General features: G+C 74.6%; 46 protein-coding genes (2 of these 46 cut by a window edge). 18 read left to right on the top strand and 28 right to left on the bottom strand.

Annotated features, from left to right (window positions below; genetic code table 11):
* The 4 genes from LZF96_RS03990 to LZF96_RS03975 form a co-directional block, all read right to left on the bottom strand.
* On the bottom strand, positions 1-570 hold the 5' portion of the coding sequence (locus tag LZF96_RS03990; RefSeq protein ID WP_233865658.1) for an SGNH/GDSL hydrolase family protein. Its footprint begins 540 nt before the window's first position; 570 of the gene's 1,110 nt are visible here — the first part of the coding sequence; its start codon is at positions 568-570; its stop codon lies off the left edge, out of view.
* On the bottom strand, positions 567-1,892 hold the full coding sequence (locus LZF96_RS03985) for a glycosyltransferase (protein WP_233865657.1): 1,326 nt from the start codon (positions 1,890-1,892) through the stop codon (positions 567-569). The genes LZF96_RS03990 and LZF96_RS03985 overlap by 4 nt, the downstream gene beginning before the upstream one ends.
* Positions 1,889-3,013, bottom strand: coding sequence for a glycosyltransferase family 1 protein (locus tag LZF96_RS03980; protein WP_233865656.1), 1,125 nt, complete (start codon positions 3,011-3,013; stop codon positions 1,889-1,891). Before LZF96_RS03980 ends, LZF96_RS03985 begins: the two co-directional genes overlap by 4 nt.
* 264 nt (positions 3,014-3,277) lie before the next feature.
* Positions 3,278-4,786: a HEAT repeat domain-containing protein gene (locus tag LZF96_RS03975; protein ID WP_233865655.1), complete on the bottom strand. Its 1,509-nt coding sequence runs from the start codon at positions 4,784-4,786 to the stop codon at positions 3,278-3,280.
* Between the two features lie 563 nt (positions 4,787-5,349).
* On the opposite strand from LZF96_RS03975, the gene LZF96_RS03965 reads away from it, so the two are divergent.
* Positions 5,350-6,792, top strand: a complete 1,443-nt coding sequence (locus tag LZF96_RS03965) for a PP2C family protein-serine/threonine phosphatase (protein WP_308294141.1) — start codon at positions 5,350-5,352, stop codon at positions 6,790-6,792.
* Here LZF96_RS03965 and LZF96_RS03960 read toward each other — a convergent pair.
* Positions 6,696-8,147, bottom strand: coding sequence for a hypothetical protein (locus tag LZF96_RS03960; protein ID WP_233865654.1), 1,452 nt, complete (start codon positions 8,145-8,147; stop codon positions 6,696-6,698). The genes LZF96_RS03965 and LZF96_RS03960 overlap by 97 nt on opposite strands.
* Positions 8,148-8,377: 230 nt before the next feature.
* On the opposite strand from LZF96_RS03960, the gene LZF96_RS03955 reads away from it, so the two are divergent.
* The gene (locus tag LZF96_RS03955) at positions 8,378-9,547 is read left to right on the top strand and encodes a phosphotransferase (protein WP_233865653.1); all 1,170 of its coding nucleotides are present in this window, start codon (positions 8,378-8,380) and stop codon (positions 9,545-9,547) included.
* Between the two features lie 191 nt (positions 9,548-9,738).
* Here LZF96_RS03955 and LZF96_RS03950 read toward each other — a convergent pair whose 3' ends face one another.
* From LZF96_RS03950 to LZF96_RS03935, 3 genes are all read right to left on the bottom strand, one after another.
* Positions 9,739-10,248, bottom strand: coding sequence for a hypothetical protein (locus tag LZF96_RS03950; protein ID WP_233865652.1), 510 nt, complete (start codon positions 10,246-10,248; stop codon positions 9,739-9,741).
* Between the two features lie 124 nt (positions 10,249-10,372).
* A complete protein-coding gene (locus tag LZF96_RS26405; RefSeq protein WP_267940423.1) occupies positions 10,373-12,460 on the bottom strand; it encodes a serine/threonine-protein kinase in 2,088 nt (695 codons plus the stop codon).
* Positions 12,461-12,912: 452 nt separating this feature from the next.
* Positions 12,913-13,992 (bottom strand): LLM class flavin-dependent oxidoreductase, encoded by a 1,080-nt coding sequence (locus tag LZF96_RS03935; protein WP_233865777.1) that lies wholly within the window; start codon positions 13,990-13,992, stop codon positions 12,913-12,915.
* Between the two features lie 269 nt (positions 13,993-14,261).
* Here LZF96_RS03935 and dhaK point away from each other — a divergent pair, with 269 nt between their 5' ends.
* From dhaK to LZF96_RS03920, 3 genes are all read left to right on the top strand, one after another.
* Complete coding sequence (gene dhaK / locus LZF96_RS03930) at positions 14,262-15,251, top strand: dihydroxyacetone kinase subunit DhaK (protein ID WP_233865650.1); 990 nt, start codon at positions 14,262-14,264, stop codon at positions 15,249-15,251.
* A 93-nt stretch (positions 15,252-15,344) separates the two neighbouring features.
* Positions 15,345-16,010 carry a dihydroxyacetone kinase subunit DhaL gene (gene dhaL, locus LZF96_RS03925; protein WP_233865643.1) on the top strand — a complete coding sequence of 222 codons (666 nt, stop codon included), beginning with the start codon at positions 15,345-15,347 and terminating at the stop codon, positions 16,008-16,010.
* A complete protein-coding gene (locus LZF96_RS03920) occupies positions 16,003-16,467 on the top strand; it encodes a PTS-dependent dihydroxyacetone kinase phosphotransferase subunit DhaM (RefSeq protein ID WP_233865641.1) in 465 nt (154 codons plus the stop codon). The genes dhaL and LZF96_RS03920 overlap by 8 nt, the downstream gene beginning before the upstream one ends.
* 244 nt (positions 16,468-16,711) lie before the next feature.
* On the opposite strand, the gene LZF96_RS03915 is transcribed toward LZF96_RS03920, so the two are convergent.
* Together LZF96_RS03915 and LZF96_RS03910 are read right to left on the bottom strand one after the other, a co-directional pair.
* Positions 16,712-17,584: a glutamate racemase gene (locus LZF96_RS03915; RefSeq protein ID WP_233865639.1), complete on the bottom strand. Its 873-nt coding sequence runs from the start codon at positions 17,582-17,584 to the stop codon at positions 16,712-16,714.
* 605 nt (positions 17,585-18,189) lie between these two features.
* On the bottom strand, positions 18,190-18,486 hold the full coding sequence (locus tag LZF96_RS03910) for a hypothetical protein (protein WP_233865636.1): 297 nt from the start codon (positions 18,484-18,486) through the stop codon (positions 18,190-18,192).
* Here LZF96_RS03910 and LZF96_RS03905 point away from each other — a divergent pair.
* A complete protein-coding gene (locus tag LZF96_RS03905) occupies positions 18,485-18,907 on the top strand; it encodes a DUF6643 family protein (protein WP_308294145.1) in 423 nt (140 codons plus the stop codon). The two genes, LZF96_RS03910 and LZF96_RS03905, sit on opposite strands and share 2 nt — an antisense overlap.
* 229 nt (positions 18,908-19,136) lie before the next feature.
* Here LZF96_RS03905 and LZF96_RS03900 read toward each other — a convergent pair whose 3' ends face one another.
* Together LZF96_RS03900 and LZF96_RS03895 are read right to left on the bottom strand one after the other, a co-directional pair.
* Positions 19,137-20,507 (bottom strand): family 2B encapsulin nanocompartment shell protein, encoded by a 1,371-nt coding sequence (locus tag LZF96_RS03900; protein ID WP_233865632.1) that lies wholly within the window; start codon positions 20,505-20,507, stop codon positions 19,137-19,139.
* Between the two features lie 317 nt (positions 20,508-20,824).
* Complete coding sequence (locus LZF96_RS03895) at positions 20,825-22,243, bottom strand: family 2B encapsulin nanocompartment shell protein (RefSeq protein ID WP_233865630.1); 1,419 nt, start codon at positions 22,241-22,243, stop codon at positions 20,825-20,827.
* Positions 22,244-22,609: 366 nt separating this feature from the next.
* On the opposite strand from LZF96_RS03895, the gene LZF96_RS03890 reads away from it, so the two are divergent.
* Positions 22,610-25,090 carry a right-handed parallel beta-helix repeat-containing protein gene (locus LZF96_RS03890; RefSeq protein WP_233865627.1) on the top strand — a complete coding sequence of 827 codons (2,481 nt, stop codon included), beginning with the start codon at positions 22,610-22,612 and terminating at the stop codon, positions 25,088-25,090.
* Between the two features lie 73 nt (positions 25,091-25,163).
* Here the strand turns inward: LZF96_RS03890 and LZF96_RS03885 are convergent, their stop codons facing one another.
* Positions 25,164-27,488, bottom strand: coding sequence for a hypothetical protein (locus LZF96_RS03885; protein ID WP_374203092.1), 2,325 nt, complete (start codon positions 27,486-27,488; stop codon positions 25,164-25,166).
* Positions 27,489-28,246: 758 nt separating this feature from the next.
* On the opposite strand from LZF96_RS03885, the gene LZF96_RS03880 reads away from it, so the two are divergent.
* Positions 28,247-29,041: a DeoR/GlpR family DNA-binding transcription regulator gene (locus LZF96_RS03880; protein ID WP_233865776.1), complete on the top strand. Its 795-nt coding sequence runs from the start codon at positions 28,247-28,249 to the stop codon at positions 29,039-29,041.
* 48 nt (positions 29,042-29,089) lie between these two features.
* Here LZF96_RS03880 and LZF96_RS03875 read toward each other — a convergent pair whose 3' ends face one another.
* The gene (locus tag LZF96_RS03875) at positions 29,090-30,295 is read right to left on the bottom strand and encodes a PLP-dependent cysteine synthase family protein (RefSeq protein ID WP_308294140.1); all 1,206 of its coding nucleotides are present in this window, start codon (positions 30,293-30,295) and stop codon (positions 29,090-29,092) included.
* A gap of 297 nt (positions 30,296-30,592) precedes the next feature.
* Between LZF96_RS03875 and LZF96_RS03870 the strand changes: the two genes are divergently transcribed.
* Positions 30,593-31,159, top strand: coding sequence for an ATP-binding protein (locus tag LZF96_RS03870; RefSeq protein ID WP_233865624.1), 567 nt, complete (start codon positions 30,593-30,595; stop codon positions 31,157-31,159).
* Positions 31,160-31,174: 15 nt separating this feature from the next.
* Here LZF96_RS03870 and LZF96_RS03865 read toward each other — a convergent pair whose 3' ends face one another.
* Entirely contained in the window at positions 31,175-32,410 is a 1,236-nt protein-coding gene (locus LZF96_RS03865) for an ROK family protein (RefSeq protein ID WP_233865622.1), read from the bottom strand.
* 113 nt (positions 32,411-32,523) lie between these two features.
* Here LZF96_RS03865 and LZF96_RS03860 point away from each other — a divergent pair, with 113 nt between their 5' ends.
* On the top strand, positions 32,524-33,336 hold the full coding sequence (locus tag LZF96_RS03860; RefSeq protein WP_233865613.1) for a maleylpyruvate isomerase family mycothiol-dependent enzyme: 813 nt from the start codon (positions 32,524-32,526) through the stop codon (positions 33,334-33,336).
* 324 nt (positions 33,337-33,660) lie between these two features.
* Here LZF96_RS03860 and LZF96_RS03855 read toward each other — a convergent pair whose 3' ends face one another.
* Entirely contained in the window at positions 33,661-34,980 is a 1,320-nt protein-coding gene (locus tag LZF96_RS03855) for a geranylgeranyl reductase family protein (protein WP_374203091.1), read from the bottom strand.
* 308 nt (positions 34,981-35,288) lie between these two features.
* Here LZF96_RS03855 and LZF96_RS03850 point away from each other — a divergent pair, with 308 nt between their 5' ends.
* Positions 35,289-36,611 (top strand): dipeptidase, encoded by a 1,323-nt coding sequence (locus tag LZF96_RS03850; protein WP_233865772.1) that lies wholly within the window; start codon positions 35,289-35,291, stop codon positions 36,609-36,611.
* A 335-nt stretch (positions 36,612-36,946) separates the two neighbouring features.
* On the opposite strand, the gene LZF96_RS03845 is transcribed toward LZF96_RS03850, so the two are convergent.
* A complete protein-coding gene (locus LZF96_RS03845; protein WP_233865610.1) occupies positions 36,947-38,029 on the bottom strand; it encodes an NUDIX hydrolase in 1,083 nt (360 codons plus the stop codon).
* A gap of 399 nt (positions 38,030-38,428) precedes the next feature.
* Positions 38,429-39,739 carry an aldolase/citrate lyase family protein gene (locus LZF96_RS03840; RefSeq protein ID WP_233865609.1) on the bottom strand — a complete coding sequence of 437 codons (1,311 nt, stop codon included), beginning with the start codon at positions 39,737-39,739 and terminating at the stop codon, positions 38,429-38,431.
* Between the two features lie 334 nt (positions 39,740-40,073).
* Between LZF96_RS03840 and LZF96_RS03835 the strand changes: the two genes are divergently transcribed.
* Entirely contained in the window at positions 40,074-40,319 is a 246-nt protein-coding gene (locus LZF96_RS03835) for a hypothetical protein (RefSeq protein WP_233865608.1), read from the top strand.
* 145 nt (positions 40,320-40,464) lie between these two features.
* On the opposite strand, the gene LZF96_RS03830 is transcribed toward LZF96_RS03835, so the two are convergent.
* Both LZF96_RS03830 and LZF96_RS03825 read right to left on the bottom strand, forming a co-directional pair.
* On the bottom strand, positions 40,465-41,427 hold the full coding sequence (locus LZF96_RS03830) for an electron transfer flavoprotein subunit alpha/FixB family protein (RefSeq protein WP_233865607.1): 963 nt from the start codon (positions 41,425-41,427) through the stop codon (positions 40,465-40,467).
* Positions 41,428-41,493: 66 nt separating this feature from the next.
* Positions 41,494-42,279, bottom strand: a complete 786-nt coding sequence (locus tag LZF96_RS03825; RefSeq protein ID WP_233865606.1) for an electron transfer flavoprotein subunit beta/FixA family protein — start codon at positions 42,277-42,279, stop codon at positions 41,494-41,496.
* A 417-nt stretch (positions 42,280-42,696) separates the two neighbouring features.
* Between LZF96_RS03825 and LZF96_RS03820 the strand changes: the two genes are divergently transcribed.
* Positions 42,697-43,407: a 1-acyl-sn-glycerol-3-phosphate acyltransferase gene (locus tag LZF96_RS03820; RefSeq protein ID WP_233865605.1), complete on the top strand. Its 711-nt coding sequence runs from the start codon at positions 42,697-42,699 to the stop codon at positions 43,405-43,407.
* Between the two features lie 70 nt (positions 43,408-43,477).
* On the opposite strand, the gene LZF96_RS03815 is transcribed toward LZF96_RS03820, so the two are convergent.
* From LZF96_RS03815 to LZF96_RS03805, 3 genes are all read right to left on the bottom strand, one after another.
* On the bottom strand, positions 43,478-44,542 hold the full coding sequence (locus tag LZF96_RS03815) for a low specificity L-threonine aldolase (protein WP_233865770.1): 1,065 nt from the start codon (positions 44,540-44,542) through the stop codon (positions 43,478-43,480).
* Between the two features lie 136 nt (positions 44,543-44,678).
* Positions 44,679-45,467: an SDR family oxidoreductase gene (locus LZF96_RS03810; protein ID WP_233865604.1), complete on the bottom strand. Its 789-nt coding sequence runs from the start codon at positions 45,465-45,467 to the stop codon at positions 44,679-44,681.
* 295 nt (positions 45,468-45,762) lie between these two features.
* Entirely contained in the window at positions 45,763-47,184 is a 1,422-nt protein-coding gene (locus tag LZF96_RS03805) for a DUF6421 family protein (protein WP_233865603.1), read from the bottom strand.
* Positions 47,185-47,490: 306 nt separating this feature from the next.
* Between LZF96_RS03805 and LZF96_RS03800 the strand changes: the two genes are divergently transcribed.
* Positions 47,491-48,222: a glycerophosphodiester phosphodiesterase family protein gene (locus LZF96_RS03800; protein WP_233865601.1), complete on the top strand. Its 732-nt coding sequence runs from the start codon at positions 47,491-47,493 to the stop codon at positions 48,220-48,222.
* Here LZF96_RS03800 and LZF96_RS03795 read toward each other — a convergent pair.
* Entirely contained in the window at positions 48,216-48,950 is a 735-nt protein-coding gene (locus LZF96_RS03795) for a GNAT family N-acetyltransferase (RefSeq protein WP_233865599.1), read from the bottom strand. The two genes, LZF96_RS03800 and LZF96_RS03795, sit on opposite strands and share 7 nt — an antisense overlap.
* Positions 48,951-49,101: 151 nt before the next feature.
* Between LZF96_RS03795 and LZF96_RS03790 the strand changes: the two genes are divergently transcribed.
* Together LZF96_RS03790 and LZF96_RS03785 are read left to right on the top strand one after the other, a co-directional pair.
* Positions 49,102-49,701, top strand: coding sequence for a DUF5134 domain-containing protein (locus LZF96_RS03790; RefSeq protein ID WP_233865597.1), 600 nt, complete (start codon positions 49,102-49,104; stop codon positions 49,699-49,701).
* Positions 49,702-49,911: 210 nt separating this feature from the next.
* Entirely contained in the window at positions 49,912-50,859 is a 948-nt protein-coding gene (locus LZF96_RS03785; protein ID WP_233865596.1) for a M56 family metallopeptidase, read from the top strand.
* Positions 50,860-51,264: 405 nt separating this feature from the next.
* On the opposite strand, the gene LZF96_RS03780 is transcribed toward LZF96_RS03785, so the two are convergent.
* Positions 51,265-51,942 (bottom strand): uracil-DNA glycosylase, encoded by a 678-nt coding sequence (locus tag LZF96_RS03780; protein ID WP_233865595.1) that lies wholly within the window; start codon positions 51,940-51,942, stop codon positions 51,265-51,267.
* Between the two features lie 236 nt (positions 51,943-52,178).
* Between LZF96_RS03780 and LZF96_RS03775 the strand changes: the two genes are divergently transcribed.
* Both LZF96_RS03775 and LZF96_RS03770 read left to right on the top strand, forming a co-directional pair.
* Entirely contained in the window at positions 52,179-53,390 is a 1,212-nt protein-coding gene (locus LZF96_RS03775; protein ID WP_233865594.1) for an N-acetylglucosamine kinase, read from the top strand.
* 105 nt (positions 53,391-53,495) lie between these two features.
* Entirely contained in the window at positions 53,496-54,383 is an 888-nt protein-coding gene (locus LZF96_RS03770) for a sirohydrochlorin chelatase (protein WP_233865593.1), read from the top strand.
* A gap of 408 nt (positions 54,384-54,791) precedes the next feature.
* Here LZF96_RS03770 and LZF96_RS03765 read toward each other — a convergent pair whose 3' ends face one another.
* The 3 genes from LZF96_RS03765 to LZF96_RS03755 all read right to left on the bottom strand — a co-directional run.
* Positions 54,792-56,327: an FUSC family protein gene (locus LZF96_RS03765; RefSeq protein WP_233865769.1), complete on the bottom strand. Its 1,536-nt coding sequence runs from the start codon at positions 56,325-56,327 to the stop codon at positions 54,792-54,794.
* A 123-nt stretch (positions 56,328-56,450) separates the two neighbouring features.
* Positions 56,451-56,873 carry a secondary thiamine-phosphate synthase enzyme YjbQ gene (locus tag LZF96_RS03760; RefSeq protein ID WP_233865592.1) on the bottom strand — a complete coding sequence of 141 codons (423 nt, stop codon included), beginning with the start codon at positions 56,871-56,873 and terminating at the stop codon, positions 56,451-56,453.
* Positions 56,874-56,969: 96 nt separating this feature from the next.
* Positions 56,970-57,671 carry the 3' portion of a LacI family DNA-binding transcriptional regulator gene (locus tag LZF96_RS03755; protein ID WP_233865591.1) on the bottom strand. The gene runs 330 nt beyond the window's last position, so only the last 702 of its 1,032 coding nucleotides appear in the window; its start codon lies off the right edge, out of view — the gene reads right to left on this strand; its stop codon occupies positions 56,970-56,972.

The following is a 57,671-nucleotide window of genomic DNA, read 5'->3' as shown; positions in this document are numbered from 1 at the left end:
CGGGTGCAACCGGTCCACGCTCCGGAATCCGGGGGACGCCAGCATCGGATGGTCGGCGAGGTGGAGGTGGAGAGCGCCGTGCCGGGCCGCCACGGTGTGCACCACCTCGTTGAGCGAGCGCATCCGGCGGGCCAACGGGCGGGCGAGGGGGCCCGGCAGGCCCAGCAACCGGCCGGGGTCGGGAAGGCAGGCGGTGACCACCACGGCCCCGTCCGCCACGAGACCGCCGACCACCGTGTCCAGCGAGCGGGCCACGTGATGGATGTCGAAGGAGGTCCGCAGGGTGTCGTTGCCCCCGACCAGGACCGACGCCAGGTGCGGACGGAAGCGGCGGGCCGGGGGCAGTTGGCGCTCGGCGACATCGGCGCACCGGGCACCGCTGCGGGCAGGTCGTTCGAACCGCACCGGGCGCCGGGGGGTGGCGAGGGCGTCCGCGAGCAGCGCGGCCCACCCCCGCCAGGTGCCGTCGGGCAGCGGGTCGCCGATGCCCTCGGTGAGCGAGTCGCCCAGCGCGACGTACCTCAGCTCGTCGGAGGGGAGCTCTCCCCCGATCCGCGGGACCGTGTTCACGGCAGTCCCTCCCCGAACCGATCGGCGGCGCCGGCGATCCCGGTGACCGGGACGGCGGGAACGGCCGGCACGGAACGCCGGCCGACCGGTGCCCCCGGGAGCCACGGGGCGATCCCCGGGAGGCTGGGGGCCGGCGGAAGCTCCGGGGGGCCGACGGTAGTACGCCGGCGGGCGGGGATCCGTTCGGCCGCCGCCTCGTGGGCGGTGAGGAAGGCGCGCACGGCCGCCTCCCGCGGATATCGCTCGGCACGTCGTCGGGCCCGGGCCCGACGGTCGGGTCCTGGCCGGTCAAGAAGGGTCAGCACGCCCTCCGCGAAGGCCCTTCCCGTGCCGGTCGCGGCCACACCGGCGTTCGCCATCAGCGCGGGTACGGCGGAGTCGGCGTGCGCCACCACCGGGGTACCACAGGCCAGGGCCTCCATGGCGGCCGGCCCGAAGGTCTCGGCCGGACCGGGGGCCAGGACGATGTCGGCGAACGCCTGCAGGGCCGCCGGTCGGCCGGCCTCGCCGATGTGTCCGGCGAACACCACCGGCAGTCGGTCGGCCCGGACCCGTTCCGCCATCCGGCCGCGCAGCGGGCCGTCCCCGGCCACCACCAGGCGGGCCCCCACCCCGCGCGCCCGCAGGTCCGCGAGCGCGTCCGGGGCGAGTTCCGGGTGCTTCTCCGGGGAGAGCCGCGAACAGAGCAGGAGCAACACCTCGTCGGGGGTCGCGAACCGGGCCCGCAGCGCGGGGTCCCGCAGCTCCGGCCGGCGGCGCCCCAGATCCACCCCGAGCGGTGCCAGGACCACGTTGCGCGCCCCGATCCGGACGAACTCCGCCTCCGCCCGGCGGGTGGTGCACACCACCCGGCTGTAGGCCCGGGCGGTGAGCCGGTTGAGGCGGTCGGCGACGGCCCGTGCCATCGGGAGCGGGGTCCCCCGGGCCGCGAGGACACCGTCGACGCTCTCGTGCGAGACCATGACCGCCCGCACCCGATGGTGGCGGGCCCACTCCCCCGTCCAGCGCAGGGTGGTGCGGTCGGACACCTCCAACCGGTCCGGTGCCAACCGGCCGAGCAGGGCCGCCAGTCGTGGACGGTCGGTCAGTGCCCGATAGCCGCCGGTACCGGGGATCCGGGGGCTATCGGGCAGGGTGATGACCCGACCGGCCGGGGTGCGGAGGTCGGAGAACCCGGTACCCGGCACCACCAGCACGGGGTCGTGGCCGGCGGCGAGGTACCCGGCTCCCAGTTCGATCAGCGCGGTGCGCAGGCCGCCGGAGGCGGGGGCGACGAAGTTCGCCGGCCGCACGATCCGCAGGCCGCGGTCGGCGCGGCTCACCGCGCGACCGCCGTCCGGTTCCGGAGCACCCGCCGGTAGTGCTCCAGCAACCGGTCGCCGATCGCCTCCCAGCTCCGGCCGGCCACGGCCTCCGCGCCGGCAGCGGCCAGCCGGGCCCGCCGCGCCGGATCGTCGCGCAGCGCCGCCACGGCCTCCCGCAGCGCCCCGCCGTCGCCGGGTGGGACGAGCAGCCCGGTGCGGTCGTGGTCCACCAGGTCCAGGGGGCCGCCCGCGGCGGGGGCGATCACCGCGACTCCGGACGCCTGGGCCTCCTGCACCGTCTGGCAGAAGGTCTCGAAGGGACCGGTGTGCACGAAGACGTCCAAGGAGGCGTGCAACCGTGCCAGGTCGTGGCCGGTGAGCCGGCCGGTGAAATGCGCCCCGGGCAGGGCCGCGCGCAGGGCGGGGGCACTGGGGCCGTCGCCGACGACCACCGTGCGGACGCCGGGCAGGGCCGCGGCGGGGCCCAGCAATTCGACGTGCTTCTCGGGCGCGAGCCGACCGATGTACCCGATCAGCAGTTCGCCGTCGGGGGTCAGTGAGCGGCGCAGGTCGGGGTCGCGGTGGGCGGGGTCGAAGCGTGCGGTGTCCACGCCCCTGGGCCACAGCCGGACCCGGGGCACACCGTGCTCCTCGAGGTCGCGGAGGGAGGAGGTGGAGGGGGCGAGGGTGATGTCGGATGCGGTGTGGACGGCGTGGATGCGACGCCAGGCCGCGGCCTCCCCGGCGCCGAGATAGGTGCGGGCGTACCCGGCGAGGTCGGTCTGGTAGACCGAGACGACCGGGGCGCCCACCCGGGCCGCGGCGGCCAGACCGCGCGGGCCCAGGACGAAGGGACTGGCCAGGTGGACGATGTCGGGTCGGTGGTCGGCCACCGCACGGGCGAGCCGGCGGCTGGGGAGCGCCACCCTCACCTGGGGGTAGCCGGGAAGCGGGAGGGAGGGGATGGAGACCACGGGGGCGGGTCCGTCGGTGGGCACCCGCACACCGGGAGCCGGGGCGGGTGCGATCACCAGGGGGTGGTGGCCGCTCCGCGCGAGGTGGCGTGCGGTCTGCAGTGCGCAGTGGGCCACCCCGTTGACGTCCGGGGGGTAGGACTCGGTCACGATGACGACGCGCATGGTGTGGTTCTCGCCCGCTCGGACGTTTTTTCGCCCACGTCGGCGTGTCGGCCCGGGAAACGTCCCATGAGCGCTTGACACACCCGGGCGCCCCACCGGTACGGGGGCGTGCGCCCGGGACCCGGGAGGAACAGGGGGCGTCCGGGTGTCGCGCTCCCGCCGCCGGGCGGTGGGTGAACGCCGGGCGCCGGCGGGATCCCGGCCCCGTCCGTTGCCCGACACCGGACCCCGGTGGCCCCGGGGTACGGGGAGGACCCTCGGGGCTCAGCGTCCCGGGGTGCCGTCCAGTCGCCCGCGCACCGCGCTCTGGACCTCGTCCCACTCCGCCGGATCGGCGGCCAGGCGGCGCAACCGTTCCACCACCCGGGCGTCCCCGGTGGTCGCGAAGCGGGCGGCGGTCTCCCGGGTGTCCTGCTCGCAGTCCCACAGGCACTCGACGGCGAACCCGGCGGGGAACGAGGGATCGGTGGCCGCGAGGGCGGGGGCGGTGCGGCCCCGCAGCAGGGAGGAGAGCGTCTCGCGGTAGAGGTGTCGCAGCAGGGGTGCGGCACCGTCCGGGCCCAGTCGCCCCACCCCGTCGACCAGGTCGGGCAGCAGCTGTTCGATCAGGGGGTCCCCCGTCCACCGCACGGCCGTGCGCAGGGACTCCAGCACCGTGGGCCCGTCGGCGGCCGAGCCGTGGCGGGCGAGCAGGACGCCGGCGGCGACGCCGGTCGGGGCCGGGGTCGGGTCGGACGCGCCGGGGAGCCCCCCTTCCTCCCCGCACAGGGCACGGGCCAGGGCCAGGGCGTCGTCCCCCCGCATCCGGGTGAGGGCGAGGAGGGCGGCCCGCGCCACGTCCTCGTGGGAACCCGGGGCCGTGGCGTCCCGGAGCAGTCCGGGGGCGGCCGGGTCGCCGCGCTCGGCGAGGTAGCGCAGGGCGGTGATCCGTTCGCCCGGGGCACCGGCACGGGCGACGGAGCGCAGCAGCGGCCGGTCGTCGGGGCCGGCCACCACCGCGAGGCAGCGGGCGGCGGCGTCGGGACGGAAGTCGTCGGGGTTCTCCTCCCGGTCCCGGTTCGCCCGGGCGAGGACGGAGTCCACGCTCCAGTCCGGTCGGGGGGTGTCGGGGCGCAGTTGGCGCCGCCAGCGGTCGAAGTCCGCCGCTCGCCGGGCCTCCCGCAACCGGGCTCCCTGGGCAGGACGTGCCGGATCCTCCTCCCACAGCCGCCAGGGACGGGGCTCCCAGGCATCGCGCATCGCGACGCCGAGGGAGACCGCCCCCTCCCGGTCGTCGGGGAAACCGGCGAGGACCACGGGGCCGAGGGCGCGCAGCGTTTCGTCGTCCTCGCACCCGGCCAGTTCGTCCAGGGCCCACAGCCGGCCGGCCCCGGCCCGGATGTGCCGGCGCAACAGGATCGGAGCCCGCCGGTCCCCGTAGCGGGCCAGGTGACCGAGGACCGCGATCGCCAGACCGACCCGTTCCTCGCCACCCTCCCCCGACACCCCCCGGGAGCCGGTGTGGATCGGGAGCTCCTCGTGGGCGGCCAGATGGTCCTCGACCGCGTCGAGGTCGGCCGAGAGCTCGATGTACAGACGCGCGTAGTACAGGGATCGGTGCTCGACCCGCCAGTCCCGACGGGGGTCCCACCGCACACAGTGATCGAGGGCCTCCACGGCCTCGGTGCGCGGCGCCGCGAGGGCGTGCAGCGCACCGTCCCCCCGGCCGCGCCGGAGCAGCCCGAGCAGCGAGCCGCTGGGCGCTATGTCTGTTTCGAACGGACCTGCGTGCATGAGTTCAGCATCCGGGGAGGGGAAGCGGCTGGCAACGGGATTTCCCCCGGTCCGCGCGCCGGGGACGAGGGGGGAGCTCCGGGAGCGGGTTGTGGAACGGGAGGGGGCCGGCACACCGACCCGGAGACGGACGGGGCGACGGCGGACGGAGCGGCCCGGCCGGCCACGAATCCCTTACGGGCTCGGGAAAGCTGTGCCAGAGTCGGAGACCGTTCGTGCCGTCCCCGCCGGTGGCAGCGCACCGGCCCGTACCGCATCGGGGCTCAGGAATGCTCTCCTCCCAGCATCCGGAACACTCGGCGAGCGACTCCCCGGACGGGAATCGGCTCCGGGACCTCATCGCGCGGGCGCGAGGACTCCGAGAGGGTATCGCCGTCGCCCGCCGGGGAAAACCGGACTCCGGGAACGAGGGGGGCGATCCGAGGCCGGGGTGGGGACCAGCGGCACGGCGCGCCGAGGAGTTGGTCGTACTGCTGGAACGGTTGGACCGGGGACGGGTGCCGGGGGTGGGGCCCGTGGGACGGGAGGTCGGGCCGCCCGCTCCCGGGCACACCGGATGTGACGTGCGCACCGCGTCTCCCGGGACGGGAGCCGGGAGGCGCGGCGAACGGGTGGGCACGGCGGAGTGGAACCTGGTGACCGACCGGGTGACCTGGAGCCCCGGGTTCTTCGCCGTTCTGCGCCGGCCCCCCTCGGAGGGGCCGCTGACGCCGGACCGCTTGCCCGCCCTGCTCCGGGTGGAGGACAGACCGTTGTTCACCGGCGCGCTGACCCGGTGCCTGGTGGACGGCCGACGGGTGGAGTGCGGGTTCCGGGTGACCGATCCCGGCGACGGACCGGATGTCCCGGTGCGGTTCACCGCCGAGCCGGTGATGGACGAGCACGGCAACACCACCGCGATATGGGCGATGGCGAGGGAGACCGCCCCCGCGGCGGGCGCGGACGGTTCCGCCGGGGAAGGACCGGGCGCGGGGACGACCGAACGGTTCCGTCGGCCGGCGGAACGGAGACGGTCGTGGACCGCTCCTCCCCCCTGGCCGGTCCCCGCCGGACCGGCGGTGGGGACGGGGGAGGGCGACGGGCCGGACATCGCCGCACGGTATCTGCCCGGTCCCTCGGGGGCGCCGGCGGGGGGCGCGTGGTACGACTTCCTCCGCCTCTCGGACGGGAGCGTGGCCCTGGGCACGGGGGACGCCGGCCCGGGCATCGGAGTCGATCCCGCCGCGCGGGCCGGGGTGTCGGCCCTGCTGGTGGGGGCGATGCGCGGCGTCGCCCTGACCGGCGCGGCGCCGGGACGGGTTCTGGATCACCTCGCGGAGGTGGTGGGAAGCGGAGGGCGTCCGGTGCCGATGGCCGCCCTGTGCTGCCGTTACCGCCCGGGGGAGGACCTGCTGAGGTGGGCCGGTGCCGGGCACCCCGCTCCGCTGGTCTTCCGGGGCGAGGGGGGCAGGGTGCTCCCCCGACCTCCCGGGGAGCCGTTGGGGACGGGGGACGATCGGTTCCACCGGGAGCGCGTCGATCGGCTGGTGCCGGGGGACACCCTGCTCCTGTACACCGGGCGGCTGTTCCCCGTCACCCGCTCGGTGACGGGGGGCACCGGACCGCACCCGCGCCTGCGCGCCCTGGCCGCCGCGATTCCCGCCGCGTCCGACGCCGGGGAAGTCGCCGACCTGGTGGTGTCCGCCGCCGATCCGGTGGAACTCCCGGGGGATGCCTGCCTGTTGGTGATCCGTCCGACGGATGGGGGCGGGGGACGGGGGGTGGAGGGGACGGGACCCCCGGGCTCCCCCATCCATCGGGGCCCGCCGGGTGGTGAACGGGGCGACCCGGAGGGGAGGCCGGGCGGGGCCCGTCCGGCCCCGGGCCGGCGCGCGCGGCCGACGGACGGCCGCACGGACCGGTGCCGGGGTCAGACCCCCGCGGGGTCGCGGGCCGGTCGCGGAGCCGTGGGCAGCGCCGCCTCGATCTCCGAGCGCAGGTCGTCGATGCGCGGTTGGCCGCCGTAGACGGCCGAGAGCCGGTACATCTCACGCAGCCGGTCCCAGGTCCGGTGCGAGGAGGTGGAGTTCATCGTGGCCAGCGCCAGTCGGGCGTGGCGGTCCGCCTGGTCGGGATCGTCGCCCAGGAAGCACGCCGACGCCAGCGAGATGTGGTCCAGCAGCGTGGAGCGCTCCCGTCCCCCGCCCCGCAGTCGCAGGGCGAGTTTGGCGTGGTGCTCGGCCGTGGCGGCGGCTCCCGGGTCGTGTTCGGCCAGGGTGCGGTGGGCCAGCGCCTGCATACCGTGCAGATCCGCCTCGTCGAACATCTGCATCCAACTCGGCGGTGGGCCGTCACCGCGGTCGGATACGAACAGATCCTCCGCCTCGCCGAGCGAACGGCGCATCGCCTGCCCCTCCCCCTTGGACGCCTGTGCCCATGCCTCGATGGTGCGGAACATCGCCCGGGTGCGGGGCAGCGCCCGCTCCCCCGCCCCCGAGGAGGCCAGCCGCATCAGGTCCAGGGCGTCGTCGGGCCGTTTCAGATGGACCATCTGACGGGCCGCCCGGGAGAGCGCCTCGCTCGCCCGGGGCGCGTTCCCGCTCTCCCGGGCGGCGTGCGCGGCGATCACGAAGTACTTCTGCGCCGTGGGTTCCAGGCCCACGTCGTGGGACATCCATCCGGCGAGGACGGAGAGGTTGGCGGCCACCCCCCACAGCCTGCGCTGCAGGTGGTCGGGGTGCCGGTAGGCCAGCATCCCGCCCACCTCGTTGAGTTGGCCCACCACGGCCTTGCGCTGCAACCCCCCGCCGCGGGAGGCGTCCCAACGGCGGAAGATCTCCACGGAACGTTCGAGGGCCTCGATCTCGTCGGAGCCGACCGGAGTGGCCTCGTAACGGTCGAGATCGGTCGGATCGACGATGTCGGGGTCGGTGGCGGGGGCGGCCCGCAACCAGCCGTGCAGGGCGTCGCTGAGTGCTGATCCCGCGGCGAGCGCGGCGCCCGCGCCCACCATGCCGCGTCGGTTGAGCATGAGGTCCATTCCCGTGAATTCGGTGAGGACCGCGGCCGTCCGTCGGGAATTCCAGGGCAGGCCGTCCACGGCCCTGCGCTTCCCCGTCTCCTCCCTCCGGCGCAACCCGAGATCCTCGATGGTCACGACACGACCGAGTCGCTCGGTGAACAGGAACGCCAACACGTCCGGTACCGGGTCGCGGGGAATCTCCCCCAACTCGATCCAACGGCGCACCCGCGAGGTGTCCGTGGCCAGTTGCGCGTGGCCACGGGCCGCGGCACGGCGGTTCACGAGTCGGGCGAGTTCGCCCTTCGACCAGCCGGCCAGACCGAACAGGTCGGCAAGCCGGGCGTTGGGTCCCTTGGTCACGTCAAGCCCCCAGGATCTCGGCTGACCCGACATTAGCCCGCCGCCGGGGGGCCCCGGCCGATTCGCCAGGTTTCGCCAGGGCGCGCCAGATGGCGGGCCACCGGCGACGCGCGGTGGGGTAGAACCGCGTCACCCCGGTCCCGGGGCGGCCGGCGCTTCCCCAGGGCGTCGGTCGTGCCGGGAGCGGGGTGCGCGTTCATCATCCACTCGGGAAGGAATCGCGTTCGTCCATGTACTCGACACCCACACCAGTGTTCCCGCGCCGGGAGCCGGCCCCGACGGGGTCGTCGGGTCGCGCGGCGACGACTCCGGGCCCGGTGGGAGCGGCCGGTCGGCCCGCGCGTCACGCCGGCCTCCGCCCGTCCGCCCCGCCCATCGGACGGACGGAGGCGTCCGGTGAGCGGGGCGAGCGCATGCGGCGGGCCCTGACGGCGGTGCGGGGCGTGTGTCCCGACTTCTCCCCCGCGCAGCTGCTGCGCGATACCGGGAGCACGCTGCTGGTGGTGGGGACCCTCGGTCGGCGACCGGTGCTGGCGAAGTACGCGGCCGACACCTCCCCCGCCGTCGGCGACCGGCTGCGGCACGAGATAGCGGTGCACCGCGCCTTCGTCAGACACCGACCCCCGGTGCGCGCGCCCCGCCTGGTCGCCGCCGACCCCGGGGCGGGGGTGCTGGTGACGGAGTTCGTGCCCGGTCGGGCCGCCGCGGGCCGCCGCCATCCGGTGGCACCGCCCTCCCCCGGCGACCTGCGGGCGGTGGTCGGGGCCTTCCGCCGATTGAACGAGTGGGAGCCCCCGGGGAAGACCTTCTCCCTGACGGTGGATTATCCCGCCAGGGTGGTGCGGTACCACGCGCTGGGGCTGCTGACCGACCGTGACGTGGGGGACATCCAGACGTTGTTGCACGGGTTGCGGACCGGAGCGGGTCGGCCCCGGGGGAGCGTCCGGCAGGGCGTCGGGGACGGCTCCGACGGACTGCCCGGACAGTTCTGCCACGGTTCGGCCGTGCCCGCGAACGCCGTCCTCTCCCCCACCGGACCCGTACTGGTGGGGTGGGAGGCGGCGGGCTGGTACCTGCCCGGGTACGACCTCGCCTCGCTGTGGGCGGTGTTGGGGGACGCCCCCGGCACCCGGCGCAGGATCAGCCACGCGGCGCATACGGCCGGTCCAGGGGCCAGGGACGCCTTCCTCGTCAACCTCCTGCTGGTGCTCACCCGTGAGGTGCGGCTGTGCGAGGAGGCGGTGCAGCGCGCCATGCGGGCGACGACCCCGCCCGAACCGTCGGCGCGATCGGTGGGCGGGTTGAGCCCGGGCGAGGAACAGCGCTTGCTGTTGCGCCGGTTGCACGAGGACTGCGCGATGGCCCGCGGCGCGGTGCGGGCCGCGGTGGGCACCCGCTGAAGGGGCCGGCGAGCCAGTCGGGGGCGCGCCGAGGAGGAGCGGGGTCCGGGGATGTCGCCGAACCCGGGCCCGGGTACCGGGGTCCGTGAGGGGCGACGACGCCTCGGGCCGGTCGGGCGGGGAGCCGCGGGAGGGCTTCCGGACGACCGGTCCCGTTCGCGCACGGGGAGGGCGGCCCGGCGGGCCCGGGGTCAGCGGCGGAACAACTCGGCGGGCAGTGGCTTGAGCAACCGGTACAGGTCCTCGGTGATGGGGCGGTCCCAGCTGGCGATGGTCACCAGGACACCGTCGCTGCGGTCGAACTGCACGCAGGACACCCGGTCCTCCGAACAGGTGACGCGGTGCACGATCAGCAGATTGTCGTCGTGCATGACGGGCATGTCCTCGGTACCGGTGACGGTGACCGCGTCGACCGAGGCGTCGTCCATCTCCAGGGCCTGGAGCAACTGGGTGACCTCGAAGGGAACCTCGTCCTCCTCCACGTCGCGGGCGGGTGACCCGGGCGGCAGGTTCCCGATGACCATGGCCGGTCCGCGTCCCCCGAAGAGGTCGTAGCGCAGGATCACCCCCTGGCAGGTGCCGTCGTCGGCGGGGAGGAGACCCGCGCCGAGCACACCGGGCCAATCGCCGGGGTCCATGGCGAGAACGTCGAAGTCCGGCCCGGCCGGGGTGGCGGCGCTGCGGCGGCGGAGAAAGGACATGCGGCCATGGTACGCGGCGTCCGGGGTCCACCGGCGCTCCGGTGGCGGGCGTCCCGTCCCGGAGCCGCACGCCGCCCGGTACGGCGTATCGGACCCGCCGGCGGGCACCGGGCGGCCCCCGGGATCACGCCGTGCCGGGGAGATCGGGGCCGGCCAGTTCCCGGCAGCGCGCCTCGTCCTCCCGGGCGGCCAGGGTGTCGGGGTGATCGGGGCCCAGGGAGCGCTCCCGCCCCAGACGCACCCGTCGGTACTCCTCCAGCGCCGGTCCCCACCGCCCCATCCGGCCCAGGGCGACGGCGACCTCGCGACGGCTCACCAGGGTGTCGGGGTGGTCGGTGCCGAGCAGGGCGGAACGCATCGCGCAGACGTTCCGCGCCTCGCACAGCGCCTCCTCCCAGCGCCCCAACCGGCCCAGGGTGACGCCCAGTCCGTGCCGGGCCCGGAGGGTGGCGGGATGATCGCCCCCGAGGGCGACGGACCGGTCTGCCACCAGATTCCGGTACACCTCCAGTGCCTCGGCCGGGCGGCCCAATCGGCCCAGGCAAATGGCGCACTCGTAACGGGAGGCGAGCGTGTCGGGGTGCCGCGGGCCGAGGGTCCGTCCGCGGGCCGCGGCCACGCCCCGGTGACCGTGCAGCGCCTCCTCCCAGCGCCCCAGGCGCCCCAGGGCGAAGGCGACGTGGTGCAGGCTGTCCAGGGTCTCGGGGTGCTCTTCTCCCAGTGTGCGGGCGCGGTCATCGGCCAGCGCCGCGTGCACGGTCCGGGCCTCCTCCCAGCGACTGTCCCACCCCCGGTCCCCGATCGGGAGCCGGCCGAAGGAGGCGTCGCCCGGATATCGCGAAACGGGGTGCGCGGGGGGCGGCCCGGTCGGCCGGTGGGCCGGAACGGGTGTCGGGGGGCCGGTCGGGTACCACTCGGCGACCGGGGGCACTCCCGGCCCACCGGCCGCCGGCAGGGACGGGACGGGCGGCGGGGGCGCTCCCGGCATCACGGCTCCGACCGATCCCCGTCCCGGGAAGCCGCCGGTCCGACCGGGCGGGGAGGACAGCGGACGCCGCGGGAGGGGGGCGTGCGTCGACGGACCCCCCGCGGCCGGCACTCCGGGACCACCACGGCCGATCGATTCCGGTCGCGTGGTGTGCGCGGGAGCGCCGAAACCCGGTGTGCCGGGGACGGGGCCGGGATACCGGTCGGGACGGCCGGCGGGATCGGGGTGGCCGGCGTCCCGGGGGTGGGTCCCGGCCCCGGGGTGGACTCCGGGGTGTCTCCGGGAGTCGCCGGTCGCGGAAGCCGTGTCGCCGGCGCCGGGGGAACCCGCCGTGGGTTGCCGAATCAGGCGGCGTCCCGACGACCGGGACGGCGCGGCCCGCCCGACGAGGCGGGCGGCCCGGTCGACGGTGTCCAGCGGACGGTGGTCGGGGACCTTCGCGAGCAGGTCCAGGATGAGACGTTCCAGACCGAGCGGGAGGTCGGGGCGCAGGCGGTGGGGCGGTTCGGGTGCGGCGTCCCGGTGACCGATGAGCACGGCCCACGGATCGTCGTAGGCGAACGGGGGCCTGCCGGTGGCCAGTTCGTAGAGGACGCAACCGAGGGAGTAGAGATCGCTGCGCGGGTCGACCACCCCACCGGAGATCTGCTCCGGGGACATGTAGTGCGGGGTGCCCATCGCCATGCCGGTGACGGTGAGACGGGCGTCGGGGTCGATGTCCCGGGCCGGTCGGGCGATGCCGAAATCGCACACCTTGACCGTCCCATCGGTCAACCGGATGATGTTGGCGGGCTTGAGATCGCGGTGCACGATCCCCCGGCCCCGGGTGTGGTCGAGGGCCTCGGCCACCTGGCGGGCGATGTCGGCGACCTCGCCGTGGGGCAGGGGCGCTCCGGCTCGATCGGCCAGCAGCACACCCAGGTTGCGGCCGTCGAGGAACTCCATGACGAGGTACAACAGCCCCTCGTGTTCACCGAAGTCGTGCACGACGGTGATGCCGTGGTGTTGCAGCCCGGCCGCGAGCCGTGCCTCGCGGCGGAACCGTTCGCGCAGCGGATGCGGCGCGACGGAGTCGTCGCCCGGCCCACCCCCCGGGCGGAAGCACTTCACGGCGACCCGCCGGTCCAGGGCACGGTCGCGGGCCCGCCACACCTGGCCCATGCCGCCCCGACCGATCTGCTCGAGCAGTTCGTACCGTCCGTGGATCAGCCCGGGATCCGTCATCGTCCGTTCAGAACCCCCGTCTCCGCCCCGCTCCGTGCGGCACACCGCCTGCCGCGGCCAAGTATGGCGGCGGAACGACGGCGCACATGGATGGTGTCGGGGCGGCGAGGTGTCCGCCGGAAGCGGCGTGAAGCGCCCGGAAGGGCCCGGGTACGGGCCGGTCGGGGCTCGGCGGGGCGCCGGGGCCGGCTCGCGGTTCACCCGCCGGTTTCACTCCTGCGGGTGGTCCCCCGCGCCGGCGGTGGACCATCGACCCTCCCCCGCCGGGGTGGTGATCGGATCGTCCGTCGGGTGGACGGGGCGGGTCGGGGGGAGGCTCGGCATCACGTGGATACCGCCCGGAGGCGACGGTTCCCCGGTCCGCGCGGGCCGGCGGGATACCCCGCCCGGGTGACACGTGCACCGGTCGGCGACACCGCGGCGCGGAGAGGGAAGCGGGGCGGCACCCGGGGTCAGCCGTCGGACCCACCGGCGACCGCGGCGGGATGACGCGGCGGACCGGCGACCCCGGCCGGACGGCGGGCGGCGAACTCCCGGCGCAGCACGGGGACGACCTCCTCCCCCAGGAGGTCCAACTGTTCCAGCACGGTCTTCAGCGGCAGACCCGCGTGATCGATGAGGAACAGTTGCCGCTGGTAGTCCCCGAAGCCCTCACGGAAGGTCAGGGTCTTCTCGATGACCTGTTGGGGGCTGCCGACCGTCAACGGGGTCTGCTCCGTGAACTCCTCCAGCGAGGGACCGTGACCGTAGACGGGGGCGTTGTCGAAGTAGGGGCGGAACTCGCGAACGGCGTCCCCGGAGTTCTTCCGCATGAAGACCTGCCCGCCGAGTCCGACGATCGCCTGTTCCGGCGCACCGTGACCGTGGTGGGCCCAGCGCCGCCGGTAGAGGTCGACGAGGCGCAGGAAGTGTTCCTTCGGCCAGAAGATGTGGTTGGCGAAGAAGCCGTCTCCGTGGTGAGCCGCCTGCTCGGCGATCTCGGGACTGCGGATCGACCCGTGCCACACGAACGGCGGAACGCCGTCCAGCGGACGCGGGGTGGAGGTGAAGCCCCTCAGTGGGGTGCGGAAGCGTCCCTTCCAGTCGACCACGTCCTCCCGCCACAGCCGGCGGAGCAGTGCGTAGTTCTCGATCGCCAACGGGATGCCCTGTCGGATGTCCTGACCGAACCAGGGGTACACCGGTCCGGTGTTGCCGCGTCCCAGCATCAGGTCGACCCGCCCGTCGGCGAGGTGCTGGAGCATCGCGTAGTCCTCGGCGATCTTCACCGGGTCGTTGGTGGTGATCAGGGTGGTGGCGGTGGAGAGGATCAGCCGTTCGGTGCGGGCGGCGATCCAGCCGAGCAGGGTGGTCGGCGAGGAGGGCACGAAGGGCGGGTTGTGGTGCTCCCCCGTGGCGAAGACGTCGAGTCCCACCTCCTCGGCCTTGAGGGCGATGGCGAGCATCGCCCTGATCCGCTCGTGCTCGGTGGGCGTGCGGCCGTCGGTGGGGTCGGTGGTGACGTCACCCACGGTGAAGACGCCGAACTGCATCGCGTTCACCCGATCCATCGATTGAAGCGTCAATTGCATTCTCCCCAACCCTTCCCCGACCGGGAGTGTTCCCGCGCCCCGGCGCGGCACCCCGGGATCCGGTTCCGCCGCCGGGGTGACCCTCGGCCGGGTCGGTGGCGTGCCCGGCGCGCGTACTGTCCCGGCGCGCCCCCGGTCCGTACGCTGGTGGTCCCCGTGCCGGGAGCCGACGACGATCGCGTGACCCACCCGCGGGTGGGATGCGGCGGTCCGTGTGGAGGGAGAGCCGCGTGAAGATGTTGATCAACGTGCCGGAGCGGGTGGTGGAGGACGCGCTGCGCGGCATGGCCGCCGTCCACCCGGAACTCACCGTCGACGTGGCCAACCGGGTGGTGGTGCGGCGCGACGCCCCGGTGGCGAACAAGGTCGGGCTGATCTCCGGCGGTGGATCCGGCCACGAACCGTTGCACGGTGGTTTCGTCGGCCCCGGGATGCTCGACGCGGCATGCCCCGGGGAAATCTTCACCTCTCCGGTTCCCGATCAGATGCTGCGCGCCGCCGCCGCCGTGGACAGCGGCGAAGGGGTGCTGTTCGTGGTCAAGAATTACACGGGTGACGTGCTGAACTTCGAGATGGCCGCCGAGCTCGCCGCCGAGGAGGGCATTCGGGTCGAGACCGTCACCGTACGGGACGACGTCGCGCTGCCCGCCGGGGAGGGCGCGGGTCGCCGGGGCACCGGCGGCACCCTCTTCGTGGAACGCCTGGCCGGCGCCGTCGCCGAGGCGGGCGCCCCCCTGGAGCGGGTGACGGAGGTGGCTTGTCGGGTGGCCGACTCCTGCCGCAGCTTCGGGGTGGCGTTGGCTCCCTGCAGTACCCCCGCCCGGGGCGGCCCGACCTTCGACCTCCCGGGAGGCGAACTGGAACTGGGCATCGGCATCCACGGGGAACCCGGCCGCGAACGGCGCGGAATGATGACCTCGGGGGAGATCGCCGACGCCACCGTTGACGCGCTGCTGGACGACCTGCGACCGGACAACCCGGTGCTGGTGCTGGTCAACGGTATGGGGGCCACCCCGTTGCTGGAGCTGTACGGGTACGCCTCGGAGGTGTTGCGGGCGCTGTCGGAGCGCTCGGTCGTACCCGCCCGCACCCTGGTGGGCGACTACGTGACCTCCCTCGACATGGCCGGCTGCTCGGTCACGCTGTGCCCGGTCGACGAGGAGTTGCTCCGGCTGTGGGAAACGCCGGTGCGCACCCCCGCCCTGCGCTGGGGTGCCTGAGCCGGACGCGGCGCGGGAAGGGATGTCCCGTTCCGGGGGAGACGCGACATCCCGGGGACGGGACGAGGGTTCGGACGAGAGGGGAACGCGGAGATGGGACCGGATACCGGTGACCACGAGGACACCGAGCCGACGATGGACGCCGACTTCTTCATCCGCTGGCTCGACGCCGCGGCCGCCGCCGTGGCCCGGGACGCCGACCGGCTCACCGAGTTGGACGCCGCGATCGGCGACGCCGACCACGGCAGCAACCTCAACCGCGGGTTCACCGCGGTGGCCCGCCGTCTGGCGGAGCAGCCCCCGGAAACGCCCGGAGCGGTGCTGACCGGAGCCGGGCGTACCCTGATCTCCACCGTCGGCGGGGCCTCGGGACCGCTGTACGGGACATTGCTGCGGCGCGCCGGCAGGGAATTGGGCGACGCCCCCCGGGTCTCGCGGACCGGGCTCGCGGAGGCGCTACGGGCCGGCGTGGGCGCGGTGGCCGAACTGGGTGGCGCCACCGGCGGGGACAAGACCATGCTCGACGCGCTGGAGCCCGCCGTCGAGGGCTTGACGCGCTCCTTCGGCGCCGCCGCGGCGGCCGCCGACGAGGGCGCGTTGGCCACCGTCCCGATGCGGGCCCGGCGCGGCCGGGCCGGTTACCTCGGTGACCGCAGCATCGGCCATCAGGACCCCGGTGCCGCCTCCTCGGCCCTCATCATCGGGGCGCTGGCCGACACCGCGGGGCGGGCCCCGGGGAACGGCGCGGGCCGTGGCTGAGACCGGTGGGGAGAGCGCGGGCGCACCGGGCATCGTGCTGGTCTCGCACAGTCGGGAGGTCGCCGAGTCGGTGGCCCGGTTGGCCGCCGCCCTGGCGGGAGGAGCGGGGAACGTGCGGGTGGAACCCGCCGGCGGCGACCCCGGGGGCGGGATCGGGACCGACGCCGAGCTGATCACCGCGGCGGCACGCCGCGCGGACTCCGGCGCGGGAGTGGCGGTCCTGGTCGATCTGGGAAGCGCCGTACTGACCGTGCGGGCGCTGCTGGCGGAACCCCGGGAGGAGGACGGGGAAGCGGCCGGGGACGACCCGACCGAAGGGCTTCCCGTCGGGACCCGCCTGCTGGACGCCCCGTTCCTGGAAGGGGCGGTGGCCGCGGTGGTGGCCGCGGCCGGAGGGGCCGATCTCGAGGGGGTGGTGGAGGCCGCCGGAGAGGCCCGCGACTACCGCAAGCGGTGACCCGGGACCCGGAAGGGAACCCGGGGCGGCACCCGGGGAGGCCCGAAGGGGTCCGGGGACGGGACCGGGTGAGGCCGGGTACCCGGTCATCGCCCCGGTCCCGTCCGGTCGGGGCCGGGGTGGCGAAGGCTTCCGGGATCGCGCGCCGGACCGGGATCGCGCCCGGGAGGTTCGGAGCGGTTCGCCCGGCGTCGGGGAGGGAAGGCCCCGACGCCCGGGAACCGTTCGGGGCCCGGGGTGCCGCCTACACCGCGGCCGTCTCCTCCCGGGTCCCCGATCCGCCCTCGTCGCCGTCGTTTCGGGCGGCCCCGGCCGGGACCCCGGTCGGAGGGCCGAGCAGCAGGGCGGCCTCGGCGTATCCCAGGGCCGCCGGGGAGAGGGTCGAGGGGCGCCCGGAGGCCAGCACCACGAGTCGCCCGTCCCCGCCCGTCCCGCCCCGGTCGGCGGGGACGCCCCCGCCGACGGTCCCGGCACGCCGGAGCACCTGGGCGGCGACCGCCCGCGCGGAACCGTGCAGCCGCACCGGGGCGCCGATCGCCTCCGTCAACCGATCACGGATGGTCGCGGCGACCAGTTCGTAGTGGGTGCACCCCAGCACCACGTCCCGTACGCCGGGCGGTGTGAGTCGGGCGGCCGCGTCCACCGCCCGGGTGATCGCGGCCGGGTCGGCCCGCTCCACCGCGTCCGCCAGACCGTGACAGGGCACCTCGGCGGTCTCCACCCCACCGGCGAACTCGGCGATCAGCCGACGCTGGTAGACGCTGCCGGTGGTGGCGGGGGTGGCCCAGATGGCGAGGGGACCACCCGCCATCGCCCCGGGCTTGACCGCGGGCACCGTTCCGACGACCGGGACGGCGGGCTCGAGTTCGGTCCGCAGCGCCTCCAGCGCGTGCACGGAGGCGGTGTTGCAGGCGACCACGAGGGCGTGCGGCCCATGGGCCAGTGCGGCGCGCGCGCAGCGCAGGGCCCGCTCGGCGATGTCGCGCGGGGCCCTGGGGCCCCAGGGCATCCCGTCCGGGTCGCCGGACAACACGAGGGAGACATCCGGGCGTGCACGGCGCACCGCCGCGGCGGCGGCGAGAAGTCCGAGACCCGAGTCGATGAGCGCGATCTTCACGGGGCCAGGGTACGGGGCGCCGGTCCCCCGGGGCGGTGGGGCGGGTCGTTCGGGCCCGGGTGCGGGCGGGGACGCGGATCGGCCCGGGCCGTGTGCCGGGGCACAGCCGGAGTACGAGGAGTGGGAAGGGCCGACCGGCCCGGGGGCGAAAGACGGCTTCTTTCGTGAAGAAAATGAGAAAGCGAGAGGTTTTTTTCGTCTTTTTCTGCGTTTTTGCTGTTTTTGGGTAGGCAGAGACCGCCCGACTACCCGAAATGACCTTCGGATCGGGCTCCCCAACGGGCGTGTCAGGGGCTTACCTTATGTCGCATGACCTCCCCGCACCCGCCTCACCCCGGCGACCCGCCCCACGGGTCCCCGATGTACGCGACGTACCCGTCGCCGCCTACCCCTCCGGGTCATCATCAGCCGACGCGTCCCGTGCAGTCCGGCGCCCCGAACGGTCATCAGAGCAACTTCGCGAACGGCTCCGGTCGCACCGGTGCACCGACGCACTTCGGCACCTCCGCTCCGACCTCCGCCTCCTCCGGCGCCTGGGGTTCCCCCGATGGGTGGGGCAACACCGCCCCGGTGTCCCCGGCCGCTCCTGCCCCCTCCCGGGCATCTCATTCCACCCCGGTGTCCCACCCGGCTCCCCCCGGAGGACCCCGGGGGGGCAACGGCGTCAACGGAACGGGGTACGCCCCGGCGCCCTCCTCGTATCCCGCCAACGGTTCTTCCGGGTCGACTCCCGCGTACGGGTCGTACCCGACGCCGGGTTCCGGGAGTCCCTCGCCCTCGTACGGGGGGTCCCCCTCCTCGTACTCCTCGGCCGGCTCGTCGGGTTCGTACTCCTCGTCGGGTTCGTACTCCTCCGGGTCCCATGGCTCGGGGTACTCCTCCTCGTCGTACTCCTCAACCATCGGGACGCCCTTCGCGGACACCCCGATATACGACAGCCTGGTGGCCGAACGGGGCACTCCGCAGATCGCGCCGATCCGCGTGCCCTCCGCCTGGGAACCCGCCGCACCGGCGATGCCCGGCCTCCCGGCTCTCCCGGCGGCCCTGCCCGCACTGCCCGCCGGCCCCTCCGCCGGACGGACCGGCGGACCGGCCGTGCACCACGTGCCGGCGGGGGTTCCGGCCGGTGGACGCCCGGCCTGGTCCGGCCCCTCGTCGGTCCCCCAGCCGATGGTGGGGCAGGTTCCGCCACCCTCCCGGGGCTACCGTCCCCAACCCGGTCAACCGGCGCCCATCCCCCAGCAGATGCGTCCGGCGGACGGACGACAGCCGTACCCGGATCCCGGCTACCAGTCGTACGGTCGCCCCGCCGGGGGGTACTGAAAGCGGTCCCGGCTCGGCGAGGAGGTGGGACCGGGGAACGGACCCGGGAGGTGCCGGGAGAAGAAGCCCGCGGACGTTCCCGCCCGGATCGGTCGCGCCATGGGGCGGGGTGACCGATCCGGGCGGATCCGGAGACGAGCGGACGGTGCGGGACCGGGGAACCACCCGGGCGGGAGAGTGCCGGTCGAGCGCGGGAACCCGGTTCACCTCCCCGCCCCCGGCCGGGGTGTCAGATCTCGACGTCCTCCAGGATCCCGAGGGCATCGGGGACCAGCACGGCGACCGAGTGGTAGAGGCTGACCAGATAGGACATCACGGCGCGGTCGTCGATGCCCATGAAGCGGACATTGAGCGAGGGCTCGACCTCGTCGGGAATGCCTTCGCAGCGCAGGCCGACGACACCCTGGTCGTCCTCCCCGGTGCGCATCGCCACCACCCTGGTGGTGTTGGCGGCCGAGATCGGGATCTTGTTGCAGGGCAACAACGGGATACCCCGCCAGGAGCGGACCATGACCCCCGCGACCTCGGTGGGTTCGGGGTGGATGCCGCGGGCGGTGCACTCCCGGCCGATCGCCGCGATCGCCCTCGGGTGGGCGAACAGGTAGCGGGTTCCGCGGCGGCGCGAGATCAGTTCGTCGAGGTCGTCCGGGGTGGGTGGACCGCTGCGGGTGTGGATGCGCTGCCGCAGGTCCGCGTTGTGCAACAACCCGAACTCGCGATTGTTCATCAATTCGTGTTCCTCGCGCTCGCGCAGCGCCTCCACCGTCAGCCGGACCTGCTCCCGGAGCTGGTTCATCGGCTCGTTGTAGAGATCGGCCACCCGGGTGTGCACCCGCAACACCGTCTGCGCGACGCTCAACTCGTACTCGCGCGGCGCCGGGTCGTAGTCGACGAAGGTGCCCGGCAACTCCGGCTCCCCACGGTGACCGGAGGCCAACTCGATCTCCGCCTCACCCCGCCGGTTCTGCCGGGGCAGCGCCCGCCCGGTGAAGGCGTCCAGGTGTGAGCGGAGGGTCGGGAACTCCTCGCCGACTCGTCGAACGGCCTCCAGCGGGAGCGCCAACACGGTGCAGCGGGTCGCGGCACGCAGGCCCGTGCGCCAGGTGCCGGGATCGGTGCCGACCATGGCACCCTCCCCGGCGTGGTCCCCGTCGGCGAGCGTCTCGAGTTCGGCGGCTCCCTCGTAGGGACCGGGCAGCAGACGTCGAACCTTCCCGTGGGCGATGAGCAGAACCTCGGTGATCGGCGCCCCGGCCACGGCCAGGTCCTCGCCCGCCGCGTACTCGCGCTGTTCGCAACGGTCGGCCAGCGCGCGCAGTTCCTCGCCGTCGGGGAAGCCGGACAGCGGTGGCAGTTCGGTCAGTTGGGCCGGAATGACCCGCACCTGCGCGCCGGAGACGACGAACTCCACCCGCCCGTTGCCCACGGTATGGGTCAATCGCCGGTTGACCCGGTAGGTTCCGCCGCGCACGTCGACCCAGGGCAACAGTCGGGGCAACCACCGGGAGGAGATCCCCTGCATCTGTGGGGGCGTCTTGGTCGTGGTCGCCAGATTCCGGGCGGCCGTGGTCTCCAGGCTGCTCGGCAGGGGCTGGGTCATGGGATACGAGATGCCTTTCATGAGGAAGCGCGCATGGGAAAACGCGTGTGAGCGGGCGCGCATGAGGAAACGCACGTGAGCGGGTGCGGGCGTGGGAACGGGCCCCCGCCGCACCGGGTAGCGGAGCCGGGGCGGATGGGGACCCCGGGACCATGGCGCGGGAGGGTTCGGGCGGGCCGCCCCGGATCCGGGGAGCCGGTCCGCCCCGGTGGGGCGGACCGGCGGGGGTCCGCGCCGAGAACCCGACTCGACGGCCCGCCTCCCACCCGGCGACCCACGACCCCGTGCCCGGGTTTCCGGCGCGGAAGGAAAAGGGATCAGCGGCCGATTTCGACATCCTCGAGAATTCCCAACGCGTCGGGGACGAGGACCGCCAGTGAATAGTAGGCGCTGACCAGATAGGACATGACGGCCTTGTCGTTGATCCCCATGAAACGGACCGACAGGCTGGGCTGGTATTCGTCCGGAATTCCGGTGTGGTGCAGGCCGACCACCCCGCGGTCCTGTTCACCGGTGCGCATCACCACCACGGAGGTGGTGCCCCGCTCGCTCACCGGGATCTTGTTGCAGGGCAACAGCGGCACCCCGCGCCAGGAGGGCACGGGCCGACCGGCGTACTCGACGGTGCCGGGGTGGATGCCGCGGGCGGTGCACTCCCGGCCGATCGCCGCGATCGCCTTCGGGTGGGCCAGCATGACGGTGGGGTTCTTCCACACCGTGGCCAGGAGTTCGTCGAGGTCGTCCGGGGTGGGTGGACCGCTGCGGGTGTGGATGCGCTGCCGCAGGTCCGCGTTGTGCAACAACCCGAAGTCCCGGCTGTTGATCATCTCGTGCTCCTGGCGCTCGCGCAGCGCCTCCACCGTCAGCCGGACCTGCTCCCGGAGCTGGTTCATCGGCTCGTTGTAGAGATCGGCCACCCGGGTGTGCACCCGCAACACCGTCTGCGCGACGCTCAACTCGTACTCGCGCGGGGCCAGGTCGTAGTCGACGAAGGTGCCCGGCAACTCCGGCTCCCCACGGTGACCGGAGGCCAACTCGATCTCCGCCTCACCCGCCTCGGTGCGGCCGGCGTGGTAGTCGGCGGCCCGCCCCAGGTGGGCCGCGAGCGAGGGGGAGCGCTCCAGCACCGTGCGGAAGTGGTCGCGGGGCAGTGTGAGCACGGTGCCGCCGGTCAGGGAGACGAGGGAGAAGCTCCGCTCACCGAGCCCCCCCGATCCCCCCTCCGCCAGTACCCGGTCGTCGACGAAGTCCCCGTCGGCGACCACTCCGAGGTCGACCTCGGAGTCGTAGAGGCCACTGATGCGGCGGCTGAGCTTGCCGTGCGCGACCAGGACGACGGAGTCGGCGGCGGAGCCCGCCTCGAAGATCACCTCACCGGCGGCGAAATCACGCTGGACGCAGCCATCGGCCAACTCCCGCAGGACGTCCGGGTCCTCGTACCCCTGCAACAGGGGCAGTTCGGTGAGTTCGGCGGGGACGACCCGCACCTGCGCGCCGGTGGAGACGAATTCCACCCGCCCGTTGCCCAGCGTGTGCCCGAGTCGTCGGTTCACCCGGAAGGCGCCCCCGGACACCTGAACCCAGGGAAGCACCTTGAGCAGCCACCGGGAGGTGATGCCCTGCATCTGCGGGGGCGTCTTGGTGGTGGAGGCCAGCGTGCGAGCGGCTTCCGTCGCCAGACTGAGCCGGGCCCGGTCCGTCCGCTGCTCGGATGTCGGTTCGACCGAGGTCACCATAATGAAATGCCCGCCTTTCCTCCGACCCGCGGCCGGAGATGAATTCCCTGCACGCGAACGCGGGACGCGATCGCACGGAAAAGGTAACGACCCCGGAAGCACAAAGGCAATCACTCAAAAGTGAAGGGCAATTCGAGAATTGTTCGGAACCGGCCGGGGTACCGTCATCACCCACCATCGACGACGACCCGGCGTCACGAGTGGCAGACCGATGGTCGTCTCCCCCGGGTTCCGTCCGCCCCGTGGGACCGGGCCATCCGGTCATTCCATCGGCCCGGTGCGCGCTACCGTGGTGCCCCATCACCCGCGGCCGCGCACGCGCGTTCGCGTTGATCCACCGATCGACCGACTGGGGCACGACACTTCATGGCAGAGGGTTCCGTACAGGTGACGCACACCGGCAGTTCCCGCTGGCGGCGGCGAACCGCCTCCTACCCCACGGTCGCCGAGGCGCTGTCGGTCGCCGCCGACGGGGACGTGTTGGTCCTCTCCCCCGGCGTGTACCGGGAGAACGTGGTGCTCTCCCGCGCCGTCACCCTCCGGGGGCCCGAGGAGCCCGGCGACGCGCCCGCGCGCATCGCGCCGGTCGATGGGGTTCCGCTGACCGTGCGGGGCTCCGCCACCGTCAGCGGTTTGCGTGTGGAGGGCCAGGATGTCGCCGTCCCGGCCGTGCTGGTGGAGAACAGCAGTCCCGAACTGGTTCGACTGCGGGTCCACACCTCCTCGGCCGCCGGTATCGAGGTGCGCGGTGGGGCCCGCCCGACCGTTCGCGAATGCGCCGTGGACAATCCCGCCGGCACGGGAATCTCGGTTTCCGAGGAGGCGGGCGGCCTGTTCGAGGAGTGTGCCGTCTCGGCCGGCCGGGTGGGGGTGGCGGTGCAGGGCCCGGCCCACGTGCGGCTCGAGGGATGCCGCGTCGAGCGCGCCGAGGGAGCGGGGCTGTCGGTCACCGGCGCGGAGGCGGCGGTGGACGCCACGAGGTGTTCGTTCTCCGGTGTGCGCGGCCCGGGGGTGCGGCTCGCCGACCGGGCGACCGCGCACCTCGGGGAGTGCCGGATCTTCGGCACGACCGGTGACGGCGTCGCCATGGAGGGTGGGGCGGTGCTCACCCTCGCCGACGGCACGATCTCGGACATTCCGGAGAACGGGGTGGATCTGCGATCGCGTTCCGTGTTGACCCTGGTGCGCTCGACCCTCTCCGGCTTCGGCCGCAACGGACTGTCGGTGTGGGATCCGGGGACCCATGTGGACGCGCACCACTGCGAGATCTCCGGTGGCGCCGGCGAGTATCCGGCGGTGTGGGTGAGCGACGGCGCGACGGTGGTGCTGGAGGCATCCCACCTGCACGACGTCCCCGACGCCCTCTTCGTGCTGGACTCCGGTTCCCGGGCCGATGTGGTGGACAGCGAGATCCGGGACGTGCGCGGTTCGGCCGTCTCGGTGAGCGACGGCGCGACGGTACGACTGGACTCCTGCCGCTTCGAGGACGTGGGCACCGCCGTCTGGTTCCGCGACCCCGACAGCGGTGGCACCGTGACCGGCTGCACCGTGCGGGGGGCGACCACCGGGATGATCGTCAGCAAGGAGGCCGACCCCTCGGTCTCCGACTGTTCGATCACCGGATCGGCCGAGGCCGGGTTCCACGTCTCCGCCGGGCGGGGGAACTTCGAGAACTGTCGGGTGGGGGATTCCCGGGGGTACGGCTTCCACGTCACCGAGGGCAGCCGGGCGGTGCTGCGGCGGTGCCGCACCGAACGCTGCGCGCGCGGGGGTTACGCCGTGGCCGATGGTTCGGCGGAGTTGAGCGAGTGCCGCAGCGACGAGAGCCGAACCCGGGACACGGTTTCGGCCCTCGCCCCCGGCACGGCCGGCGGAGAGGCGGTCGGTGGTCTGTTGATGCCGCCCCCCGAGGCGCTGCCGCCTCCCCGGGGAGGCGGCGGGACCCCGGCCGCCGCCGGGAACGGCCCCGCCGGCACCCCGGACCCGGCGCGCGCCGGGAACCCCGACGGGCCCGGTACCCCGGACGACCCGGTGATCCGGGATTCCGGGGAGGTTCTGGGCGAACTGGAGTCCCTGATCGGCCTGGAGACCGTGAAGCGGGAGGTGCGGGCGCTGATCGACATGATCGAGGTCGGTCGACGCCGGGAGCGGGCCGGGCTGAAGGCCGCCTCGGCCCGCCGGCACCTGGTGTTCACCGGCTCCCCCGGCACGGGAAAGACGACCGTGGCCCGGTTGTACGGCGAGATCCTGGCCTCCCTCGGCGTGCTGGAGCGCGGACATCTGGTCGAGGTCTCGCGGGTCGACCTGGTCGGGGAGCACATCGGCTCGACCGCGATCCGCACCCAGGAGGCGTTCGACCGGGCTCGCGGCGGGGTCCTGTTCATCGACGAGGCCTACGCCCTCTCCCCCGAGGACGCGGGCCGGGACTTCGGTCGGGAGGCCATCGACACCCTGGTGAAGCTGATGGAGGACCACCGTGACGAGGTGGTGGTCATCGTCGCGGGCTACACCGCCGAGATGGACCGCTTCCTGGCGGTGAACCCCGGTGTCGCGTCCCGCTTCTCACGCACCATCACCTTCACCGACTACTCGCCGGGTCAGTTGCTGAGCATCGTGGAGCAACAGGCCGCCGAGCAGCAGTACGGCCTGGCCGGGGGGACCGGAGCGGCGCTGATGACGTACTTCGCCGCCATCCCGCGCGGTCCGGGCTTCGGCAACGGACGCACCGCCCGGCAGACCTTCGAGGCGATGGTGGAGCGGCACGCGGGGCGGGTCGCCCGGTTGGCGGAGCCCACCACCGAGGAGCTGACCCTGCTGGTGCCGGAGGACCTGCCGCCCCGGCCGTGAGGGAGGGTCCGCGGACCCTCCCGGGGGCCGGATCGGTGGGCCCGGCGGTGGATTCCGCCGGGCCCACCGACGTTCAGCGGTTCCCGCCCTCCCGCCCGCCCGGTGGCTCGGGGACGACCGTGGCGTCACCGTCCACCGCCGCCCGACGGCTCGGGGGAACACCCGGTGTTTCCCCCGGACCGGTGCCGGAAGCCGACCCGGGGTCCGTGCCGGGGGCGCCGGGCCCACCGAGCAACAGGGCGTGCAGCCGGGCCCGTTCCCGCCGGTAGGCGGGGTCGTCGGCGTAGTCCCCGTGCCCCAGCAGGGGCGCGGGCAGCGGGCTGAGCAGGTTGCGGCCGTAGTGACGTGGGTCCAGCAACGCGCCCCGGTCCACCGGCGGGTCGTCCCCGGTCACCCGCACCGGGCCGCCGATGGGGTCGGTCTCCCGCCACAGATTGCGCCAGCAGCGCAGGTCGTCGCGGAGCGAGCGCAACGCCGTGGGCCCGAAGTACCGCGGGAACCAGCGCCCGTACAGCCGGTGCAGCGGGGACCCGTGGGTCAGCAGGGCGACGCGACTTCGGGTGGGCGCGTCCAACTGCCACACCGCGGCCGCCGCCAGGACGCTGCCCTGGGAGTGACCGGAGATCACGATCCGCCCGCCGGTCAGGTCCACCCAGGTGCCCATCCGCCAGGACAGGTCGGGCACGGCCCGCTCGGCGTAGCAGGGCGGGGCGAAGGGATGGGCGGCGCGCGGCCAGAAGGTGCCCACGTCCCACAGGATTCCCACGGTGCGGCGGGCCGCGGGGTCGCGATAGGCACGGCGACCCATGGCCACCAGGACCACGACCCCTATCCCCATGGTCCAGGAACCCACCGCCTGCGAGAGCGCGGCGAAACCGGCGACGGGTCCGGGCCACTCCTCGACGGCGAGGGCCGGGGTCGCCCCGGTCAGCCCCGCTCCCAGCGCGGCCCCCGCGCCCAGCAGCAGCGAGGAGACGACCACCGTCCCGAACATCCCCGGCGCGCGATCGGTGATCCGGGCCCGGGCGACCGCGGAGGCCAGGTGCGTGGTGCGCACCTCGTGGGGACGGGAGTGTTCGTCGGGGTAGTGACCGAGGATGCCGTCGGTCAGCCGTCGACCCTCGAGTCGGGTGCGGACCGTCACCACCAGGGCGAGCACGGCCACCACGCACAGCAGGGTCGGGAGGGTCGCCGCCTGCCAACTGTGCAGGACGGGCGGGCCGGCCAGCACGCCGGGGCCGCCGAGGGTGGAGTGCGGGTCGAGCCAGCCGGCGAACCGGGCGGCCACGCCGCCGGTCAACACACCGCCCAGGGCGCAGCCCAGGAGAGCGGCGGCCGGACCGCCGAGACCGCCGAGAACCCCGCGATCGGTGCGCGGGGCGGCGTGGTGCAGGCGGACCGCCACTGCCGCCAGGCCGACCGACAACACGAGTTGGACCGCGGTGAGGATCGGGAATCCCCACGAGGCGGGGTGGGCCCCCGAACTCTCGAACCCCGTGCGCACCGGCATCGAATGGGCCAGGCAGAGCACCAGCAACACCAGACAGGCCACCGGCAGGGCGGTGACGTAGCGGGGAAGCGGACGCACGTCCCGGTCGATCTCGGTGCGGCCGGCGCGCAGCACTATCCGGATGACCACCGCTGCCAGCACCGCGCCCGCCGCGGCCATCACCAGGCCGGCCACGAGCAGGGGCCGGGTGCCGCCGGGCGACAGGTCGCGGACCAGGGAGCCGCTCAGCAGGACCGTGACGATGGTGAGGAGTCCGGCGGCGGTGTGCGCGGCCCGCAGCCGCCCCACCACGCCCCTCCCGTACCAGAAACCGGGCAGGCCGAGCTGGGCATCCCCGCCCCCGTCGGCGCGCAGGCGCACGGGCGGATAGGCGGATTCGTAGGCGCTCCAGGTCCGGCGGGAGAGCCACCACAACAGGCCGACCAGCAGCACCGGAAGAACCGAGGTCAGGGCGAGACGACGGCCGGGGTGGGACCACCAGCCGCCGGACTCGGCCAGGAAGCGGAACCAGGTGCTGCGCTCCGCGCACAGCGGCGCGGCGAAGCACTGCCAGGCCAGCAGGTCCATGGTCACCACACAGGCACCCGCGACCAGCAGCACCGTCAACGAGAGGGCCGTGAGGCGGATGAGGACGTCGTACCAGCGGTGCGAGCGGCCGTGACCGGGCGCGGCGGGGCGCATCCAGTGCGCCATGTTGACGATCATGAACGGCAGGAGCAGTAGCCACAGGGCCCGCGCGCCGTTGCCCGAGGTGAGGTTGGACCAGGTGTACGCCTCGCGGACCGGTCGCTCGTCGTCCCAGGGACGGTCGACGAGATCCTCGGCCGCGCGGTGGATGGCGGCGGTGCGGTCACCGGTGACGCGGACGGCACCCGGATCACCGAGCATCTCCTGCGGGGTGGCCCCGCCGACACCGTGGACCAGGAGTTCCAGGGCGGGCACGGGTCGGCGCCGCGGCCCCGGTGCGGGCGGGGGCCCGCATCCGGGGGACGGCCGTCCGTGGGGCGCCGGGGGCTGGAGGTCCGGCCCGTCGGTGGGGGCGACGCGCCGGCGCGGGCCGGGGACCGGCCCGTCCGGTCCCCCGTGCCCGGGGGCGGGCGGTTCGGGCGGTTCCGGTTGGTCGGGTAGGGACGGCATCGTTCGCGACTCCCCTCCGTCGGCGGGTGTCCGGAAGCGCCACGGCTCCCGGTGCCTCCCGCCAGGACTCGGCTGGACTTCCCGCGGGGTCGGCCGGACCCGGTCGGTGGGAGACGAACGCTCCGGGCGCGGCGCGGTTCGACGACGGGTCCCGGCCCCGCGTCGGCCCCCGGACCACTCCGGTGCGCGGGTGTCCCCCCGCGCACCGCGTGATCCGACGGCCCGTCACGGTAACGCACACCGGGCGCCGGAGGTCACGGCGTACGTCGGGGCATCGGCGGCCGGACGTGGGAGGATGATCGGTGGACCCTGGGGCGGGGTCCCCGGGGGCGGCGGGGCCGGGAGGGCGAGAGGATCGGAACCACGCGGGGTCGGGCGCGAGGTCACCGGCCTGCGCGGGGTTCGGGAACAGGGAGGCGACGGTGGGTGACACGGCGAGCGGCGTCGGGGGCGCGGCCGGGGGCGGTGGTCCGACGACCACCACCCTCCCCGGGGCCGACCAGCAGAATCTGCTGGCCGGCCAGCGGCGGGCGCTCATTCTGGAGGAGGTCCGCCGGCGGGGCGGGGTGCGGGTCAGCGAGCTGACCCGGCTCCTGCAGGTCTCCGACATGACGGTACGGCGGGACCTGGACGCGCTGGCCCGTCAGGGGGCGCTGGAGAAGGTCCACGGCGGGGCGGTACCGGTCGTCGAGGGGCGCACGCACGAACCGGGGTTCGAGGCGAAGTCGGGGTGGGAGCAGTCGGCCAAACAGGGGATCGCGCGGGCCGCGGCGGCCCTGGCCTCCCCCGGCAGCGCCGTGGCGCTCTCCGGGGGGACCACGACCTGGGCGGTGGCGGGGGAACTGGTCGATCTCCCGGACCTGACCGTGGTGACCAACTCCGTGCGGGTGGCGGACGTGTTCCACACGGCGGCCCGGGCCTCCGAGGGCGGTTCGACGACGGTGGTGCTCACCGGTGGGGTGCGAACCCCCTCGGACGCGCTGGTGGGTCCGGTGGCGGACTCCGCGATCGGCTCCCTCCACTTCGACCTGTTGTTCCTGGGTGTGCACGGCATCTCGGCGGAGGCCGGTCTGTCCACCCCCAACCTGGCCGAGGCGGAGACCAACCGGCACTTCATCCGTTCGGCCCGTCGGGTGGTGGTCGTCGCCGACCACACCAAGTGGGGCACCACCGGGCTGAGCACCTTCGCCGCCCTCGACGAGGTGGACGTGTTGGTGACCGACGGCGGGTTGTCGGACGAGGCCCGGGCGATCCTGGAGGACCGGGTCCCGGAGGTGGTGATCGCACCCGCGCCGATGCCCTGATTCGGGGCCCGGACCGGGCCGCGGCACCTCGTCCGGGAGCCGGGCCGGTCAGTCCGTGCCGCCCTCCTCCCAGGGCCCGCCATCGAGGAAGGCGCGCATCACGGCACGGTAGGGCTCGATCCGCAGGCCCCGGGCGAGGGTCCACCCGTCGGAGTAATACCGGTCCAGGTACCGGTCGCCCGGGTCGCACAGCAGGGTGACCACCGAGCCCTGCCGGCCGGCGGCCCGCATCCCGGCCACGATCCGCAGCGCCGCCCACAACCCGGTGCCGGTGGAACCGCCCGCCCTCCGGCCGGTCACCTCGGCGAGGACCCGGACGGCGGCGACCGAGGCCGCGTCGGGAACCTTCATCATCCGGTCCACCGCGCCGGGGACGAAGCTGGGTTCCATCCGGGGACGGCCGATGCCCTCGATCAGGGAGGCCCCGGTGCTGGTGGCGTCCGGGTCCCCGGAGACCCAGCCGTCGAAGAAGCAGGAGTTCTCCGGGTCGGCCACACAGACGCCGGTGTCGTACTGCATCCAGCGCACGTAGCGGGCGATGGTGGCCGAGGTACCGCCGGTGCCGGCCGTGGCGACGACCCAGGCGGGCACCGGATGTCGCTCGAGCGCCATCTGGGCGAAGATCGATTCGGCGATGTTGTTGTTGCCGCGCCAATCGGTGGCGCGCTCGGCGTGGGTGAACTGATCCATGTAGTGGCCGCCGGTCTCCTCCGCCAGACGGACCGACTCCCGGTACACCGCACCGGGGTCGTCCACCAGATGGCAACGGCCGCCGTGGAACTCGATCAGCCGGGTCTTCTCGGCGCTGGTGGATCTCGGCACCACCGCGATGAACGGCACCCCGACGAGACGGGCGAAGTACGCCTCGGAAACCGCCGTGGAACCGCTGGACGCCTCGATGACCGGTCGATCGGGACGAATCCAGCCGTTGCACAGCCCGTAGAGGAACAGTGAGCGGGCCAGGCGGTGCTTGAGACTGCCGGTGGGATGGGTGGACTCGTCCTTGAGGTAGAGGTCGATGCCCCACCGGGCGGGGAGCGGGAAGGAGAGCAGGTGGGTGTCGGCGCTGCGGTTGGCGTCGGCCTTCACCAACCGGATCGCCTCACGGACCCAGCGACGCAGTTCGGGGTCGCTGCGATCGACATCCCGGGTCGCCCGAACGGCGGTGTCCGGAAGCCGGGGCGACGCCGGACCCGCGGGGGCGGGTGACGGCTCGGCGGGGGAATCGACGGAAGAGGGGAACTCGCTGCTCACCCGGGAAGTGTAGGAGGTCGGTCGGGGTCGCCCCGCCCGCCTCCGGGTGCCGGAGGCGGGCGGGGCATCGGCTTGCGGCCCGGTGTGCCCGGGGTCACCCTGGGGCGCACCATCGCCCGGGCGCACCCGGGCCCGGCGCCTCCGGCCCCCGCACGGCATCCGGAGCGACGCAGGAAGAGGCTTGTCGTGATTCCTCCCGTGATCCCTTCCACCGACCCCCACGAGACGCCGGGTACGCCCGCAGCCTCCGACCCCGACCCCGGCCGGTGCCGATCCCGGCGAAGCCGACGATGTTCGGTGGGGTTGCGCGTGGTGCCCCGCCGGGTGGGTCGGGTGCGTCGGTTGGTGGAGGACCAACTGCACCGGTGGGACCTTCCCGATGCCGTCGACACCGTGCTGCTGGGCACCACCGAACTGGTGGCCAACGTCCACCGACACGCGGGGCCGGACAAACGCTGCACGATCGAACTGGTCCTGCGCGGGGACAGGTTGACGGTGATCGTGTTCGACCACGGCCCCGGGCTGCCACGCGAGCGCCGAGCCGGCCCCGACGCCGGGAACGGGCGCGGGCTGGCCCTGGTGGCGGCTCTCGGCGAGAGCTGGGGGGCCAGGGTCAGGCCGGGCGGCCGGGGCAAGGCCGTCTGGTTCACCCTGCGGCTGTCGACCGGTGAACCGGGAGCAGGCTCCCCGGGGAACCCCCTCGTGGAACCGACGGGGGACCCACCCGCGGAGGTCGCCGTGGAGGTCGCCGGGGTCACGGGAACCGGGATCGCACCGGCCGGGTCCCCACCGGGGCCCGCCCCGCTCCCCGACCCCGCGTCGGGCGGGGGAGGGAGCGAGGAGGCGGCCGTACCGGCGGTCTGAGCCCGACCGCCGGGCTCAGGACCCCGCGGGCACCCCGACCCGCAGGACCGCCGACGGATCGTCGAGCACGGGCTGCCACGCCCGTTCGGCGGCTCCCACCAGACTGCCGTGGTCGAGGGTGCCGGGGACGATGGGGACACTGCCGCTGCGCCCCCACAGGCTGTGGTCGGCGACTCCGGCCCGCAGCCGTCCGGGATCGGCCTCCAGCAGGGCACGGTGCAGCCCGCCCAGGACGATCCGGTCGGGGTTGAGGATGTTCACCAGTCCCGCGAGGCCCCGTGCCAGGCGGTCGATCAGGGCCCGGGTGGCCCCGCGGACCGCCTCGTCGGCTCCGCCGCCGGGGCCGGCGGAACGGGCCAGCGCGCAGGCCTGGTCCAACAACGAACCCGCGGGGCCCGGCTCCCGGCCCGCCGCCTCCAGCAGGGCCATCGGGTCGGTCTCCACGTCCAGACAACCCCGGCCGCCACAGTGGCAGGGACGACCGGCGGGGTCGACGGTGAGGTGCCCGACCTCCAGCGCCAGACCGGCGCTGCCGGTGTGCAGTCGGCCGTCCAGCACCAGGGCACCACCGACCCCCCGATGGCCGGTGGCCACGCACAGCAGGTCGCGGGCCCCCCGTCCGGCCCCGTGCCGGTGCTCGGCGAGGGCGGCGAGGTTGACGTCGTTTCCGCAGAAACCGGCGACGGGCACACCGGCTTCCTCCAAACACCGGGTGAAGATCTCCCGGACCGGCGAACCCGCGGGCCAGCGCAGGTGGAGCGGGTTGAGCGCGATGCCGTCCGGTTCGGTGACGGCCGAGGGCACGGCCAGTCCCGCGCCCACGCAACTCCGACCGGTGGCCCGCAGCAGCGCCGCCCCGGCGGCGACCGCCTCCTCGAGCGCGACGGCGGGGTCGGGGTGCACCTCGCCGCAGGCCGGCGCGGTGGCGATGATCCGACCGCCCAACCCGACCAGAGCCACCCGGAAGCCGTCGGCGTGGATCTGGGCGGCGAGCGCCACCGGGCCGTCGTCGGCGATGGTCAGGCGGTGCGAGGGGCGCCCCTGGGAACCGGCGGCGGCGCCCGGCCGGACGTCGACGGCGATCAGGCCGAGGGTCTGCAGTTCGCCGGCGACGGCGCCGGCGGTGGCCCGGGTGACGCCCAGTTCGGTGGTGAGCACGGCCCGGGTGGGAGCCCGGCCCGTGTGCACCAGTTCCAGGGCGGGTCCGAGGGCGTTGCGCCCTCTCTCCGGTTTGGTACGCGAGGTGGTCACGGGGCCATTCTCGCTTTGTGGTCCTCCTGAACAAAACGGCGGGTGTCCGCGTCCCGACCCCGGGTGCGCGGTCGGGGGTTGGGCACGGGGGGACCGACTGGCAGAATCCGGGCATGGACATCAGGCTGCGGGACACGGACACCCTGATCGACATCCTGGCCGACGAGGGCGAGGCGTTGCTGTCGGCGGCCGAACTGGCCGGCCCGGACGCCTCGGTGCCGACCTGCCCCGGTTGGCGGGTGCGGGAGTTGGTGCGCCACCAGGGACGCGTGCACCGGTGGGCCGGCGCGCTGCTCTCGGAGGACGCCCCCGCGCCGGAGGGCTCGTCCACCGTTCCCGTACCGACCCGGGACGAGGAACCGACCGAGTGGTACCGCGCCGGGCTCCGCGATCTGGTGGCGCGTCTGCGCGCGTTCGACCCGGCCGCCGAGCGCTGGACATTCCTGCCCGGTTCGCCCTCCGCCCGGCACTTCTGGGCGCGCCGTCAGGCGCACGAGACGACCGTGCACCGGGTCGACGCCCAACTCGCCGCCGGCCGACGGCCCTCCCCGATCGGAACGGCCGCGGCCCTCGACGGCATCGACGAGGTGCTGACCGGTTTCCACTCCGGTGCGCGCAGCCGGGCCCGCTCGGAGAAGCCCGTCACCCTGGGGCTGCGGGCCTCCGACGTCCCCGGGGCCGAGTGGACCGTGCGGCTGTCCACCGAACCGCCACGGGTGACCGGACCCGGCACGGGGGCCGGCGCTCCCCTCCTCGGGGAGGCCGACTGCCTGGTCACCGGTCCCGCCGGCCGGTTACTGCTGTGGCTCTGGAACCGGGACCTCCCCGACGGTTCCGACGGGTGTCCGGCCGCCCCCGACGATCATCTGACGCTCACCGGGGACCCCGCCCCCGCCCAACTGTGGCGCGAGACCGGTGGTGTCTGACCGGTCCCCGTCGCCCCCCGGGGGACCGGTCCACCCACCCCTTCCCCACCGGATCGACGCCCCGCCCCACCGCGGCCCGGACCCGCCGAATCGCCCGACGCCGCCCCGACGACCCCGGCTCCGCGGAGGCGTGGTCGGCGGACTCGACTGCCCGGATGCCCGCGCGGAGGCCGACCGGGCACGGGCCCGCCGGGTGGGGTCGGGGCGCTGCCGCGACTGCGGGAGGTGTCGGACGCGGTGGGTGCCGCCCGTGGGGTGCGGGCCCGATCCGCCCTTCCCCGTTCCGGGAAGGGGACCCGGTCGCTCGGATGTCCTCCCGGCGGGTCAACGACGCGGAAGGCCGCGCCCCTCCCCCACCTCGTCGCCGTCCCCCGCCGTCGCCCCTCCCGTTCCCTCGTCGGTGGGAGCCGCCGTGCCGGCGGGGTCGCCCGCACGGCGGGCGTCGAGACGGTCCAGCGCGGTGACCAGTCGGCGCACCGAGGCGTGGTCGCGGGTGAGGTCGGCCAGGTTGGTGGAGCCGCGCACGATACCCGCGAAGACCGACCACGCCGGCGGGAAACCGAGCAGCGCGGTGTGCAGCAGGGCCGGGCGGTGGGTGAAGGCGGCGTAGAGCCGGCGGCCGACACCCATCTCCGCCCCCGGGCCCCGCGCGATGGCGTCGGCGTACTCCATCGCCCGCCGCCGGGTCTCCACGGCGTCACCGGCCACGGCCATCCGCACCGCAGCCTCACCCGCCAGACGTCCGGACCGCAGGGCGAAGGAGATGCCCTCCCGGGTCCACGGCTCGAGCAACCCCGCCGCGTCCCCGCACACCAGCACCCGCCCCCGGGAGAGCGGGGAGTCGTCGGTACGGCAGCGGGTGAGGTGGCCGGAGGAGATCTCGGGTTCGAAACCGGCCAGACCGCAACGGGCGGTGAGCTTTTCCAGGTAGCGCCGGGTGGCCGCTCCCTCGCCCCGCGCGGATATCACCCCGACCGTGAGCCGGTCCCCTTTGGGGAAAACCCAGCCGTAGGAACCGGGCAGGGGACCCCAGTCGATCAGCGCGCGTCCGCGCCAGTCGGCGGCCACCCCGGGTGGGATCGGGATCTCGGCCTCCAGCCCCAGGTCCACCCGGTCCGTGCGCACCCCCACGTGCGCGCCGGTGCGCCCGGCGCTGCCGTCCGCCCCGACCACGACCCGGGCCAGGAGCGTCCCGCTCCCGGCCAGGCGCACGGCCACTGTGCGACGGTCGGGGACCTCGGGGCCGTGCTGCTCCACCCGCTGGACGGTCGCGCCGGTGCGCAGCCGGGCCCCGGCCCGGACCGCGGAGTCGACGAGCCGCCGGTCGAACTCGGGGCGGTCCACCAACCCGAAGAGCATCCGTCGGGAACGCCGGGTGCGGTTCAGACGCCCGTCCAGGGAGAAGGTGACGGCGTGCACCCGGTCGCGCAGTGGCAGTTCGAAGCCGGGGGGCAGGGCGTCGCGGGAGGGGCCGATGATGCCGCCACCGCAGGTCTTGTAGCGGGGCAGCTCCGCCCTTTCCAACAACAGCACCCGACGACCCGCCTCGGCGACGGCCCGCGCGGCGGAGGCCCCGGCGGGGCCGGCCCCCACCACGATGACGTCCCAGATGGTGTTCCCCGTCACGCTCGCACCGCTCACGATTGGCCGTCGCTCCCCGTCGTCGCGTCCCGAATCCCCCGCGTCACCGCATCCTACGACCCGGGCCGGCGGAACCCCGCTGTGGGATGATCTCCGACGACGCGGCCCGCCGACGGCGCGGCCCCCGGTGACGATCCACCCCCCGCCGGGGTTCCGCACCGGCCCACCGCCGTGCGCGCCGCGACCCGGGAGACCCCCGGACACCGGACGCCCCGACACCCAGGAGAGGTCCCACGATGCAGTCCACCCCCGACCCCGGCCACGCCACCGGCCCGCGAACCACCGGGATCACCGCCGGGATCGCCGCCCTGATGCCGCGCGCCCGGGAGGAGCTGGCCGAGTTGGTCGCCTTCCGTTCGGTGGCCGATCCGACCCAGTACCCGCCCCGGGAGTGCGAGGCGGCGGCCGAGTGGATCGCGGCGGCGCTGCGCGCCGAGGGTTTCCCCGATGTGCGGCTGCTGGAGACCCCGGACGGCACGATCTCCGTGTACGGGGAGCTGCCCGGTCCGGCGGGCGCGCCGACCGTCCTGCTCTACGCGCACTACGACGTGCAGCCGCCGCTGGACGAGGCCGCCTGGACCTCACCTCCCTTCGAGCTGACCGAGCGGGACGGCCGGTGGTACGGCCGGGGGGCCGCCGACTGCAAGGGCGGGGTGATGATGCACCTGCTGGCGCTGCGCGCGCTGCGGGCGACCGGGGGCGTCCCGGTGGGGATCAAGGTGATCGTCGAGGGCTCCGAGGAGCAGGGCACCGGAGGGCTGGAGCGCTACGCGGAGGCCCACCCGGAGCTGCTGCGGGCGGACGTCGTGGTGATCGGCGACAGCGGGAACCTCCGTGCCGGGGCGCCGACGGTCACCGCGATGCTGCGCGGCATGACGATGGCGCGGGTGCGGGTGGACACCCTGGAGGGGAACCTGCACTCCGGTGCCTTCGGCGGGGTGGCCCCCGATGCCCTGGCCGCCCTGATCCGGGTGCTGGACTCGTTGCGCGACACGTCCGGTGACACCGTCGTCGACGGGCTGCCGGCGGACGGTGTGTGGGAGGGCACCCCCTACCCCGGGGAGCGCTTCCGGGCGGATGCCGGGGTGTTGGAGGGGGTCGGACTGATGGGTTCCGGGGAGCCCGCCGACCAGTTGTGGGCGCGTCCGGCCGCGACGGTACTGGGCATCGACTGCCCGCCGGTGACGGGGGCCACGCCGTCGGTTCAGGCGAGCGCCGCCGCGCTGGTGAGTCTGCGGGTGCCGCCGGGGGTGGACGCGGGTGAGGCGGGCAAGCTGCTGGCCGCCCATCTGGAGTCGCGGGCCCCGTGGGGGGCTCGGATCTCGGTGGAGGCGGTCGGGGAGGGCCAGCCGTTCCGGGCCGACGTGTCGAGTCCCGCCTACGCGGCGATGGCGGAGGCGATGTCCGCCGCCTACGACGGCGCGCGGATGGAGGTGATCGGCCAGGGCGGCTCGATCCCGCTGACGGCCGCCCTGGCGGGTCTGTACCCGGAGGCGGAGATCCTGCTGACCGGGCTGAGCGAGCCGGCGGCCCGCATCCACGCCGTGGACGAGAGTGTGTCCCCCGACGAGTTGGAGCGGATGTCGGTGGCCGAGGCGCTGTTCCTGCTGCGCTACGCCGAGCGCGCCGGCTGAGGAGTCGCGGCGATCCGCTGCGAGGCGGATTCCCGCCCCCGTCGGTCCCGGGGGCCGGCCGCAGCCCCCGGGAGACGCCGCGCCGCGTTCCACCGGCCCCGGGGTCGGGGTTCCCGGAGCGATCCTGTTCCCGGGGGCGTCGGAAGGTCGGGCGCCCCGCCCCCGGCCTCCTCCTGTGACGGAGGGCGGCGGGCGGCGGGCGGCGGGCGGCCCCCGACGCGACGGTGTCGGGGGCGTAGACCGTCGACACCGTCGCCCCGGGGTCGGGCCGGGTGGAGGGGCGGGGTTTCGGGACACGGCTTCCCCGGGGCGGGGCCGTTTCGCGGCGGACGCGATCAGGGCCCCACGGGTGTACCGGGTCCGGTCGGGACCCCCGCCTCCAGATTGAGCGGGCGTCCCTCGGCCCGCGCCCGGACGGCCCAGCGCAGGCGGGCCATCCGGTTCGGGGAGAGCAGACGCCCGGCCTCCACCGGGTCGGCGAACCGCCACTCGCGCAACTCCTCGGGGGGCAGGAGCACCGCGGCGGCGCGCTCCGGTGGGAGCACCCCGCCGTCGAAGAGCAGTCGCAGCCCGCCGTGGTTCGGCGGGAGGGGTGGTTCCCAGTCGATCACCAACAGGGGCGGAGTGCCCGGCAGCCGCAGTCCCAACTCCTCGGCGATCTCCCGGATCGCGGCCCGGGCCGGTGATTCGCCCGGCTCCACCACCCCGCCCGGGAACTCCCAGCCCGCCTTGTAGACCGGGTCCACCAACAGGACCCGGTCGTCCCGGTCGAAGAAGAGCACACCGGCGGCGACGGTGGCACCCGTCGGGCGGGGAGTCCCCGGCATGGGACAGACCCCGGCGCCGGCGCCGACGGCCGTCGCGACCCGCTCGGCGATCAGGCGGGGGGTGAGGCCCGCGGCGTCGACGGCGTGGGCGTCCAGCGACAACCATTCCTCCAACGCCCGCAGGTACTCACCGATCGGATCGGTCTCCCGGAGCCCGCCCGGCGGGGATCCGCCGTAGGCGGGGACGGGCAGGTCGGCCCCCTTCGCGAACGGCCGGGGAGGTTTTCGCAGCCGGTGGCGCAGGTCCGCCTCCCCGACGTGGATCAGCAGGTGTCGGACGCTCAGTCCGCAGGCGGCCAGGCCGCCGAATATCTCGTCCCGGTGCGAGCGGTTCAGCAGGCTGCCGGGTACCACCAGGGTGCCGCCGGTCTCCCGGTGGACCGCCGCCACCGCCTCCACCACCAGACGACGCCAGGCGGGCAGATCCCGGACGTCGCCCGTTTCCTCCCAGCTCTTGGCCGGCAGGGTGCGGCGGAGCAGGGCGGTCAACCGCCCCGGCTCGAACAGCACGCCGCCCGGCAGAAGTTCCACCAGTTCCACCGCCACCGAGCGCTTACCCGCACCGAACGCCCCGTTCAACCAGATGATCACGGATGACCCTCCTGATTCGCCCTGCTGTCAGTTGCCCGCTGCACCCGGGCTCGAAAACGTTCACCGGATGTCCGATTCGTGGCCCCATGGGACCGACCTCTGATCGTTACATCGAGCGACGGGAAGCGCCGGCCGTCCGGGAGAGGGGGGCGCACGGGGGGCGCAGGAACCACCGGGCACGGCGGGGAGGCACGACGGCCGCGACACGGGGCGGAGGCGAAGCGGGGGCCCCGTACACCCCCGGGGGTGTACCACCGGGGCGGGGAGGGCGTTCGGGAGCGGACCACGCGGGACACACGCCCCGGGCGTCGACACGGTTCCGGGGCTCCGGCTCCCGACTCCCGACTCCCGACTCCCGGCTCCCGGCTCCCGGCTCCCGGCTCCCGGCTCGGGACGGTGTCAGGTCGGGGCGGGGCGGTCCCGGATCGGGGCGGTCCGGCCCGCCAGTTCCGCCAACCGACCGAGGGGGAGCCCGCAGGCCGCCTCGGCCTCGGCGGCCGGGACCGCGCCGCAGTCCACTCCACGCACCAGGTAACCGGCCAGGGCCCGGGCGGTGGCGGGCTCCTCCAGCACGCCCGCCTCCGCACGACCCACCCACCCCGCCAGTCGTTCGCCGGAGCGGACCAGCCCCCGACGGAAGAAGGCGAAGACGGCCGCGTACCGGGTGGGCAACTGCCCCGGGTGCAGGTCCCACCCCTGGTGGAAACCGCGGGCCAGCGAGCGTTCCACCCAACGGGCGTGGAGGCGCCACGCCGCGTGCACGGCCGGCGTGTCACCGACCGGCAGGATGTTGCTCGAGCCGTCGGAGACCCGCACCCCGGTGCCCGCCGCCGCGACCTGCATCACCGCCTTGGCGTGGTCGGCCACCGGGTGATCGGGGGCCTGGTGGTGGGCGGCCACGCCGCAGGCCGCGCTGTAGTCGTAGGTGCCGTAGTGCAGACCGGCCAGCCGTCCCCGCGCCGCGTCGATCAGGAGCGCGGGCGTGGCCCGGCCGTCGGCACCGAGCACCGCCGACGGGGTCTCGATCTGCGCCTCGAACCGCAGGGTGCCGGGCGGTAGACCGCGCGTCTCCTCCAGCGCCTCGCACAGCTGCGCCATGGCGGTGACCCGGGCGGGGTGGGTGACCTTGGGCAGGGTGATCAGCAGTCCCGGCGGGAGCGGACCCGCGTCGTGCAGAGCGGTGAGCACGATGTCGAGGGTGCGGATCCCCCGCCGACGGTCCGGGGCCTCCAGGGATTTCATCCGGATGCCGAGGAAGGGCGGGGCCATCCCCTCGGCCACGAGTCGGGCGAGCAGGCGGGCCACCGCGAGGGCCCGGGCGTCCTCCTCGGCGTCCGGGCGCGTGCCGTAACCGTCCTCGAAGTCGATCCGCAGGTCCTCCACCGGCTCGTGACGCAGCTTGTCGCGCACCCGTGCGTCGAGGTCCGCCGGATCGTCGACCCCCGCTCCGAGCAGGTCCACCCACACCGCCGGATCCGGCGCGTGCCGATCCATCGACTCCAGCGCCCGCCGCCCCCACTCCCCCGCCGGGTCCCCGGGGACCGCGTCGGCCGGGATGTAGACGGTGTGGACGGGTTGACGACCGGCCGGATCGCCGGGGTGACGGCGGGCGAGTTCGAGGTCGATCGGCTGCTGGGAACGCTCGATGTCGCGCCGCACCCGTTCGCCCAGACTGGTCGGGGGCGCCACGGCCCCGGGTTCCCCGGTCATCACCCTCCCGTCCCCGCCGACGCCGCGGATCCGGCCGGTGCCACCGGGCCCGGCTCCGTGGTCCTGCCGGCCGTCGATCAACACTTTGTTGAAGGAACAGCCGACGCTAGCCGCCCCGAAGGGCAAACACAACGGCCGGGCCGCGTCACGGAACGTTCACCCCGGCACGGGGGATCGCCACATCGGGTTGATCACCGGGCAAACCCGCCGTCATGTATCCCCGGCATGCTGGTGACCGGCGGACGACACCGCACGCCGGCCCGGGAGGGGCCGGTGGAGCGGCCGGCAAGGGTGGCGGCCGATCGACGGACACCCACATCGGGAGACATCCACCATGGAGCAGTACCCCCTGTTCACCCTGCTCGCGCTCAACCTGCTCACCGGGGACCGGGAGGAGCGCGCCGAACGCCCCGTGCCCGGACACGAGGCCGACCGTCTGGCCTCCCTGGCCCGTTCCCGCGAGGCGGATGGGACGGCGACCGACGGGGCGTCGGCCCCAGTGCCCGCGCCGCGCGATGCCCGGTTCCGTTTCCGGGTGCGGGTCCGGCCGCGCCGGCCCGCCGCGGTCCCGGCGGGCTGATCGCCCACCCCACCCCCCGGAAACGGAACGGCGCGCACACGGGCTCGGGCCCCGTCGTCGAACGCGGCGACGGGGCCCGAGCCCGTCCTCCCGGGACACCGCCCGGCCCACCGCGCGCCGTCGTCCGATGCCCGGGGGTGGTTGTTCAGCCCTTGCGGGTGGTGACCTCGTCGGTCAGCGCCGGGACGACCTGGAAGAGGTCACCGACCACGCCGAAGTCGACCAGGTCGAAGATCGGCGCCTCCTCGTCCTTGTTGACCGCGACGATGGTCTTGGAGGTCTGCATACCGGCCCGGTGCTGGATGGCCCCGGAGATGCCCGCCGCGATGTAGAGCTGCGGGGAGACCGACTTGCCGGTCTGGCCGACCTGGCTGGCGTGGGGGTACCAGCCGGCGTCCACGGCGGCCCGGGAGGCGCCCACGGCGGCCCCCAGGGAGTCGGCCAGCGCCTCGATGATCGAGAAGTTCTCGGCGCCGTTGACACCGCGGCCGCCGGAGACCACGATCGCGGCCTCGGTGAGTTCCGGACGACCGGTGGACTCGCGGGCGGCCCGGGAGACCACCCGGGTGCCGCCGCCGCCCTCGGTGACGGTCGCCTCCAGCTGCTCGACGGTACCGGCGGCCGAGGCCGCCTCGGGGGCGACGGAGTTCGGCTTGACCGTGATCACGGGGGTGCCGGAGGTGATCCGGGAGCGGGTGGTGTACGAGGCGGCGAAGACCGACTGGGTCGCGATCGGGCCCTCGTCACCGGCCTCGACGTCCACGGCGTCGGTGATCAGGCCGGAGTCCAGCCGCAGCGCCAGGCGGGCGGCGATCTCCTTGCCCTCGGCGGAGGAGGGGACCAGCACCGCGACCGGGGAGACGGCCTCCACGGCGGCGCGCAGCGCGTCCACCTTGGGGACCACGAGGTACTCGGTGAACTCGGGGGCGTCGGCGGTCAGGACCCGTACCGCTCCGTACTCGGCGAGGGTCGGGGCCGCGGTGTCGGCGCCGGGGCCGAGGTGGACGGCGACCGGGTCGCCGAGACGACGGGCCAGGGTCAGCAGTTCGAGGGTCGGCTTGCGGACGCTGCCGTCCGCGTGGTCGACCAGGACGAGGACATCAGCCATGGGAGTACTCCTGCGGGTTGCCCGGGGACCGGGGAGGGTGGGAGGGCGCGGACCGCGCGCCGGTCGTCAGATGAACTTGCGCTCGGCGAGGAAGGAGGCCAGCTGCTTGGCACCCTCGCCGTCGTCGGTGACGATCTCGCCCTTGGTGCGGGCGGGGCGCTCGGTGGCGTCCTCCACCGCGGTCCAGGCGCCGGCGAGGCCGACCTGCTCGGCCTCGATCTCCAGGTCCTCCAGGTCCAGGGTCTCCACGGGCTTCTTCTTGGCCGCCATGATGCCCTTGAAGGAGGGATAGCGGGCCTCGCCGGACTGGTCGGTCACCGAGATGACGGCCGGCAGGGAGGCGCTGAGCTCCTCGGAGGCGGCGTCGTTGTCCCGGCGGCCGGTCACGGTGCCGTCGGCGACGGAGACCTCGGAGAGCAGGGTCGCCTGGGGCACGCCCAGCCGCTCGGCGAGCAGCGCGGGCAGCACGCCCATCACCCCGTCGGTGGAGGCCATGCCGCACACCACCAGGTCGTAACCGACCTTCTCGATGGCCCGGGCGAGCACCAGCGAGGTGCCGAACACGTCGGTGCCGTGGAGGTCGTCGTCCTCCACGTGGACGGCCTTGTCGGCGCCCATGGACAGCGCCTTGCGCAGCGCGTCGTTCGCGTCCTCCGGCCCCATGGTCAGGACGGTGATCTCCGCCTCGTCGGCGCTCTCGGCGATCTGCAGGGCCTGCTCGACGGCGTACTCGTCGAGTTCCGAGAGCAGACCGTCCACGGATTCGCGGTCGGTGGTCAGCTCGTCGGTGAAGCCCCGGTCACCGGTGGCGTCGGGCACGTACTTCACACAGACAACGATCCTCAAGCTCACGCCGGCTCTCCTAGCTCTCGGTGCTCCTCGGACTGCCTCTCCCGGCAGCCTATGCGGCCTTCACGGCCCGGACCGGGCGGGGGCACCGGGATGATCCACCCGCCTTGTTACCCGTCAGTACATCCTACTGGTTCCCGCTCCGCCAAGGATGACGCATGTGACCTTGCCTACCCGACGCGGGTGTGGTCGCGGCATTCGCCCACCCGGTCGTCCGGCGACCCCGACGACCGGACGCGCCGACACCCGCCCGACCACCGCCGTTCGGGGTTACGGAAGCGTAGGTTAGGGTCCGGGAAACCGAACGGTGACCCGACCGCGGACGCGACGGGGCGGCGCGACGGGTGTCCGTCCCGGCCCGACCGACCACCCACCACGCGTCCCCTCCGCGGGGCCCTCGCAGGAAGCAGGCACCACTCCATGGCAGACCTCGTCTACCCGCCGGTCATCGGCGCCGCCCGGACCATGTTCCGGATGCTCGACCTGCGCTTCGACATCCGGGGCACCGAGCACGTGCCACGGCGGGGTGGGGCCGTACTGGTCAGCAACCACATCGGGTACCTGGACTTCGTCTTCGCCGGGCTGACCGCGCGCCCCTCCCGGCGCATGGTGCGTTTCATGGCCAAGGACTCCGTCTTCCGGCACCGCGTCTCCGGACCCCTGATGCGGGCGATGAAGCACATACCCGTGGACCGCGAGCAGGGCGAGCACGCCTTCCGTCACGCCGTGCGGTCCCTGCGCTCGGGCGAGATCGTGGGCGTCTTCCCGGAGGCGACGATCTCCCGTTCCTTCACCCTGAAGGAGTTCAAGACCGGGGCGGCCCGGCTGGCCCAACAGGCGGGGGTGCCGGTGCTGCCGATGGCGTTGTGGGGCACCCAGCGGCTGTGGACCAAGGGGTACCCGCGCGATCTGCGGCGCAACCACTTCCCCATCACCATGCGGGTGGGGGCCCCGATGGAGGTGGACCCGCAGGAGGACCCGGCCGGGGTGACCGCGCGGTTGCGCTCCCGCGTCCAGGAACTCCTGGAGACCGCGCAGCAGGCGTACCCGGGCACCCCGCGCGACGAGCGGGACACCTGGTGGCTGCCCGCGCACCTGGGGGGCACCGCCCCGCTGCCGCAGGGCAACTGATTCTCCGGCGGGTGTCGGGTTCGGACCCGACACCCGCCGGAGGATCACCTCGGCGCGCGTCCCCGGCGCCTCAACGGCGGGACATCTCCTCGCGCAGCGCCGCCAGGAAGCCGTCCACGTCCTCCTCGGTGGTGTCCCACGCGCACATCCAGCGCACGTCACCGGCCCGCTCGTCCCAGAAGTAGAAGCGGTGGCGCTTCATCAGTCGTTGGGAGACCTCCACCGGGAGACGGGCGAAGACCGCGTTGGCCTGCACCGGGTACAGGATCTCCACACCATCGATCCCGCGCACCCCCTCGGCCAGGCGGGTCGCCATGGCGTTGGCCCGGCGGGCCCCGCGCAACCACAGTTCCCCCGCGAGCAGGGCCTCGAACTGCACCGAGACGAAGCGCATCTTCGAGGCCAGCTGCATGGAGAGCTTGCGGATGTGCTCGATCCGCCGACCGAGGTCGGGGTTGAGGATCACGACCAGTTCGCCCAGCAGGAGTCCGTTCTTGGTGCCGCCGAAGGACACCACGTCCACCCCGGGGACGTCGGTGAACGCCCGCATCGGCAGGTTCAGCGAGGCTGCGGCGTTGGCCAGCCGGGCACCGTCCAGGTGGACGCGCATACCCAACTGGTGGGCGTGCTCGCAGATCGCGGCGATGTCGTCCGGCGTGTAGACCGTCCCCAGTTCGGTGCTCTGCGTGATGGAGACCACCTGCGGCATGGCCCGGTGCTCGTCCTCCCACCCGTACGCCTCGCGGTCGATCAGCCCGGGGGTCAACCGACCGTGCTCGGCGGGCACGGTGAGCAGCTTGAGACCACCGACCCGCTCCGGGGCCCCGCACTCGTCGTTGTGGATGTGCGCGCTGTCGGCGGTGATCACCGCCCCCCAGCGGTCGGTGAGCGCCTGCAGGGCCACCACGTTGGCCCCCGTCCCGTTGAAGACGGGGTGGGCCCGGGCGTACGGGCCGAAGTGGCTGCGCACGACCCGCTGGAGGTGGTCGGTGTACACGTCGGCCCCGTAGGCGGGCTGATGCCCCTCGTTGGCGAGGGCGATGGCGGCCAGCACCTCGGGGTGGACCCCGGCGTAGTTGTCGCTGGCGAAGCCGCGGACCGCGGGGTCGTGGCGGCGTTGGGCGTCGGTGCGCAGGGCGGGCTCCCGGGACTCGAGGGGTGCGGGACGGGAAAAGGGACCGGGGCTCCGGTGGGCGCCCCGGGGACGATGATGCCGGATCGCCGGGCGGCGGTGTCACCGGGACCCGGGTCGGGGCCCCGGAACCCCCGGGTCAGGATTCCGGCACCAGCGGCAGCCGGCGCCCGTTGATCTCGGCCGCCGGGCGGTCCCACAGCACGCGCACCTCCTCGGCGAGGTCCCGCACATCGGTGAAACCGGTGAAGGCCGCCTCCGGCCGCTCCGCGCGCAGGGCGTCGTGGAGCAGCGCCTTGACCACGAGCACGGTCGCGGCGGCGGGCGGGGCCCCCTCCCCGCCGGCCCGCCGGCCCGCCTTCCGGAAGTCGTCGGCCAGCGCGAGCGTCCAGGCCTCCGCCGCCGCCTTGGCCGCGGCGTAGGCTGCGTTCCCGGCCGTCGGGCGGGCGGCCCCCGCCGCGCTGATCAGGACGTACCGCCCGTTGCCACTGCGTTCCAGGGGGCCGGCGAAGGCCAGCGAGGTGTGCTGGACGGTGCGGATCAGCAGGTCGTGCAGGACATCCCAGTCCGCCAGGTCGGTCTCCGCGAAGGAGGCGGACCCGCGCCACCCCCCGACGAGGTGGACCAGGCCGTCCACCCGGCCGAACTCCCGCTCCGCCCGCTCGGCCCAGCGGCGGGCGGCGGCGGGGTCGAGCAGGTCCACGGTGTCGCCGAGGACGGTCGCCCCGCCGTGGGCGAAGCGGGCGGCGTCCACCCCCTCGGCCAGTCGGACGGGGTTCGCGTCCGCCGCCAGGACCGTGGCACCGGCCTCGGCCAGACGCAGCAGAACCGCGTGACCGGCCGGGCCTCCGGCACCGGCCACCGCGACCACCGCGCCCTCCAGCGGACCTCCCGATGTCGGTGGTCCGTCCGTTCCGGAAACACTCATGGTGCTCGCCTCTTCGATCGGGGTCCCGGGATGCCGGGGATGTGGGGATGACTGTGTCGGGCGGGGTGGGGCGGGATGGGGCGGGGCCGGGGGTGTCCGGCGGGGCGATGCCCGGCACCACCGGGGAAACGGGCTCACCCCGCTGTCGGGCGGCCGCCCGACCCGATCGACGACGTCGCCCGCGGCGGGGACCCCCGTGACCTCCATCATGCCGTCCTGACGGGCCCGGGCGCCCCCCGGGAGGTCCGACGCCCCCGCCCCGGAACGGAGAAGTGGTGCGCCCGGCGGGCCGGGGTCAGGCGGCCTCGACGGAAGGAGGCCCCTCGGGCACGATGCCCCGGGTGGACTCGATCACCGAGCGCAGTCTGCGGGACAACGCCTCGTAGAACAGGCTCAACGGGAACTCGTCGGGGTGGACGTCGTCGACCAACTTGCGCGGCGGCAGGGACAGGTCCAGCGCCTCCGGTCCCTTCGCCCAGGTGGAGGCGGGGTGCGGGGCCAGGTACGCGGAGACCAGTTCGTAGGCCTTGAGCCAGTGGACCAGCTTGGGCCGGTCGATGCCCTCCCGGTAGAGGGTCTCGATCTCGCCGCGCAGTTGATCGGTGATCTCCGCCGCCCGGTCCCAGTCGATGGTGAGACGGTTGTCGGTCCACCGCAGGGCGTCGTGCCGGTGCAGGTAGGCGAAGAGCAGTTGCCCGCCGAGACCGTCGTAGTTACGGCGGCGCTCCCCGGTCACCGGGAAGCGGAAGAGGCGCTCCAACAGGACGGCGCACCGCATGTCGCGGCCCTGGCGCATCCCCTCCGCGGCCAACCGGCCCGCCTCGTGGAAGGCGGTGAGATCACAGCGCAGCTCCTCCAGGCCGTACATCCAGAACGGCTGGCGCTGCTTGATCATGAAGGGGTCGAAGGGCAGGTCGCCGTGGCTGTGGGTGCGGTCGTGGATCATGTCCCACAGGACGAACGTCTCCCGGCACCGGTGCTGGTCGGTGAGCAGCCCGCGGACGTCCTCGGGGAGTTCCAGTCGGGTGACCTCGCAGGCGGCGGCGACCACACGACGGAACCGGGCCGCCTCCCGATCGCAGAAGATGCCGCCCCAGGTGTAGCGGTCGGGGACCTCCCGGACCGCCACCGTCTCGGGGAAGAGCACGGCGGAGTGGGTGTCGTAGCCGGCGGTGAAGTCCTCGAACGCGATCCCCAGGAACAGCGGATTGTCGTACCTCGTGCGCTCCAGTTCGGCCAGCCAGTCGGGCCACACCAGCCGGAAGACCACGGCCTCCAGGTTGCGGTCGGGGTTGCCGTTCTGGGTGTACATCGGGAACAGCGCCAGGTGCTGTCGGCCGTCCCGCCGCTCACGAGCCGGCTCGAAGGCGGTGAGGGAGTCCAGGAAGTCCGGGACCCCGAAGTCCTCGTGGGCCCAGCGACGCAGATCCTCCGCGAGGACCCGGTGGTAGTCCTCGTCGTGCGGCATGAGCGGCGAGAGCCGCCCGACCCCGTCCACGATCTCCTCCACCAGGGCGCGCAGCCGCTCCCGGTCCGGGGCGGACCCGTTGCCCGGGGCGATCGACCCGTCCGCGGACTGGGCCGCCCGGATCGTCTCCACCGCGGCCCTCAGCCCCGGCCAGGAGGGGTGGTCCACGACCCGCGGGCCGGTCTCCCCGACCGCCGGGAGTCGTGGGGACGCCTCCACCGGGGACACGGAAACCGACTGACGCGTCATGGCCTCTCCCTCATCTTCTCCGAAGCACCGCGCTCGGCACGGAAGCTTTTCACCTGGCAGCACCGTAACCGGCAAGTCCGAGCCCTCACAACCGCTGACACCGTAAACCTTACTGCCCGGAGGTGTTTCTCACGCCGATCCTCCCGTTGGACAAGACAGCCGCGGAAGGAGATCGGGGTGAACTCCCGGTGACCGTCGCACGAGGTTCCGTCCGGGAGGCGCGGAGCGGGTCTAGGGTGACGGCGCCGTCCGGGACGGCTTCGAACCATCGGTTCCCGACTTCCGCACCCCGAGAGGCGAACGACCATGCCCATGCTCACCGTCGGACACCGGGGCCTGATGGGGGTCGAACCGGAGAACACCCTGCGGTCCTTCCGACGGGCCGGGGCGGAGGGGGTGGACGCGATCGAGCTGGACCTGCACCTGAGCCGGGACGGCCGACTGGTCGTGATGCACGACGCCGAGGTGGACCGCACCACCGACGGCACCGGCCGGGTCGCCGATCTCGACCTGGCCGAACTGCGGGCCCTGGACGCGGGCTCCGGCGAACGGATCCCACTGTTCACCGAGGTGGTCGAGGCGGTGGACTCACCGATCCAGGCCGAGATCAAGGACCCCGCCGTCGCCCGGGTCCTGGCGGGGATCATCACCGAGCGGACCCTGCACGAGCGGGTGCGGGTCATCTCCTTCCACGACGAGGCGTTGCGGGCCACCCGGGCGCTGCTGCCCGGTATCCCGATCACCGCCGTCGCCGGCCGCTCCACGCCGCGCGCGCCGGAACGGGCCGTCGCGCTGGGCGCCGACATGGTCTCCTGCGAACTGGCCGAACTGACCGGGGAGATCGTGGAACGCTGCCGGCGGGTCGGGGTGACCGTCATCGCCTGGACCGTCAACACCCCGGCCGATCTGGCCCGGGCGGTGGAACTGGGGCTGGACGGGGTCGTCACGGACGAACCCGCGATCGTGACCGCCGCGCGCGCTCTACCCGCCGGCCGGGAGATCGGGTTGCCGATCGTCGCGCACACCCCGCGTCACTGAGCGGGGCGGTCACCGGACCCGCGTCGGCCGCCCCGGTCGGGAGCGGAATCGGCCCCGGCCCGGTTCGCGAGCGGGGAGAGGTCCCCGACCAGGATCTCGAACCGCAGGTCAGGCCGGCGGGGCAGGCCGAAACGGGCGTCGCCGTAGGGGAAGGGGATCATCCGGCCCGTGCGGCGGTATCCGCGCCGCTCGTACCAGGCGATGAGATCGGAGCGCAGCGAGATCACCGTCATCTCCATCCGCCGGGCGCCCCACTCCACCGCCGCCACCCGTTCGGCCTCGGCGAGCAGTAGTCCGCCCACCCCGGCCCCCTGGGCCCGGGGCCGCACGGCGAACATCCCGAAGTAGGCGTCGCCCCCGTCCCCGGCGGCCGCGACGGCCCCGGCTCCCCTCCGCAGCAGGTGGCAACACCCGAGCGGCGGGGTGCCGTCCTCCCCTTCGGCGAGCAGGACACGACCGTCGACGGCGGTCACCAGCCCGGCCACCTCCCGGGCGTCGGTGCGCTGCCCGTCCAGGAGATCCGCCTCGGTGGTCCACCCCTCCCGGCTGGAATCGCCCCGGTAGGCGGACTCGACCAGGGCCACCACGGCGGGAACGTCCCGCGGACCGGCGCGACGGATCCGGAGGCCTGCGGGCGTCCCGGCGGACGGCGGGCCGCCCCGGTCCCGTTCGGTGCCGGGGGACGGGGTGCGCGCGGAGCGAGTGGCGGGCGCGGACGGGTCGGACATGAGCCGATCGTAGCGGCGTGCGCGCCGTGCCTCCGTGCGCTCCCCGCGCTCCCCGCCCGGCGGGCCGCCCGATGGGGAGGAATGCCGGGAACGCCCGGGCCCGGCTCGTCCCCCGCCGGGGCGGAAACGAGCCGGGCGGGGAGGGGGGCCCGTGCACGGAGCGACACCGGTCGGTTGGCTCATGGCGGTGATCTGCGCGGGCACCGGCCTGTACTGCCTGCTCTCGGCCCACCGCTCGACGGGGGGCGCGCGGCAGATCGCCGCGGTGGAGGGAGTGATGCTCCTCGGCATGGCGGTGATGGCCCTGCCGACGGGCACGGTGCCGCTGCCGACCGGCCTTCCGGCCCGGGACGGCGCGGAGGACGGCGGCCCTCCCGGGTGGTCGGCCGCGGCGTGGGCGGTCGCGGCCCTCTTCCCGGCGGTGGCGCTGTGGCCGGTACTCCGCCCCCGCCCCGGCGCGGGACACCGGGCGCACCACCTGCTGGAGGGGGCCGCGATGGGCGGGATGGCCCACCTCTGGCTTCTCGGAGGGGGGCACGGGGGCCCGGTGTCGGACCCCTCACCGGTGCCGATGGCGGTGCCCGCGGCGCTGGTCGCCGCGTACTTCGCCGGATACGCCCTGCGCTCCGGCTCCCGATTGGCGTCGTCCGGGACCGCGCCGGTCCCGGTCACCGGTCGCCCGCCGGAGATGGCCACCGCCTGTCGCATCGTGACCGCCCTGGCGATGGTGGTCATGCTGATGGCGATGTGAGGCGCGGCACCCGACCCTCCTCCGCGGGGCCCGGACCCCGGAGGACGGCCACCGATCGGATCCGTCCCTGTTCGGGACCCGTTCCGGGGGTGGCGAGCGCCCCCGCGGCGGGCCCCGGGGCGGGCTCCGGAACGGACGCCGGGGCGGAACCGTCCCGCCCGGGGCGTCCGACCCGTGCCCGTTCCGGGACACGCCGACTAGGCTGGCGCCATGCTCGTCGCGCTCATCCTGCTCGCGTTGGGCGGGCTCACGGCGTTGACCGCCCCCCGCGTGATGACCCGCGCCTCCTGGCCCGACCGGGAACCCGTGCTGGCCCTGTGGCTGTGGCAGTGCGTGGTCGTGGCGGTCCTGTTGTGCTGCGGACTGGCCATGGCCGTCAGCGGCGCCGCCGCCTGGCAGGTGGTCAGGGAGGGGTTGTTCGCCCCCGCCCCCGCAGGGGTCCTGGACGCCTACGCGCTGCCCCCGGAGGGGGCGTGGATCGCGGCGCCCCTGGCGTTGGCGCTGGCCGCCGGCGGTCTGTGGACGGCGGTGATGCTGGTGCGCGAGGTGCGACTGGCGCGGGCGGTACGGCGCCGCCGACGCGCCGAACTCCTCACCCGCCGCCCATTGCTGCCCGGCGAGGAGGAGGACGGCGGGCGCCTGGTGATCGTGGAGGACCCGCGACCGGACGCCTGGTTGTTGCCCGGCTCCGACGGCCGACTGATGATCACCACGGCGGCCCTGGCCCGCCTCGGCGGTCGACGCCTGGACGCCGTGATCGCCCACGAGGAGGGTCACGCGCGGGCGCGTCACGACTGGCTGCTGCACTGCGCGGGCGCGCTGGCCCGCGGCTTCCCCGGAGTTCCGGTCTTCGCCGCCTTCCGCGCGCAGGTGCACCGTCTCGTGGAGTTGGCGGCGGACGACGCCGCCTCCCGTCGCTTCGGACGGTTGACCACGGCCCTGGCGCTGGTGGACCTCAACGGGGACCGGGGCGGGTTCGGCCCCCGTGCCGGGGCCGACCCCGGGCTGCGGCAACTGCCGCAACGGGTGGACCGGTTGTTGGCACCGGGGCGACGATTCACCGCCTCGCGCCGGGTACGGCTGACGGCCGCGGCGGCGCTGGTGCCCCTGGTGCCGCTGTTGGTGGCCTTCGGACCGGGGCTGTCCTCCCTGCGCTGACGCGCGGACGTACGCCGACACACCCCGGCCCCGTCGGGTCGGGGAGGCCCCGGGCGGATCACCGGCGGCCCGGTTCACCGCGCGCCGGCGGATGCCGGTCGGTACCACCCCGGTGCCGACCCGGTGCCGACCCGCATCCGGAGCGTCCACGTGGCCGAAGCGCGGGGCCGACGAAGGGCAACCGGGGAGCCGGCGGGAAGTGCGATGCGGAAGGTCCGCCCGCCACGTCCCGACGGAGTCACCCCGCGGGATCCTCCCCCGGGGGGCGTCGCCGAGCGTCGGGAGGACATGGGGAGAAGCCCCGGGGAGACCCCTGCGGGCCGGGGTCCACCCACCGGGGCCGATAATTCGCCGGGCGCCGCCGGGAGCCCGGCGTGCCACTCCCCGGGTACCGGCCGGGTGGGCTCAGGGCAGGCGCCAGTCCACCGGCTCGGCACCCTGCTCGACGAGGAAGGCGTTGGCCCGGCTGAAGGGGCGGGAGCCGAAGAAGCCGCGGTCGGCCGACATCGGGGAGGGGTGCGCGGACTCCACCGCCGGGGTCGGTCCCAGCAGGGGACGCAGGCTTCGGGCGTCCCGGCCCCACAGGATCGCGACCAGCGGTCCCCCACGGGTCGCGAGCGCGCGGATGGCCTGGTCGGTGACCTCCTCCCAGCCCTTCCCCCGGTGTGCGGCGGGACGCCCCGGCGCGGTGGTCAGCGCGCGGTTGAGGAGCAGGACCCCCTGCTCGGCCCACGGCGTCAGATCCCCGTTGGCGGGCCGGGGCACCCCGAGGTCGTCGCCGAGTTCCCGGAAGATGTTCTCCAGGCTGCCGGGCAGCCTGCGCACCTCCGGCGACACCGCGAAGCTCAGCCCGATGGGCATGCCCGGCGTCGGGTACGGGTCCTGCCCCACGATCAGCACCCGTACCGCGTCGAACGGTTGCCGGAACGCCCGCAGGACGTTCGGCCCCGCCGGCAGGTAGGTGCGCCCCGCCGCGATCTCGGCGCGGAGGAAATCGCCCATCGCCGCGATGTGTCCGGCCACGGGTTCCAGGGCCTTCGCCCAGCCCGGTTCGACAAGTTCGTTCAACGGTCGCGCTGCCACAGCACGGCACTCTACTGCCGTTCGGGGTACGCCCTTTCCCTTTCCCCGACCGACCGCCGTCGGATCCGTGCGTCCCGGACGGGAGGGCCCCGGAGGCCACCCGGCGAACCGGCGCACGGACATCCCGGGCGGTGCCGCGCCCACGTCCCCGACCTCTCGGGGCAGTACGGCTAGGCTGCGCCCGGATCGGTTCTCCAACCGCCCCCTCCCCGCCCCCGTACCACCGGAGCCCACCCATGAGTCCAGGCGGGAACGACTCCCCGGCCGAGGCCGGGGACATCTGGTTGCTGGGCGTGGATTCCGGTGGGTCCGGGCTCCGGGTGGCCCTGGCCCGACGGGCGGCCCCGGGCCCTCCCCACGACCCCGGCGTTCCCGGCGGACCACCCGTTCGGGTGGGTGATCCCGTCACCGGCCCGCCCGTGCGCACCGGCGGCGAGGGTGTCGAGGCCGCCGAGCTCGCGGCCCGGGTGATCAGCGCCGGCGGGGAACTGCTGGCCCGCGCGGAAGCTCCGCCCGGCACGGTTCCGGCGGGCGTCTGCGTGGGTGCGGCGGGGTTCGCGACACTCGGAACGGCCCTGCGCCGCGACCTGCCCGGCGCCCTCGCGGCGGGCTTCGCCATCGGTTCGTCCCCCGTTCCCGACACCCGGTTGGTGCTGGCCGCCGACGCGGTCACCGGCTACGCGGGCGCGCTGGGGGAACGTCCCGGTGTGGTGGTCGCCGCCGGCACGGGCATGATCGCCCTCGGCACGGACCTGGCCGGCTGGCGACGGGCCGACGGATGGGGGCACCTGCTGGGCGACTGCGGGAGCGGCGCCTGGATCGGCCGGGCCGGGCTGGAGGCGGCGCTGCGCGCCCTGGACGGCCGCCCGGGTGGTTCGGCGGCCCTGTTGCGGTGCGCCGAGGAGGAGTTCGGGGCGGCGGGCGAACTGCCCTCCCGGTTGTACCCGCGCCCCGATCGCGCCGCGGTTCTCGCCTCGTTCGCCCCGGCCGTCGCCCGCTGCGCCGCGGAACCGGTCGCCGACCCGCGTGCCCGGGAGATCCTGCGCGAGGCGGCCCGGGAGATCGCCGCCACCGCCGCGGCGGCCCTGCCGGAGTCGCTCCGAGGGGCCGCCCACGGGAAGTGGGCACCGGGGGCACTCCCGGAATCGGGAGGGTCGTCGGGACCGGGGGGCCCCGCTCCCCTGCTGGCCCTGACCGGCGGCCTGCCCCGGCTGGGGAGCGCGTTGACGGGGCCGCTGCGCGAGGAACTCGCGCGACGGCTACCGGGGGTTCGGGAGGTGTCCCCGGCCGGTGATCCCCTGGACGGGGCCCTGCTGCTCGCGGATCGCGCGGCGGCGGGCGGTCCCACCCTGCCCCCGGCGGCGGGGCTGCTGGAAACCGGTCCCCTCCCCCAAACCCCGCACAGCCTTCACCGAAACCTTCCCGGTCGGATGCCCGGGTACGGATGACGCGTTCCCGAATCACCACATTTCCCTACCAAGGTGCCACCGAACACCAGAGGGAGCCGACCCGGTCGAACAGAGCGACGCGCCCAGGCGTTAACATGCGGCGATATGAGCTCCCCCACTGGGCCGGCGTCGGGCCTGCCCGTACGAATGCCGCGACCGCGCCAGCCGGGACGTCACCGCCGCCCCGAGCCGGTGAGCGCCCCGGAAGGGGCGCCCATCCTGGTCCTGGCGGTACCGGGGACCCCTTCCCCGGCGAGTCGCTCGCTCGCCGAGGAGGTGGTCAGCATCGCCCGCGCCGACCTCCCCGGGCTGAACGCCCGTGTCGGTTTCACCGAGGGCGACGGCGACGGGTTCCCCGGCCTGCAGGAGGTGCTGAGCCGGCTCGCGGCCGAGCACCCGGAGGCCGGTGACGAACGGCCCCCGGCAGTGGTGGTCCCGCTCCTGGCGGGTCCCGACAGCGCGCAACTGCGCCTGATCCGGCAGGCCGTCGTGGGCAGCGGTTCGGGCGCCGAACTGACCGACGTGCTCGGTCCGCACCCGCTGCTGGCCGAAGCCGTGCACGTGCGCCTGTCGGAGGCCGGTCTGGCCCGCGCCGACCGGGCGCGCCTGTTCACCGTGGCCACGGCCGCGGACGGCATCATCCTCGCCACCGTGGGCGGGGAGGAGGCCGTGCAGGCCGCCGGGATCACCGGCATGTTGCTCTCCGCGCGGCTGGCCGTCCCGGTGCTGGCCACCGCGGTGGACAGTGACGGCGCCATAGCGCAGACCGCCCGGCAGTTGCTGGAGTCGGGGGCGCGTCAACTGGCCCTGGCCCCCTGCCTGATCGGCCCGGAGGTCCCGGACGGACTGCTGGCCGCCGCCGCCGAGGAGGCGGGGTGCGCCGCCTCCGAGCCGCTGGGCCCCTACCCCGCCATAGGCCGGCTGGTGCTCTCGGCCTACGCCGGGAAGATCGGGTTGACCCCCAACCCGCAGCAGGCGGCATCCGCCCGCTGACCCCTGTCGACAAGGGCCCGGTGGGCGACGGTGGTGACCGTCGCCCACCGGGCCCCGGCCGTTCCCGGCCCGGCGGACCGGCCCGGCGGACCGGCCCGGCGGACCGGGTCGGCGGACCGCGCGGCGCGGGAGGGCCGGGGCGTTGAACGGTCACGGCGGTCGCACGCGCCGTCCCCCGTACCGCCGGACGCCCCGACCGGGATCTTCGGACCCGGCCGTGAACATCGACGCCATGCCGCGCACCTCCCCGTCACGAGATCCCCGGGCCCACCCTTCCTCACTCCCCGATGGAGCAGTGCCGGGAGCCGTGACCGGGGTGGACTCCTCGGCGGGGGGAGAGAGCGGCCCCGACCGGCGGGCGTCAGGGAAGGACGCCTCCCCGGGAGGCCCGGCGTCCGCCGGGCCCCGTCAGGCGGTACCGAGCGGGGTGCGCGGCGGGGTCTGGAGCGGCCCGGCGAGCCGGCGCACCGCCGTCTCCAGCCCGTGCAACTGCGCCAGGGCCGGGTGGTGGGCGGGGCGGTCCCCGACCGCTGTCACCTCCCCGGCCGCACGCCGGCTCCGGGCCCGCCGCGCGGACCCGGTGGGCGGCGGGACCGGCAGGGCTCGGATGGCCTCCGCCACCCGGTCGCACGCCTCGATGAACCGGGCGTCGGCGGCGGAGCCCGGTGTCTCGGCCAGTCGGGCCAGCGCCCGGACCCGCTCGGCGCACTCGTCGAGCAGGGCCGTCACCTCGCGGGCCCGGGCACGCCGGGCCCGCAGCGGGTTGAGCGGGTGGAGGAGGGGTGCCAGGGAGAGCCGGGCGCGGTCCAGGAGGGGTTCCAACTCGGCGACCCGGCGGGCCGGGTCCGCGCCGGGGTCGCCGGCCAGTCGGCGGGCGGCCTCCCGGGCGGCGCCGTGGGTCGCCTCCAGGGCCCGCAGGATCCAGCCGTGGGTGGCGGCGTGGGTGGTGATCGGGAGCACCAGGGCCACGGCGAGAACGGCGGCCACGGCGCCGACCCCGGTCTCCAGCAGCCGCATGGCCAGCAGGCCGGCGCTGAGCTCCCCCAGCAGTCCGTAGAGCAGCCCCACCAGCACCGTGACCGCGAACATCATCCAGGAGTAGGAGACCGGCGCCGCGTGGAAGATGCCGAAGACGCAGACGGCGGCGAGCAGCGCCGTCGGGACGGGGGCGCCGTCCAGCGGGAGCGCCAGGAGGACACCTGCGACCACGCCGAGGACGGTGCCCAGCACCCGCCGGAAGCCGCGCACCAGGGTCTCGCCCCGGGAGGCCGTGTTGACGAAGATCCACCACGCGGCGCCGACCGCCCAGTACCAGCGTTCCGGGGAGAGCGGTATCCCGACGGCCAACGCCACCGCGCAGGCGACGACGGCCTGGTGGGCCTGACGGGTGGTGGGGCGCAGCCGGCCGGGGAACGGCGGGGGCGCCGGCGCGGCGGGAGGCGGGGTGTGTCGCTCCCAGCACCACAGGACGAAGCGTACGAGGGCCGCGCAGACCAGGGCGAGGAGCACCGCGGGGACGAGTCGGATCAGGTCGGCGGGCGGGGCGCCGAGGAACTGGACCGCGAAGAGCATCATGAAGGCGAAGATGCCCAGGGCGTTGCCCCGGGGTCCGAAGCGGCGGGCCCACACGCCGACGAAGACCACGCCGAGGAAGGCGGCGGCGCGTTCCAGCGGCCGGTCGTGCAGGAAGCAGCCCGCCGCGAGCACCGGCAACCCCGCCAGGGGCAGCAGGCCCGTGGTGGCGACCTGCCGCCGCACGTCGGGGTCGCTGACCGTGAAGAGGGCGAGCAGCGCCGCCAGGCCACCGAGCAGGGCCGCCTCCAGGCCGAACCCGGCGAGCAGGACCGCGGTCACCGCCAGGCCGGTGCCGAGCACCGCCCGCAGGCCGGCCCGCAGGCGTATCCGGCCCGGGTCGGGGATCCACCAGCGTCGCGCCGCGACCACCGCCGCCTCACGCGGTCCCCTACCGTACGACCCCACCGAGCCCCCTTCGCGTCCATATGGTGATACACGCACAGGAAAGCATTCGATGGGCACTACAGACAAATCGCCGGGCGGGCCGGGGAATCAGCCGAGGAAGGAGAGCCGTACCTCGCGGTTCGGGTTGTCGCGGTTGGTGTCCACCAAACAGACGCTCTGCCAGGTGCCCAGCGCCAGGCGACCGCCCACCACCGGCAGGGTGGCATGCGGGGGGACCAGCGCCGGCAGCACGTGGTCGCGACCGTGTCCGGGACTGCCGTGCCGGTGGCGCCAGCGGTCGTCGGCGGGCAGCAGGTCCCGCAGCGCCGCGAGGAGGTCGTCGTCGCTGCCGGCGCCGGTCTCCAGGATCGCGATACCGGCGGTGGCGTGCGGGACGAAGACGTTGAGCAGGCCGTCGGCGCCGACCGCCTCGTCCGCGAGGAAGGCTTCGCACTCCCCGGTGAGATCGTGAACGGTCTCCCGACCGCCGGTGGTCACCCGCAGCACCCGGCCGCGCACTCCGCCCGTCATCGTCCGCTCCTCCTCCGTATCGCCCCCCGGGGGCCGCCCGCGGTCCGTGATCCGCGGTCCGGGGTCCGCGTCACCGATGATCCCCGAGGACGGGCGTCATCGACGGCCGGCGCGCGGGCCCAGACTCGATTCGCGGACGATCAGTTCGGGCTCCAGTACGATGCGTCGGTGCCGGTGACGGGCCGCGTCCTCCCCGGTCTCGCGGAGCAGCAGTTCGGCGGCCTCGCGTCCCATCCGGCCGGCGGGCTGCCGGACCGAGGTCAGCGGCACCGCCGCCGCGGCGGCGAACTCGATGTCGTCGTAACCCACCAGCGCCACGTCGTCGGGGACCCGCACCCCGGCCGCGAAGAATGCCTGCAGTACCCCCAGGGCGAGCAGGTCGTTGGCGCAGAAGACCGCGCCGGGGCGGGGGTCGACACCCAGCAGTCGGGCGCCGGCGTCCCGCCCGGCGGCCACGTCGAGACGCTCGGCCTCCAGGTGTCGCAGGTCCTCCGGGCCCCGGCCCGCCTCCTCGAGCGCGAGCAGCGCGCCGGAGAGGCGGTCGCGGCACTGCTGCAGGGACATCGGCCCGCTGACGTAGGTGATCCGCTCGTGCCCCTCGGCCAGCAGGTGGCGGACGGCCAGGGCACCGCCGCGCACGTCGTCCACCGAGACCGAGCAGCCCTCGGCACTGGGCAGCACCCGGTCCACCAGGACGAAGGGGATGTTGTGCCGGCGGAAGGCGGTGAGGTTGCGGCCGGTCATGTCCGCCGGGGTGACCAGGACGCCGCGCACCCGCTGTTCGGCGAAGAGCGAGAG

This window comes from Streptomyces sp. ST2-7A (genome assembly GCF_021390475.1).
Lineage (GTDB): Bacteria > Actinomycetota > Actinomycetes > Streptomycetales > Streptomycetaceae > Streptomyces.
Note: the sequence above shows the minus strand (reverse complement) of the source record. Positions and strands in the feature narration are given on the sequence as shown.

Coding starts and splice junctions, on each gene's coding strand:
- LZF96_RS03890 (WP_233865627.1), top strand. CDS start 22,610: ATGGCAGAGGGTTCCGTACAGGTGACGCACACCGGCAGTTCCCGCTGG.
- LZF96_RS03770 (WP_233865593.1), top strand. CDS start 53,496: ATGAGCTCCCCCACTGGGCCGGCGTCGGGCCTGCCCGTACGAATGCCG.
- LZF96_RS03860 (WP_233865613.1), top strand. CDS start 32,524: ATGGACATCAGGCTGCGGGACACGGACACCCTGATCGACATCCTGGCC.
- LZF96_RS26405 (WP_267940423.1), bottom strand. CDS start 12,460: ATGACGGATCCCGGGCTGATCCACGGACGGTACGAACTGCTCGAGCAG.
- LZF96_RS03820 (WP_233865605.1), top strand. CDS start 42,697: ATGGCAGACCTCGTCTACCCGCCGGTCATCGGCGCCGCCCGGACCATG.
- LZF96_RS03955 (WP_233865653.1), top strand. CDS start 8,378: ATGTACTCGACACCCACACCAGTGTTCCCGCGCCGGGAGCCGGCCCCG.
- LZF96_RS03785 (WP_233865596.1), top strand. CDS start 49,912: ATGCTCGTCGCGCTCATCCTGCTCGCGTTGGGCGGGCTCACGGCGTTG.
- LZF96_RS03895 (WP_233865630.1), bottom strand. CDS start 22,243: ATGGTGACCTCGGTCGAACCGACATCCGAGCAGCGGACGGACCGGGCC.
- LZF96_RS03760 (WP_233865592.1), bottom strand. CDS start 56,873: ATGACGGGCGGAGTGCGCGGCCGGGTGCTGCGGGTGACCACCGGCGGT.
- dhaL (WP_233865643.1), top strand. CDS start 15,345: ATGGGACCGGATACCGGTGACCACGAGGACACCGAGCCGACGATGGAC.
- LZF96_RS03830 (WP_233865607.1), bottom strand. CDS start 41,427: ATGGCTGATGTCCTCGTCCTGGTCGACCACGCGGACGGCAGCGTCCGC.
- LZF96_RS03950 (WP_233865652.1), bottom strand. CDS start 10,248: ATGTCCTTTCTCCGCCGCCGCAGCGCCGCCACCCCGGCCGGGCCGGAC.
- LZF96_RS03795 (WP_233865599.1), bottom strand. CDS start 48,950: ATGTCCGACCCGTCCGCGCCCGCCACTCGCTCCGCGCGCACCCCGTCC.
- LZF96_RS03800 (WP_233865601.1), top strand. CDS start 47,491: ATGCCCATGCTCACCGTCGGACACCGGGGCCTGATGGGGGTCGAACCG.
- LZF96_RS03935 (WP_233865777.1), bottom strand. CDS start 13,992: ATGCAGTTCGGCGTCTTCACCGTGGGTGACGTCACCACCGACCCCACC.
- LZF96_RS03910 (WP_233865636.1), bottom strand. CDS start 18,486: ATGGTTGAGGAGTACGACGAGGAGGAGTACCCCGAGCCATGGGACCCG.
- LZF96_RS03840 (WP_233865609.1), bottom strand. CDS start 39,739: ATGACCGGGGAACCCGGGGCCGTGGCGCCCCCGACCAGTCTGGGCGAA.
- LZF96_RS03850 (WP_233865772.1), top strand. CDS start 35,289: ATGCCGCGCGCCCGGGAGGAGCTGGCCGAGTTGGTCGCCTTCCGTTCG.
- LZF96_RS03900 (WP_233865632.1), bottom strand. CDS start 20,507: ATGACCCAGCCCCTGCCGAGCAGCCTGGAGACCACGGCCGCCCGGAAT.
- LZF96_RS03980 (WP_233865656.1), bottom strand. CDS start 3,013: ATGCGCGTCGTCATCGTGACCGAGTCCTACCCCCCGGACGTCAACGGG.
- LZF96_RS03805 (WP_233865603.1), bottom strand. CDS start 47,184: ATGACGCGTCAGTCGGTTTCCGTGTCCCCGGTGGAGGCGTCCCCACGA.
- LZF96_RS03775 (WP_233865594.1), top strand. CDS start 52,179: ATGAGTCCAGGCGGGAACGACTCCCCGGCCGAGGCCGGGGACATCTGG.
- LZF96_RS03975 (WP_233865655.1), bottom strand. CDS start 4,786: ATGCACGCAGGTCCGTTCGAAACAGACATAGCGCCCAGCGGCTCGCTG.
- LZF96_RS03835 (WP_233865608.1), top strand. CDS start 40,074: ATGGAGCAGTACCCCCTGTTCACCCTGCTCGCGCTCAACCTGCTCACC.
- LZF96_RS03885 (WP_374203092.1), bottom strand. CDS start 27,488: ATGCTCGGTGATCCGGGTGCCGTCCGCGTCACCGGTGACCGCACCGCC.
- LZF96_RS03810 (WP_233865604.1), bottom strand. CDS start 45,467: ATGAGTGTTTCCGGAACGGACGGACCACCGACATCGGGAGGTCCGCTG.